The sequence below is a fragment of the Algoriphagus sp. A40 genome (genome assembly GCF_002002735.1).
GTDB lineage: Bacteria > Bacteroidota > Bacteroidia > Cytophagales > Cyclobacteriaceae > Algoriphagus.
In genome coordinates this window covers 1-50,306 of sequence record NZ_MUNY01000064.1, presented here as the reverse complement: position 1 = coordinate 50,306, position 50,306 = coordinate 1, and the positions used below count along the sequence as shown (strand labels likewise).

Genomic DNA, 50,306 nt, shown 5'->3' with positions numbered 1-50,306 from the left:
CTTGCCACTTCCTTTCCTTCGATGCCGATATAAATGCTCCTGGAGCCTATATCGATTCCTGCTGAATGAAGATTGATCTTTTCCATCCGGATTAGTTTTAAATCCCAAACCCGTTGAACACCTGTAGGGCCAGGCTACCAATCGGACAAGTGAATCACTGTACCATTCTTTTGTACTCAGTTCAACGGAACCATACTCAGCGACAGGCAGGTGCACTATCACGAAGGCGGCCAAACTGTTTAGGAAAAGACTAAGTTAACCCCGTCATTTCCTTTTTGTATGTTCCCGGAATATTTAAGACTCAGGGTGACACGATTGTCAGGCTGAGCGGAGTCGAAGCCCAATCCGATTTTATCACAAAATCAGGCTTTTCTTACGAACTCAGATTTGAGCGCCATTGATCCAAAACCCTCGATTTTGCAATCAATGTTATGATCCCCTTCCACAAGTCGAATGCTCTTTACTTTGGTGCCGGCTTTGATCGATTTGGCCGCTCCTTTCACAGGCAGATCCTTGACGACAACTACTGAGTCACCATTGGCCAAAATATTCCCATTGGCATCTTTTACAACCAGTCCAGTTTCCACAACCGCGACTACTTCAGTGGGGTCCCATTCTAATCCACAATCCGGGCAAACCATCAGGTTGTCCATCTCATAGGTGTACTCGGATTTACATTTGGGGCAAGGGGCTAAATTTTCCATGAGACGAAGGTAAAAAGAATGTGCGCCAAACTTGCACCTAGCATTCTCTTCAGTTTACCTTTTCACGCTGACTTTTATCAATAAAGCAAATTACTCATTGATTGAAGTCAGTAATTGATGGAGTACAAGATCCATTTCATCAGAATCAAACTGATTACCACCTCCAAAAACCACTCCCGAACTGATGCCCATCCAGGCAATTTCATTCGTTTTGGTGTCCTGAATCAAAAATATCGCCTTCCCGATCATTCCTCGGTTCAACGCAAAATTACCTGGGCCACTACTAGGATAACTATTGCCAGAATTGCCTGCACTATAAAAAGGACCAGGAATAGAAGAAGTATAGGTTGGCCCTCCATTCTTAATGAAATCTCGGGAAACAATCACTCCCTGAATCAAAAAATCAGGATTTTCTGATGATTCTTCAAAACCATATTCGATCAGTTTGTCTCTGAAAGAAAGCTTAAGCCGTTCATTTCTTTTGTCAGAATAATCCTCTTCTACCATTTTAAAAGTCTGATATTCTTTCAGCATTTCTGAATTGGCGAGAGTGTCTACTCTAACAGTTTCTGAAACCTTGCAGGAACCCAAAATAAAAACCAGAGCGAGTAAAGAGAGAATTTTCATACAATCATTTTCAAAAGTGGTTAAGGAAAGATACGATTAGTTTTAAGGAAAGTTAACACCTAACCCACTAAAAATCTGGGCAATCTATATGAACTTGGTTTAAAAAGCCCAATCGGCAAAGGTTCGCACTTTAATTACTCCAAGTCATCCAGATCATCCTGGATCCAAAAAAAACCATCACCAATCCAACACTCTTATTCAAAAGCCACATCAACCTCGGAGTCATCAGAGAGGAAAGTTGTTTGGCAATAAAGGCTTTCAAAAGATCAATTAGAAACACGGTAACCAATATCCCTGCGTAATAATTGAAAACCTGACCAGAAGTCCAACCGGTCTTTAATGAAACCAAACTTGCAATCGATATCCAAAAAAGCAGTACAAATGGATTGACACCATTTACCCCAAATCCTTTGGCAAAGGCAGTTCTCTTTTTCTTTTTGGGGATTTTGATTTCGCCGGTTTTGGGTCTGCTGTTTTGTTTTTTAATCAATGAACTGATCCCAAATCCAATCAATATTGTGCCTCCGACGTAACCCAAAACCAATTCAAAATAGGTCGTATCGGCCAACAACTTGATCCCAAAAAATGTCAAAACTACATACAGGGAATCACTCAGGAGGATTCCCAAAGCGAACACAGCCGCATAGCGGAATCCATGCTCCATGCTGTTTTGGATCAGGGTGAAAAATACCGGGCCCACGATTGCAGAAAGCAATAGCCCCATACTTATTCCTTCCAGAAGTGCCTGAATCATTTAGAATGGCCGTTTTCTGAAATAAAGTTTAACCAATCTCCCGCTTTTTCTCCTTTTAAAACTCTAGGAAATTTATTCTGCCCACCTTCTTTTCCCAGGGATTTCAGCCAATCATAAAATACCGCCGTCGGCAATATTTCTACGATCACCTTTTTCAATGCATGCTTTCGCTCCACGGCATAGTCGTCATTGAGGGATTTTAAGTGAGCGTCCAGTTTTTCCTGCAATTTTTCAGGATCGACCTCATCATCAGATCCGATATACCAATGATGGGCAAACAGGTTTTTGTAGGGCACACCCAGAACGGTAAATTCTCTCACACAGATATTGAGGTCTTCTTCGGCGAGTTCAATGGCTTTATTCATATTGTCCACAGAGAGATGCTCTCCACAAAGACTAAGGAAATGCTTGGTACGGCCGGTGATGATGATTTCAGATTCCTCTTTAGAAACAAACCTGACCACATCGCCGATCAGGTACCGCCAGGCACCGGCACAGGTAGAGATGAGCAGCGCATAATCTTTCCCTTCCTCTATTTCATCGATTTTGAAGGTTTGGGCGCCCTTTTTCACATTTCCTTCCTCATCAAAATTCTCCTCTTTAAAGGGAATAAATTCATGGAAAATCCCATTGTTGAGCACCAAGCGCATGGATTTTCGATTTGGCAAAGCCTGAAAAGCCAAAAATCCTTCCGAGGCCAGATAGGTTTCGATATAGGTGAGCGGTTTTCCCAGAAGTTTTTCGAAGCCCTTTTTATAAGGTTCAAATGAAACTCCGCCATGGACGAAAATCTGCAGGTTGGGCCAGATCTCATGGATGTGCTTGACCTTGTACCGTTCAATGATTTTCTCCAACAAGATCTGCAGCCAAGCCGGCACACCGACTATAATCCCGATATCCCAATCCTTGGCTTTTTCCACGATCTGATCCAGCTTATCACCCCAATTGCGGTTTCGTGAGATTTTCTTTCCGGGTTTGTAAAACCGCTGAAACCAAATCGGCAACTTCCCGGCAGTAATCCCGCTTAGATCTCCGGAGAAATAGGTGCCGTTAAATTCCAAGTCTGTACTTCCCCCCAACATCAAAATTCCTTTAGTAAAAAGGGAGGCAGGCAAATCGTATTTCGAAAGGGTTAAAATCTGCCTCACTCCTGTGCGACGAATGGCCTTCACCATGGATTTGGTAATCGGAAGGTACTTCGAAGCTGCGCCTGAAGTACCGGAACTGAGCGCGAAATACTTTACAGCACCAGGCCAGGTGATATTGGACTTCCCTGCCAGCAGTTTTTTCCAAAATTCAGCATGGATTGAATCGTAGTCATAAATGGGCACCTGGCTTTTGTATCGCTCATAAAACTCACTGTCACCTTCACGAAAGGCTGTCAAAATTCCGTGGAAATCATATTTTTTTCCTATCTCAGTCTTTTCTGCCTTGAGCAGAAGTTTCTTCAATTGGGTCTTTTGAAGGTCTATCGGACTGGAATATTCCTGATCCAAACTCTCGCGCAGACGAATGCCTTTTTTTAGTAAAGTACTGATGATCGCCATATCTTTGTTTGTGCCGATTAGGGCAAAAGTGGAAGCCTAAAATTAGAAAATGGACATCAAAGCCAATCTTGACTCCGTAAAAAAATCATTTATAAATCCGGATTGCAAACTGGTCGCTGTCAGTAAAACCAAGCCGATCGAAGCTCTGAAAGCTGCCTATGCCGCCGGAATCCGCGATTTTGGGGAAAACAAAGTCCAGGAAATCCAAGCCAAACAACCCGAAATGCCAGCCGATACCCGCTGGCACATGATCGGTCACTTGCAGAGTAACAAGATCAAATACATTGCTCCCTTTGTTCACTTGATTCATGGAGTGGATTCTTTCAAACTTTTGAAAGAAATAGATAAGCAAGGAAAAAAGATTGACCGGATTATTCCTGTACTGATCCAAATTCACATCGCTGAGGAGGAAAGTAAATTCGGGTTTGACTGGGCCGAGCTGGATGAAATGATAGCTTCAAAGGAGTTTGGGGAGCTGACTCATGTGAAGGTAATTGGACTGATGGGAATGGCGACTTTCACTGAAAATCAGGATCAGGTACGAAAAGAATTCCGGGGTTTGAAGCAGATTTTCGAAGAATTGAAAAATCGAAATCTGCCTGAATTTGTAGATTTAAAAGAAATCTCCATGGGAATGAGCGGGGATTACCAGATCGCTCAGGAAGAAGGCAGCACAATGGTACGAATCGGATCGGCGATCTTTGGAAGCAGAAATTGATGTCGGATTTCGGGATTTCGGGATTTCGGATTTTGTCGCGAACTCAAACCCCAAATAGTTAATTTAAGGTTTAAAATCACCCAATAACTCGATAACACTTTACCAATAACCTTTAACCATTGAAACCAATAACTATCATCCAAACCGCCGCAATTTTTGGGATCCTTGCCGTGGGAATCGGAGCCTTCGGAGCCCATGGACTGAAACCTATGTTGGAAGCTTCTGGCAGATTGGAAACCTTCGAAACAGCTGTGAAGTACCATTTTTACCATTCATTGGCACTTTTTGGATTGGGGCTTTTGGCTATTCTCAAGCCAAACTGGAAAAAATTAAATTTGAGTTTTTGGGGATTTACTTTGGGAATTTTCATTTTCTCAGGCTCACTATATTTGCATTGCCTTACCGGAATTACTTGGCTGGGAGTGATTACGCCCATTGGTGGTGTGGCATTTATTCAAGGCTGGATGGCCTTATTTTGGGGCGGATTGATCGAAAAGAAAAGTGATATCTAGCATGAGGAATCACGTTTTTATTGTTTTCCTTTTTACTTTTTACTTTCATTCCCATTCTGCTTTCCCCCAACTCTCCCGAGATCAATTCATCAAGCTCGAATCCGCACTTGGTGACCAAAGTTTTTTCAGTGGACACTTGACAGGATTTATGTTATATGACCTGGATTCACAGCGGGTTTTGTTCGAAAAAAACAGTCAAATCCGGTTTATTCCTGCCTCCACGACGAAATATTGGACGCTTTTTGCCAGCCTACTTGTACTTCAGGACAGCACGCAAACGCTCAGATATGTCACTTCCGGGGACACCATTAAGATTTGGGGAAGCGGAGATCCCACCTGGAAGTACAAGGATTTTCAGCAACCTGACTTTCAAAAGCTCCTCTCTCCATATTCAGTGGTGGTCTTTTCGGATGCCAATCAGGTTTCCCCGACTTTCGGCTATGGCTGGCAGTGGGACGATTACTACTTCGATTATTCCGCAGAGCGAAGTTCCTTGCCGATTTATGGGAATTTAGTTCAGGTCAAAAAAAACGGCAACCGTCCTGAGGTCTTTCCTGCCCTTTTCCAATCCACCATCCGGACGACTGAAAGGCCCATCAAGGAACTGGAGCGGGATTTCCACAACAATACTTTTGCATACAATCCTGCCACTTTCCTAGGCAAAGAAGAATTTATCCCTTTCCTGACCAATCCTGACCTTTTTGTCCAACTAGCCTCCCGGGAGACTGGCAAAAAATGGATTTACTCCCAGGATAGTCTTCCTGAAAACCATCAGGTACTTCGGGGTTCTTCTCTTTTTTCCATCTTGAAGGAAATGATGCTCGAAAGCGATAATTTCTTGGCAGAGCAACTCCTATTCATGGTTTCAGACCGGCTTTTTGGGGAATTGGATACCGAACGGGCAATAGAATATATGCTAAAAACCCACCTTTCTGACCTCCCGGATCAGCCGAAATGGGTGGACGGAAGTGGACTAAGCCGCCACAATTTGTTTACCCCACGGTCTATGGTCGCGATTTTTGAAAAAATCTATCGAATCCTTCCAGAAGCGCAGCTTTCCGAGCTGCTTCCGACAGGAGGAAAAACCGGAACCCTCAAAAACAATTTTCAAGCTGCCCAGCCTTATATTTTTGCCAAAACCGGAACCATGAGCAACAACTACAGTCTGGTGGGGCTTCTCAAAACAAAAAGCGGAAAAACCTATTGCTTTGCCTTTATGAATTCCAACTATCCTTATGGCGCTTCTACTGTCCGAAAAGAAGTGGAAAAAGTAATGGTAATGGTCAGGGATATGCTTTGAAAGGATGGATAGCTTATGCTAGCTAGCAAGGCATTTACTTTATCACCTTCGGAAAAAAGGAAGTATTTTCAACCAAAATTCCCGCATTATGAACAAGCGCACTTTCATCAAATCTTTTGGATTGTTGGCCACCACTGCTCCGTTTCTCGGTTTTGACTTCAGGGAAATCGAAACTGCCACTTCAATTTTTCCCAAAGGAATCAAAAAAGGGGACACCGTCGGGATCATCAGCCCCTCAGCGGCAACGGCCGACCGGATGGAATTTACCTTTGCCAAGGAAGCTATGGAAGGATTGGGATTCAAAGTCAAATTGGGCGAAAACCTGAAAAACCGATTTGGGCACCTGGCTGGCACAGATGAAGAGCGTGCAGATGACCTCAATGCCATGTTTGCAGATCCGGAAGTGAAAGCAGTAATCTGTATCAGAGGAGGTTCGGGTGCTGCAAGGATTTTGCCTTTGATCGATTACCAATCAATCAAAAATAACCCCAAGCCATTGTTGGGTTATTCAGACATCACTGCGCTCCATTGTGCGATTTATAGCCAAACAGGTTTGATCACTTTTCATGGGCAAAATGGAACCGGCAGCTGGAACAGCTTTAATGTAAAACAGTTTGAAAAGGTCTTTTTTGAGAAAGCTCAAGTCACCTACAAAAACGAAATCAGCAAAGGGGACGACTTGGTGGCCAAAGGAAACCGTACTCAAACTCTCAAAGGCGGAACAGCAGATGGCAAAATTCTTGGTGGAAACCTGACTGTACTTTCAGCTTTATCAGGAACTCCATACTATCCTGATTTTCAAGACGCTATTTTATTTATCGAAGATGTGGGTGAAGATCCCTATCGCATTGACCGGATGATGAGTACACTTCAATTGAACGGAACTTTGGGCAAGATCAAAGGCTTTATTTTCGGGCAATGCTCCGAATGCAAACCGGGAGGAGGTTTTGGAGCTTTCACTGTAGATCAGATCATGGACCAGTATGTGTTGCCTCTTGGAATTCCCGCTTACACAGGTGCCATGATCGGCCACATTGCTAGGCAATTTATTGTTCCTGTGGGTGCCAAAGTTAAAATGGATGCCGATGCCGGGACGTTCAGTCTTCAAGAATCGATTTTTCAATCCTAAAATATGATGCTGTTTCCTTCAATTTTGACCTTGGGTGTAATGCTCAGTTTCTTTATGATTTCAGAAAAAGTTATGCCTGACCAAACCAAACCATTTACTTACCTCGCATTGGGAGACAGCTACACGATTGGGGAAGGTGTCGAAGAAAAAGACCGCTACCCTGTTCAGCTTGTTTCCGCTTTAAATGAAATCGAAGAAAACTCTTGGTCATCCCCTCAGATCATAGCAAAAACGGGCTGGACAGTAGATGAACTTGAAGTTGGAATCAACCAAAGCCTAACCGATGAACAGGGCTATGATTTGGTAACGCTTCTGATTGGCGTCAATAACCAATATAGAGGTAGGTCTATGGCAGATTTTGAAAAAGACTTTGAAGCCATGCTAAGGCGGGCGATAGATTTTGCCAGAGGGCAAAAGGATCATGTGGTGGTTCTTTCGATTCCGGATTGGGGCGTCACTCCTTTTGCCGTCACACGAAATACCGACAAGGCTAAAGTTGCCCTTGAAATCGATGCTTACAATTCAGCCAAAAAAGCGATTTGTGACAAATACCAAATCACCTTCATCGATATCACAGAAGACTATCGAGTCATCGGTGCCAAAACGGAAATGGTCGTGGAAGACCAGCTTCACCCATCCGCTCTGGTTTATTCGCGCTGGACCGAGAAGCTTCTGACTGAAGTTCAGAAAATAAAATTTTAAGCCATGAAACTCTTCATTTTACTTTTAAGCCTTGCAGCAATGGCCGCTTCATCCTGCGAAAAAGAAGCCGAAAGTCAAACAGAAATCTGGTGGATCAATTCCGCCAAGGTGGATTGCACAGGTGTGGGCCCGATGACTTGTTTTCAGATCCAAAAAACGGAGGAAATCGAATCAGGAAAATGGGAACTGTTTTATAATCAAATTACTGGATTCGAATACGAGCCTGGGTTTATCTACCAAGTGGAAGTGGGTGTCAGCCAAAAACAGGAGCTTGTCCCGGCTGACGCATCGACCCTCTCCTATGAGCTGGTAAACTTGATCAGCAAAAGTCCTGATCCAAAGCTCGCGCTGGCCAATACTTGGAAGCTGGTCCACGTAGGCTCCATCAAAGATCCAAAATCCCAAAAAGGTGAAGCGCTGACGTTCGAACTAAACGGATCACAAGGCACCTATTTTGGAAATACAGACTGCAATTCGATCAGGGGAGCATTTTCTGTAGAGAAAAAAGGCGAAATCAAGTTTGGTCCGGGTGCATCCACCATGATGGCCTGCCCAAGTATGGAAGTAGAAATGGAGGTCAAAAAAGTCTTGGAACTGATCCGCAAATTCGAAATCGAGAATAACGTCCTGTATCTAAGGGATGAATCCGGACAGGTTTTGATGAGTCTTAGAGCGATAGACTGATCAGTAGGCAGTCTCAGTAGGCGGTTCGCAGCTTGGGTCCAATCCTTTTAACCTAAACAGGGAATTTTTATTTCCAATCCTCCGTTCTCAAATCTCCCGACTTTTTCTGGGAGGAATTCTTTCAACCCCTATTTTAACATATCATGGATTTAAAACTAACAGGCAAAAAAGCCCTGATCACCGGTTCTACAGCAGGAATTGGTTTTGCGGTTGCAGCACGTTTTTTGGCCGAAGGAGCCAGCGTCATTCTCAATGGTCGAAGCAAAGAAAGTGTCAGCACAGCCATTTCGGACTTGAAATTAATCTTCCCGAAAAGCGACATTTCTGGCGTTGCGGCAGACTTTTCAAAAGTCGAAGATGTAAATCGTCTAATCGCTGAAGTAACGGAAGTTGACATTCTGATCAACAACGCGGGAATTTTTGAACCCAAAGCCTTTACGGAAATTCCTGACGAGGATTGGTTCAGACTTTTTGAGATCAATGTCATGAGCGGCATCCGACTTTCCAGAATTTATTTCCCCAAAATGCTTGAAAAAAATTGGGGAAGAATCATCTTCATTTCCAGTGAATCGGGAGTTTTTATACCTGAAGAAATGATCCATTACGGCATGACCAAAACTGCCCAACTTGCCGTAAGCCGTGGATTAGCTGAACTTACAAAAGGAACCTCCGTCACGGTGAACTCCATCCTTCCGGGACCAACCTGGTCCAAAGGCGTAGGACAATTCATCGAAGACTTGGCAAATTCAGACAATAAAACAGCCCAGGAAGTAGAGAAAGACTTCTTCAAAAACATGCGTCCCACTTCGCTGATTCAGCGTTTTGCGACGGTCGAGGAAGTGGCTGATACCGTAGTGTATTATTCCAGTCCACTGGCTTCTGCGACCAATGGAGCAGCAATCAGAGTTGAGGGCGGGTTGGTCAAATCGATTTTGTAAGAATCGTTTAAGTGCACGTCTTGAATTGAGAGGTTGAAACATCCTGCTCCCAGGCGTTCCTTTTTGTGGTTTAATTACTAAATTCCAAAAAAGAAAGTGGCTAGCATGACAAATTCCACTTCATTTCCAATTAAAGTATCCAGCCATGAAAACGCAATTTGTTACCGATGATCACGGCAAAAAGCTTGCTGTTATCCTGCCAATCGATGAATACAATAGACTGATGGAGGATTTGGACGAATTGGAAGACATTCGACAATTTGATGCTTCGCAGAAAAGTGACAGGGAGTTTATCGATGCGGAACAAGCTTTTGAGGAAATTGAAAGGGAACGAAAGCTGCATCAGGGGTAATGTACAGGGTTCGCGTCGAACGGAAGGCTCAAAAGGTGCTTTCAAAAATTCCAGAACCTTACTACTCCAATATCAAAGTGGCTATTCTTCGCCTAGGCGAAAATCCCCGTCCGGAGGGTTACAAAAAGCTAAAAGGACCGGAAGGTTATCGCATCCGTGTCAGCAATTATCGAATCATCTACGAAATCCAGGACAGGCTCCTAATTAGTTGACGTGATTGATCTCGGACACCGAAAGGAAATTTATTAAAGATTTTGCCGAATGAATTGTGCCAGCTGATATTGCCAAATTATCCTCATTTTTTCCTATAAAGTTATCTCCATGCAGCAAATAAATTTAATTTCACGGATTAAAGCTGAGGACGATATTTGCTCCTGCATCAGCTTCTGAATTCAGCATTACACTATGAAAATCATCTGCATTGGCCGGAATTATGCGGCACATATTGAAGAACTTAAAAACGAAAAGCCCGGAAAACCAGTCGTCTTCTTGAAGCCAGATACGGCGATTTTGAAAGCTGGAGCCCCATTTTTCTACCCGGATTTCTCCGAAAACATCCACCACGAAATCGAACTTGTCCTCAAAATTTCCAAAGAAGGCAAGTACATTCAGCCTCAGTTTGCCCACCGGTATTTTGACGAAATCGGATTGGGCATAGACTTCACTGCACGCGACCTTCAGGACCAGTGCAAGGCAAAAGGCCTTCCCTGGGAAATCGCCAAAGCCTTTAACAGTTCTGCTCCAATCGGTGAGTTTAAAGCTGTTTCCGACTTTGCGGATCTGAAAGACATTGATTTTCATCTTGAAATCAATGGGGAACTCCGCCAAAAAGGAAATACAAGTTTGATGCTTTTTGATTTTGCCACCATAATCTCCTATGTCTCGCAGTTTTTCACCTTGAAAAAAGGCGATCTAATCTACACCGGAACTCCGGCCGGAGTTGGTGCAGTACAGGTTGGTGATCGCCTTACTGGATTTATTGGAACAGAAAAAATGCTGGATTTTGAAGTCAAATAAACTTTTCCCGATTACCCTTTTTCTTGGTTTTTTGTTCATTTCAGGGCTTTCAGCTCAGGAAATTCAAAAAGGAATTTTCCGATCACCAGTAAAACCCGGAGGCAGAAACTTCCTTTCCGGCAACTTCTCAGAGTTGCGGCCAAACCATTTTCACACTGGTTTGGATTACAAATTCGGAGGTTCGGAAGGTGAGCCTATCTATGCCGCAGCCGAAGGTTGGGTTCATCGGATCAAAATTTCCTCTTTCGGCTACGGAAATGTGATTTATCTCAAGCACCCGAGCGGGCATATCACGCTTTACGGGCATTTGAGGAATTTCAACCCCAAGCTGACCGAATGGATGCGGCAGAAAATGTATGAAGCGCAGCTAAATGAGTTGGAAGTATATCCTGAACCGGGTGAATTGAAAGTGACCAAAGGAGAACTGATCGCCAATGGTGGCAATACCGGAAGCTCCGGCGGCCCCCATCTCCATTTCGAAATCCGCGACAGTCTGGATCGAGCCATGGATCCCTTAATTGCAGGGTTCTCAGAGATCCTGGACAACATCCCCCCCACTCCACAAAAAATCGCGATCGTACCTTTGGAAATCGACAGTCGGGTCAACGGGAAATTTCAGCGCGTGGAGATTACACCGATCCTAAGCGGTGCGAGTTATCGCATTCCGGAAACGATCCGGGTGACCGGAAAAGTCGGCCTTGAAATCCAGAGCTACGACAAACTGGACGGGGCCGAAAACCAGAATGGCTTTCCAAAATTCGAGATTTCTGACGAAAATGGGCTGGTTTACACCCTTTTGATAAACCAGGTTGATTTCAACTATACCCGGCATTTTCTACTTCATACCCATCAAAATCGTTTTACCAGACTTTATCATCAGCCTAATCTGAAGTTTGACTACTTCAGTCCCAATGCACCGGGCACGGGGGCCTTTCAGGTAGAAGCGGGACAAAAGAAAAGCATTCAGATCAGACTTTTGGATTCCTATCAAAATGCAAGAATGGTGAATTTGGTCCTGACTGGAGCAGATCTGGACTCCACCGTTACAGACGGAGCCGCACCTGCCAAAGCACAAACGAGCTATTTCAAGCATCACATGAAAATCAAGGTAGCACAGACTGACAAAGGCGGATTAGCTCAGTTTTTCATTGGAAGCAAGGTCTATGAAATCCTGCCTGCCTATCAGGATGCTCAAAGTAGAACTTACCTTTGGGATCTTAGATTTGGCATTCCATCCAAAATTGACCTTTGTTCAGAGATACTGATTCCTGACCTGATCGGGCATTTTCCCGTAGGAAAAGAACACCTTCATGCCACCGAAAAGCTTCGAATCAAAACTGAAGAAAACAGCCTTTTGGAAGATCTTTACCTTCGAGTGGGGCAATCGGGAAGCACTTCAGCACCGGTGCTCAGGTTGCAGGAACCTTCCGAATACCTCTGGAATCCCATCGAGGTCACTTGGAATGTCAGTGGCTATTCCGGTGACAAAAGCAAGACGCATGTGTATCAGCAAGCTGGAAATGGAGCAAGAAGTTTTGCCGGAGGCGAATGGGTTGGAGAGCAAATCCGCTTCAAAACCAGAAATTTTGGTAGTTTTGTTTTGGGAGTGGACAATGTCAAGCCGACCATTACTCCGATTCGGGTCAATAGTCAGGGGATGCGATTTACCATCAAGGATAATCTGTCGGGAATAAAAAGTTTTGAAGCTTTCGTAGATGGCAAATGGGTTTTGATGCGCTACGAACACAAGCAGGCAGTCATTTGGTCAGAGACCTTGGACAAACAACCGCTTCGGGGTGCAGTTTTACTCAAAGTAACCGATCAGGCTGGCAATGTAGCCGAGTGGAAGGGCACCATTTCCTGATTTTTGATCCCCTAAAACCAAAAAATTATGTCACTAGAAGTAGGCCAAATGGCCCCCGATTTTGAAGCAAAAAATGAAAAAGGAGAACTTGTAAAACTCTCTGATTATCGCGGAAAAAAGGTAGTCCTTTATTTTTACCCAAAAGACGCAACCCCAGGCTGCACAGCCCAGTCCTGTAATCTCCGGGACAATTACGATGCGCTGCTCAAAGCTGGCTATGTCGTGTTGGGTGTAAGCTCAGATGGGGAAAAATCCCACCAAAAATTTATTGAAAAACAAGCCCTTCCCTTTTCACTCATCGCAGATACCGATCTGAAAGTGCACGAAGCTTATGGTACCTGGGGGGAAAAATCCATGTACGGCCGTAAGTACATGGGCACCATCAGAACGACATTCGTCATCGATGAACAGGGGAAAATCGCCGAAGTGATCGACAAGGTCGACACCCAAAACCATACTGCTCAAATCCTAAAATAAACCTCCGTAATGGAAAAACAATCAATCGAACAACTCCAAAAAATCTGTACTCAGCTCAGAAGAGATGTGCTGAGAATGGTTCATGCCGTTCAATCCGGTCACCCCGGCGCTCCCCTTGGCTGCGCTGAATTTTTCGTCGCGCTGTATTTTGATCAGCTGAGACACAATCCCGATTTCAAAATGAATGGAAAAGGTGAAGATCTTTTCTTCCTTTCTAACGGGCACCTTTCTGCTGGTTGGTATTCTGTGCTTTCCCGAAGCGGATACTTCCCGGTTGCTGAACTGAAAACTTTCAGAAAACTTAATTCCCGACTTCAGGGTCACCCTGCGACTCACGAGCACCTTCCTGGTATTCGTGTAGCATCAGGCTCTTTGGGTCAGGGGCTTTCCGTAGCCATTGGTGTCGCTCAGGCCAAGAAAATCGACAAAGACGATCACTTGGTCTATGTGCTGATGGGTGATGGGGAATTGCAGGAGGGCCAGGTTTGGGAAGCGGCAATGTATGCTGCTCACCACAAAGTGGACAACCTGATCGCCACAGTCGATTACAACGGTCAGCAAATCGATGGTCCTACCGATAAAATCATGGACTTGATGAATCTCAAGGCGAAATGGGAAGCGTTTGGCTGGGAAGTCAATGAAATCAAGGAAGGCAATGACATGAAGTCCGTAATCGCTGGTTTGGAAAAAGCCAAATCCCTTGCGGGCAAAGGAAAACCAGTACTCAACCTGCTCTATACTGAAATGGGCTTTGGGGTCGATTTCATGGTAGGCACCCACAAGTGGCACGGTTCCCCTCCTAACGACGAGCAACTGGCCAAAGCATTGGGTCAACTTGAAGAAACCCTCGGCGATTATTAATTCCTCCTTCCAAAAGACTTTATCATGAGCTTAGACTTAAAATTTACTTATACAGAGAAAAAAGATACCCGTTCCGGTTTCGGTGACGGTTTCCTGGAAGCAGGAAGAAAAAATCCTAATGTGGTTGGCCTTTGCGCTGACTTGATCGGATCCCTGAAAATGGGAGATTTCCAAAAGGAATTTCCCGATCGCTTTTTCCAAACGGGAATTGCAGAAGCCAATATGATCGGCATTTCCGCAGGTTTGGCTATTGGTGGAAAAATCCCCTTCGCAGGCACTTTCGCAAACTTTGCCACTGGACGTGTCTATGACCAAATCCGTCAATCCGTCGCCTATTCAGACAAAAACGTGAAAATCTGCGCCTCACACGCCGGTTTGACTTTGGGAGAAGATGGAGCAACCCACCAGATTTTGGAGGACTTGGGCATGATGAAAATGCTCCCTCACATGACTGTGATCAACCCTTGCGACTACAATCAGACCAAAGCAGCGACTTTGGCGATAGCTGAGTACGAAGGACCGGTTTATCTGAGATTTGGTCGTCCGAGCTGGCCGATCTTCACTCCTGCCGATCAGAAATTCGAAATCGGAAAAGCCTGGAAAATGATTGATGGCAAGGATGTAACCATCTTCGCAACAGGCCATTTAGTTTGGGAAGCAGTTGTGGCCGAGGCCATGCTAAGAGAAGAAGGCATCTATGCTGAAGTCATCAACATTCACACGATCAAGCCATTGGACTTGGAGGCTATCTTGGGATCTGTGAAAAAAACCGGCTGTGCAGTATCTGCTGAGGAGCATCAGGTCAATGGTGGTTTGGGAGATAGCATTGCCCAGACTTTGAGCCGTAATTATCCAGCTCCTTTGGAGTATGTGGGAGTCAACGACAGCTTTGGTGAGTCCGGCACCCCAACTCAATTGCTTGAAAAGTATGGCCTGAATGCTGAAAACATCGTGAAGGCCGCGAAAAGAGCTTTGGCGAGAAAGTAACAGAAATGTTATGCTGCTTCTCCAGAAGCAGTATTCTTACATAAAAATTGCATTTATCCTGCTTCTCCTGAAGCAGGATTTTTTTTGCACAAATTAAAAGCACAGACGAAAAGTGCAGCTTTTGGAGAAGCAGCACAACCGAAAGTCTGTGGTTTTTTTCGGCATTTACTTTCGAAAAGCGTAAATTCATAGAAATCAAACTCCCATCAACATGCCCAACTATGAACCCACACTTGTCGAAACGCTTGAAAAACTTCGAAAAGAAGGCTACACCATCGATTTCAATGTCCGCTTTGACAGTTTGATTTGCAATGACGTTTGTCTCCTTCCACAGGATTTTGAAGTAGATCAGACTTTCCGATTCGAAGGCAACACCAACCCATCTGACGAGGCCATTCTTTTCGCCATCTCTTCCCTCGATGGAAAACTCAAAGGAGTCGTCGTCAATTCCTATGGTGTCTATGCCGATCAGTTGACCGAGGAAATGATCGACAAACTGAAGTAAGAACTTGTTAATTTATCTGGGTGAAAATCTACCTCAATTCAGACAGCAACCTTTCTCTGAATCCAATTCAAGCTGAAGATCAACCAATCCTTTACGCCTTGATGGATGAAATTTACCGCGAAGCTTACCGATATGTATGGACTGATCAGGGTGATTGGTATGTCAACCTAATCTACAACCAGCATACCTTGTACAAAGAGCTGAAAAGAGCTACAAGCAACTATTTTTTTGTAGAAGCAGGAGAAAGAAAAATCGGAATTCTTAAATACGATTTCCCCTTTTCTCCCAAAGAAATAGCCATTCCTGAAGCGATGAAACTCCATCGACTATACCTGCATTCTGATTTCCAGGGAAAAGGTGTCGCCAAAATCTTGGTGGATCATTGCGAGCGGATTGGCCAGGAAAACGGACTGAAATCCATTTGGCTGGAAGTCATGAGTTGTCAGCCTCAGGCCAAAAAATTTTACCAGAAAATGGGTTTTGGACATTTGTTGAGTTATCAACTGGATTTTGAAAGAATTATCCCTGAGTATCGCGGGATTGAAATCTGGCAGAAAAGCCTGGTTTAGAGTTATTTTTGAATTTCATTCCCTTGCTGGATGTAAAGTATAAACTTGTTGTGAGTAATTAGAATGGAAATTAAAAAGGCATCAGAATATTCAATTTATAATATGGCTGAATTAGCCAATTCAATCCTTGCTGGGTGCTACTATTGCAAGTCAATTTTTAATGCAAGTGAAATCAAAGAAACCACTGATGATGGGAAAACAGCGTTATGTCCTAAATGTGGTATTGATAGCGTGCTTCCCGAGTCTTCTCCTTTTCAACTTAATTCAGAAACATTGACAGCGCTTAATAAATTTTGGTTCTAAATGAAGATTACCAAGACAACAAACCCTATTCATTTTGAAGACTTGGAACCTATGAGGTTTGAAGACTTGGCTTTTAATTTACTTTATCGTCAAAAGAAATGGCATTCCATCAATCATCTTGGACGTTCTGGTAGTGATGGTGGAATAGATATTGAAGGGACTGAAATAGATTCGCAGACAGAATTAAAAAAATGGATTGTACAATGTAAAAGGTATAAATCATTTAGTCCTAAAGAAGCTGAATCGGTAATTGAGAGTCTAAAAACAAAATATCCTTCGAACAATAATTTTTTACTCATTATTTCATGTCCATTTAGTAAAACTGGACATGATATATTGAAAGAACTAAAAGCAAATCTCAAAATTGAGGAATTGCAAGTATGGACTAACTCAAATTTAGAAGCAGAGCTTTATCATAATCATCCAGACCTTTTAAACGTTTATTTCGGAATTTCCATCGGAACTTCATTCGATTTAAGACTTGAATTGATTGAAAAAAGGAAAAAGTTTAAAAATGACTTGAATAAAGAACTTTTAAAGGAATTTGATTCATTTAAACCAATTATTGGACCGCATAGATTTCACCATAGAAAATTTATTGTTCGATCAGTAATGGACGATGATCATGAAACTTACCAAGACAACTTTGGGTGGTATAGTTATTTTGGAGTACAACCATATTACATCGGGGATTTTGGGATAACTGTAAACCTGGAATTGGATTATGGCTATATCAATGAAAAACAAGAATTCTTTAGGTCAGAGAATGTGGAAGAAAAAGATCGAAAAACTATCATTAGGAGAGCACACCTTCCGTATGAAAACATCCTAGCTTATGATTTAAATAATAGTAAATGCAGACCTATGTTTTACTGTATTTACAAAGGAGAAAAAGGTCCATTTGATAAAATCGAATGGGAAGTTGAATAAAAAAAAACTCACAACACTATGTAAAAATGCATTAAAACGCATTTACACTAACCGATAAACTCCATTTTTATGAAACGATCCTCTTACATTTTTACCATAGTTGCTTTTTCAATTGGACTTTTTGGTTGTGCGCAAAAAACAAAAGAAGTTGCAGTAGCCCAGACAGCTGGCTTTGCCACTTTTCCAACCCCAGCTCCACAGGATGAATCGGACGAAATCGTCGGGGTTTATTTTATGCCATCCTGGAATACTTCTCCTGATCCGGCGGTGGATCGTGATAGTTTTTGGTCTTGCATTCAAGATCCGGCGAACTGCTCAAGCCTTCTAAATCCGGGAATCTGGGGTCCAAAAGGAAGAATTTACAATGCCAGATATCCGTATGAAGGACCTTATCTGGAAAGAAAGCCGATTGCTGAACTAAAGGGATTTTACTCCAGAACTGATTCAGAAGTGGCCAAAAAGCATCTTCAGTACATGAAAAGCTACGGGATAGACTTCTTTGCCTACGATTGGTTTTTTGGCAGGCATTACTATTACCATCTCTATTTTGGTCCTCAGTCAAAAATCTATTACCCCAAAGATTGGCAAATTGATCCAAATCGGGACGGGAGGGTTGCTGTGCCGGGTCTGGTTGAATGGGGCGATCAGCTGGAGCTGCTTTTGGCTGAAAATGCCAAGCTTCCAAAAGAGGAGCAAATGAAATTCGCTATCAATTGGTGTGATGACAGCAACGAACGCTGGATGCTCTGGCTGAAAGTGGGTGCACCAGAAGAAATGGCCCGCAAGGCAAATTATGAAGGAGAAAAACCCGACAAGGCCCTGTATCTGAAAGTTCATAAAAAAATTACACAGCTTTGGATCGATCAGTATTTCAGCCGGGAAGACTATTTAAAAGGGGCTGATGGTCGGCCAGTCGTATATTTCTATTTTCCGCAGGATGCTGAATCAAGAGCTGCCTACTATGGCTTGACCTTGAAAGATCTGCTTGATCTATCTCAGGAAACTGCAAGGAAAGCAGGATTTCCGGGGATAAAATTCATCGCTGTCATGGCTGGGCCGATGCTCGAAAGAGAACGGATGTATGGCCTCCCTACCCTTTGGAAAGCAAAAAATCCCAATAAACCCTGGGAAGGCGGAGAATATCAGAAACGCCAACTTTTACAGGAATATGTACCCAGATTGAAAGGAATGGGCTTCGAAGGCATGACTTCCTATGTTTACCATAATTTTTTCGAAAAAGACAACCGGTCCTATGCCGACATGCGAGAAACCTACCGAGGGCATTGGAAAATGTGGAGCGAAAAGTTTAAAAACGATCCAAATTTTGAATATCAGGTTCCGGTAGCCATGGGTTGGGATATGCGCCCAGCCGGCGGAACCTGGCCTCAGCAATCGGGCTTTCCCTCCGAACCCTACAAAGACAAAGTCCACAGCGACAAAGCATCCTTCACCGCCAAACTGAAAGAAGCCCAGCAAATTTCCAGAAAATACAGGCCCTCAAACGGCAATACTGTCATGATCTGCTGTTGGAACGAATACTTGGAAGGGAATTACATCGAGCCTACAGAGGGGCATGGATTCAGCTATTTGGAGGCTATCAAAGAGGTTTTTGGGAATTGAGTTGGCTGTAATTCACCGCTGAGTCGCAGTGGACTCAGAGGAAAACTAACCACAGAGATATTATGTGAGAAATCGAGGTTTGGAGGAACTTCAAGCTTGATAGGCACAGGAATCCTTTTTTGAGAACACAGAGAGAGGAAGCTTCGACGGGATTTGGCTTTTAAGAATTTTTCAATCGAGTCTTCCGACCGAATCAGAGCCATTTAGCGGCAGGGTTTTGGTAAACTCTAAACAAAAGAGTTACCTATGGCTACCAACTTTACTTTTATTAAAGGAAATTCCCCTCTGGTGATTACTGCCATTCATGACGGGCATAAGGTCAGGAATGAACTGAAAAGTTTATTCGCCTTAGGAGATGCAGCAAGGTTGAGGGAAGAAGATCCATTTACAGCTTTTTGGACAGATTTTTCGGATAACAGGATCATTGTCAACCATTCCCGATTTGAAGCTGACGTGAACAGGCCAAGGGAAAAGGCCGTGTATCAGATACCGGAAGATGCCTGGGGACTTGAGGTTTGGAAAGACAAACTTCCCCAGGATGTTTTGGAAAGGTCATTGAAGTTGTATGATGACTTTTACAAAGCTGCCACAAGCTATTTTGATGAATTATTTGCCCAAAACAGGGTACAAATTGTGTATGATATCCACAGTTACAATTACCGCAGGGATGGAATAGATAGCGAAGCAGATCCTATGGAAAATCCGGAAATCAATCTGGGCACCCAAAATATGGACCGCGAAGTATGGCATCCAGTTGTTGACACGTTGCTACACTCCTTCCGAAATTTCAACTACGCCGGCCGCAACCTTGACGTGCGGGAAAATGTAAAGTTTAAGGGAGGATATTTCGGCAAGTGGTTGCTTGAGCGATATGGAAAAGCTATCTGCCCCATAAGCATTGAGGTCAAAAAAATCTTCATGGATGAGCATTCCGGACGAGGTTTTGAAAAAGACATAAACCTCATTTCAGCATTGATTGAATCGTCTATCGCGCCGGTATTGAAAGCACTAAATGAAATCGAAACTAATCTAGCATGATTGATCCCTCCTTGATTACATCCATTGGCTACTCCTTCGAAAAAGGTGAAAGCATATTCATGGATCTTCCTTTGGAAGGCAGGTTGGTTATTGATCAAAAACTACCCTTTATCTGTGTTTACCGATTTTCAAATTCCCCGGAGTTTTACCTTTCTTCTTTAATCAAAACCCAAGGTGCCTATTTGATTATAAATGCCGATTTGGATGTCAGTGAGTTGCTTAAGAAATTGATAGAGGCAGCCATTTCAGACTTCAAATCTTTCATGATTCTCGAAATCTGGAACAATGACCAATTCTCAGATCATAAGGATATTGAGATTTGGTATCCCGGAAAAAAAGCCTCCCCAACGGTAGAAGCATTGCAAAAAGGCTTTTCTGACTTCAAAAAACAACTGCCTGGACTTCAGATCATTCTCAAGGGGTCTGCCCTGCGTCATCCGGATAATTTAGGACCGCTCATCGCTATGGATGTCCTCAAAAAGACAGGAACAATCCTTTTGGGAATCGCTTTACCGACACTTTTCAGAGATGTTGAAAAACGACTGGAGTACCCCATGTTTTATCGAAAAATGAGCAGAAAGTTTGCCGGTGTCATTAAGCTCGCCGCCTATGAGTTTGTTCGCTTACAGTCCGATAACAAATTTGAACATTACCTCAGCCTTGGAAAAACACGACTGGATAATCTTGTCCTGTCAGCGGATAAAGCCATATCCAAAATCAGCGAAAAGTTAGATTTTATCCTGATGGTCACCCCGGTGAACACCACAGAGGAATGGCTAAAATTCAAGGAAAACAAATTTTCCAAGCTCCCCAATTTCACCTACCGGTTGATTTCCCTGGATCCGGAACTTGAAAAGAGAAAACTTTTTAACCTAAGTATCGAAAACATTGATCATCCAACCTTAGCCTTTTTGCAGAGGGATAAAAGGATGGAGCTGGAAAAGCAGCTGATCATGTTGGAAGAACGGGGAACCCGGCAGTTTCTTCATACGAGTTCAAGTGTTTTTGGCGAAGTGGGAAATGATGTTAGAGACTGTGCCCTGTCCTTGCTAAACAATGGCTTGGAAAATGAGCAACATGAATTTAAAACAGTGAATGCAGTGGAATTTGCCCGTGCTGCAGAAGCAGAATTGAATAAATACCGCCCCTATTTTCCGGAAATCAGCCTTTGTGTCAAAATAAAAGACAATGTCAATGGGTTGATAGTCTCCGGTTCAGAATTATCCATCGGGAAAAATCTGAAAATCAGTGCTGCCAGAATGGAAGCACTGATCCAACATGAGGTGGGCACACACCTGCTTACATATTGCAATGGACATGCTCAGCCACTTGGATTGATGTATTCGGGCTTTGCAGGATATGAGGAAACACAAGAAGGAATTGCTGTGCTATCGGAATATTTAGTAGGAGGATTGGATATCAACCGGCTTAAGCTTTTGGCTGCAAGAGTAATCGCTGTGGATACGTTGATCAAAGGAGGAGATTTCATTGAGACCTTTAATCTACTATGGAAAGAATATGGCTTTAAAAGCGAAACAGCCTTCATCATCAGTATGCGGGTCCATCGGGGCGGAGGTTATACCAAAGACTGGATTTATCTCAAAGGACTGATACGGGTCCTCGCTTATCTCCAACGGGGAGGAAATCTTTCATTGCTATATAGTGGAAAATTTGCATTGAACCATCTGCCCTTGATTGAAGAACTGACTCATTTGAGAATACTTAAAAAGCCAATGCTACCTGCATTTCTCAGTTCTGAGGAAACTCAATTGAGGATGGAAAAAATAAAAACCTTGGTGCCACTACAAGACTTAGCTACCTAAACCCAAATATCACATGAAAATCGCATTCATAGTCAACGACGTAAAAACCGAAAAGCCTGGATATACCACCATTTATCTTGCCTTGACTGCACATAAGCGAGGGCATAAAGTCTATATCGCGGGAGTTGGAGACCTAGGGTATTCAGCAGATGGTCATATGCTGGTAAAATCCAGAACAGTAGGTGAGCAAACCTTTAAATCAAAGGAAACTTTTCTTAAAGCAGTTTTGAATTCAGAACCCCAGACAGTAAGTTCTGTAGATCTGGATGTTCTGTTTTTGAGAAATGATCCCTCCGAAGATATCAACCATCGGAATTGGGCACAAAATGCTCCTTATATCTTCGGACAGATTGCCTTGCGCGATGGGGTAATTGTGTTGAACCATCCCCAAAGTCTCGCCAATGCCATCAACAAAATGTATTTCCAGCATTTTCCCGAGATTCTAAGACCTCGCACCATCATCACTAGAGACCCCCAAGAAATTGAGCAATTCTATGTGGAGCAAAAGCAAAAGATGATATTGAAGCCTTTACAAGGTTCCGGAGGCAAAAATATTTTTGTTGTTGACAAAAACTCCAAATCAAATATGAATCAGATCATTGAGGCAATTTCACTGGATGGATTTGTGATTGCTCAGGAATATCTACCTGATGCGGTCAATGGTGATACCCGATTCTTTTTGATGAATGGCCTTCCCTTGCAGGTCAAAGGGAAATATGCAGCATTGAGAAGAATCAACAAGGAAGGGGATATTAGAAGCAACCTGCACGTGGGAGGCAGAGGAGACATTGCAGAGGTAAATCAGGAAATGCTGGATCTGGTAAAAGTTTTAAAACCCAAGCTAATCGAGGATGGGATGTTTCTAGTCGGGGTGGATATCGTAGGAAATAAGTTGATGGAAATCAATGTATTCAGTCCTGGTGCTTTAAACATGATCTCCGAAATAACAGAGTCGGATTTTGGAGCGGCAGTCATTACGTCCATTGAAAATAAAGTGTTCTATAAAAGTCAGTATGGCGACTATATAGACAACATTTCACTGGCCGTTCTTTAGTTCCATTTCAAAAAAGTGAATCGTGCCATTTAAAAGTTATTCCAGGAATTCAAAATCAATTTAGTGATGGTTATTTCTCCATCGATTCAGACTCCAGGCGCTTCATTATCAATGGGGCCATCAAGCCATGGATTATTATTGAAAATAAAATGGTGAGAACTACGATATTCAATACGGAGTTTTTGCCCTCAAATTCTTGATTATTTATGGCGTAATAGAAATAATACAGCGAACCAATCCCCCTTAGGCCCAGGAAACTGATTGCCCACTTTTCCATTTTTGGAAGCTTCGTTCCCAACAGACCAAGCATTCCGGCTATTGGTCGAATAAAAAAGACAATCAATCCAGTAATAATGATCTCCGGCAAGGTAACATTTGTCAAAAAGCCCTGGCCTATTATAATTCCAAATATAAGAATCATACAACTGGTCATGATCCGTTGGGTTTTTTCAATAAAGTTATGCAAGTGAGAATGTTGTAAATGGTCAGGATCAAATTTCCGCAGAGCAATTGCTCCGACGAAAACAGCTATAAACCCATACCCTGCAAAAAGCTCAGTGATCCCATAAAGGATAAGTGTTAGTGCCAAAGATGCCAATCCCGAAATTGACTTGGAATGATCGCTATATACTGGAATAGACAGCAAATACTTTCCAGCTAGCCGCCCTCCGAAATATCCTATGGCCAAACCAATAGCAATTTTATAAATGAAATGAGTGGCAAACCAGGACAAAACTAACTCCTGACTAAAGCCAGAAGCCGCAATGAAAATCGCCAAATAGGTAAAAGGGAAGGCCAAGCCATCATTTAGCCCTGCTTCTGAAGTAAGTGAAAATCTTACCTCATCTTCCTCCAGTTTTGGTTCGGACTCTGCTTTTCCGGATTCTTCATCTTTTGCTCCTTGATTTGGTCCTCCTACTTGGATATCACTTGCCAAAACCGGATCTGTCGGAGCGATCACCGATCCCAACAACAAAGCTGTAACAGAGGCAAGACCTCCAACCCACCATCCGGCCACCCAAACGAGCAAAATGGTGAGTGGCATTGTGATGCTCAATAGTCTCCAAGTAATTCTCCATGATTTCCAATCAAACAGTCGGTCAATCTTCACTCCTGCTTCCATCAGGGCAATGAGAACCGCTATTTCTGTCACATGCTCCAAAAGCTTGGTATTGGAATACATGAAATCCGGGTCAATATTGAGGGGAAATAAACTTGCAAAAAGCCCCATTCCCAAAACTACCATGGGCATGGAAACAGGAAAGGAAGACAGAACTCTGGGTAGATAGGTGGCGGAGAGTATCGCCAATCCTAATGCCAGCAGCAGGAGTTTGTATGAATCAAAAAATTCCAAATTTTCCAGAAACCCCGCTCCCATTTCAAATTGATATAACGCTTAATTTTTCAATTTCTCAAAACACAACTAAACCTTCAACCAAACCAAGTGCTGCTTATTTTCTAATTCAGACTTCAACTGAATTAAAGAGAAATACTTCATACTCTCTTCAATTACAACACTTGGGAAAGTTTGGAATCGGCAATAGTTCAGCTTTTTAAGGTGATTTTGCCAAAGCCTGTGGGTCAAAGTGTTACCCAAATTGCCCATTCTGCGGATTTTCTGTTCAGTTCAATTCTTTTTACCTCAAGAGTAAATAAAGTTCAGGCAGGGTTACTCGAAATAAAATAGTGCAGAAAAAAGATTTTACCCCACAATATTCCTATTCGAATATGAACCGTGTTTTCGGTCTGACTATTGAATTTTATGTACTGAACCACAAATAAAATAACCATGAATACTACCCCATCTCACACAGAATCACACTCCAATGTTGAAATCTCCAACAGGTCCCGACTTGTACCGACTAGACACCTCTATCGGAGGCGTGATTTCGATAGTCCGTATTTCTCTGAAGATTTGGCTCCAACTACTCAAGCTCTCCATCGGGACAGCAATATGGATAGTAAGCAGAATCCCATTGCCGAAGAAAATGATCCGGAAATCTTAGACCCAAAGAGGCGGGACAATGAAATTTCTGATCCAGAAAAAGAATACGGCAACAGAGAATTTCCAAAAAGAGAGGACAATGATCTGAACGACAAAGAAGGAGCCGTTATCGATGAACCTGCCCCCGAAGTGGATCTGGAGGAAGACAAGATCGTACCTAAAGAGGACACGTATTACCTGACCGATGAGGATGGAAACATAATAAAGGAACCTTCAAGGGAATCAGAATCCTCCAAGGTTTCTGGATTTGCAAGGCGATAAAAAATCAATCGATTAAGTGAAGTCAATCAATTTGACTCCAAGGAAATTACCCAAACCAATGGCCGGCAGGCAGGGTAAGCAACCACGCCCAGCGTCCAAACCATGTTCTTTCTACTCTCAGTTGGGGATAAGGGTCGGCTGTGCTGCCTGCCAAAGTGTGTTCGATTTCGTAAGATGCATATCTTTCAACGGCTCAACAACTTACTTCTCAATTGTTTCTGGATCTCTGCGGATTTACGTGATGATGTGAAAAAGGATTCGTTCGAATTCTTCAAAATAATTTTTAATCTTCGGGACGTGGCAATAGAAAACTTGTCGACATAGTCAATATTGAGGATTTGCTTGTTATTGATCCTTATGAAAGAAGATTTCTGAAGAAAAAATGAGGCCTCTTTTAATGTATATGGCTGCAGTACAGTTTTGTCTCTTCCAAAATGAATCTTTATGAAGTTGCCGCATGATTCAATCAGAAACACTTCGCTGAGTTTGACAATATAGAAATCACCCTTATCGCGAATAAATAAATTTTTAAATAACGTATTTTCCGATGGCTTGTTGATAAAGAAGATTTGCCGAAGTTTTCTAATTGTTTTGTCCAACCTTTCCTTCATAACAGGCTTGAGCAAATAATCAAGTGCATTTTCTTCAAAGGCTTTAACCGCAAACTCATCATAAGCAGTTACAAAAACGGTTTGCGGTATTATCTTCAGGTCGGCCAATAAATCAAAACCATTTCTTTTTGGCATGTTGATGTCCAGAAAAATTACGTCCGGACTTCGCTTCTCGATTTCTATTTTAGCTTCAAGGGCATTCCTACAAACCGCAAGAATCTCAATGTCCTTATACTCGCTTAGCAAGTTAATGATTTCCTCACGGGCTGGCCTTTCATCATCAATGACAATGGTAGAAATTTTAAAGGGCATGGTCGCGCAATTTAATAGCTGTAATTACTTTGTCGCCACGTTGTTCAATCGATATGTTAGAGTCTTTTCCGAACAATATTTTCAATAGCTTGCTCACGCTTGTTAGTCCGAAGCCCGATTGAAGGTCAGCGATTTTGCCTGGATTAGATACCTCAATATTCAAATAATTATCATACTCAAAAATTCTGATCTCCACTATACCTCCATTTAAGTGTTGGCTTATTCCGTGCTTCACAGCATTCTCTACAAGGTTCAGAATCAGAAAAGGTGCAATCCGCTTGGCTAATAGCTGAGCCGGGCATACTAATTCATAATCCAAATTATCATCAAATCGCCAATGCTCAATTTTAAGATACTTTTCTACAATTAATAGTTCCTCTTCAAGCGTAACTAACGAAGACGAGGTCTGTCGGGTGGAATACCTCATTATCTCCGAAAGTTCATTCAATGCTTGGCGTGCTACTTCTTTATCCTTTGAAATTAACCAACGAATAGTGTTTAGCGTGTTAAACAAAAAGTGAGGATTAAGCTTGTTTAAAACAACATGAAGTTGTGCCTGTTGCAATTCCACCTTTTGTTGGATATGCAAGGTATTCAGTTGGCCAATTGTTTTTCCGTATTTGTACAAGTGAAAAATCAAAAACCAAGGTAAAAAGATGACAAACCCATCAAGATAATATCCGGCCAACGTAAGATAATATAGTTCATCCTGGTTAAAACCCTTCTTGTAATAATATTGATCTACAGTAAAATCATAAGCTACAACAGCCAAACTTAACAGGCAAAGTGTGCTTACTATTCGCCAACCAACTATTAGGGAGTTGTCATAAGGAAACTCTTGTCTATTTATACTGTTGCGATAAAAATGCGTGATTGAAAAACCTGCGATAGAGAAAACTAAAAATTGAATAAGAGCCCACTTCCATGAAAGATCTCGCTCTTTCAAAGCATAAAATAGAGGTAAGATAGTCCAGAAAGAGAGTTGGAATTTGAAGTAGTCGCTCAACCGTGTCATAGCTCGTTTAAGAATTCCTTCATCGCAGGCCAATATAGTTGAGGTTCTTGTAAAAAGCCATTATGTCCGCTTCTTTCCAATAACACCAATTGCTTTTTAGCCGATTGAACATTGCTCAACAAACTATCAGCCACTGCTGGAGGAACTATGAAATCATACTTTCCCCACAATAGTAAAAGTGGTACCTTAATACCAGCAACTGCTTTGGTATAATCCTTACTCCAGGCATCTTTCTCTACTCCATTAATATTATTTGAAAAAAGATTAAACCCTGACGCGGTGAAGGGGGCATTATTATCAAGCATCTCACTCCAAAAGATATCGATTGTATTAAATTCAACCTGCACGACCGTATCGATAAGGTATTCAGCATCGCCTAAAAGCTCATTGAGTTTTTGTGATTCTTCGTAAGTATTGCAACATGGATTGTGTTGTTCGCAATATTCAATTATGGGTGACCATGTTTCCACATTGTTTCCTTTAGCGATTTCTTCACTACCTACATGAATCGCCATTTTTACAATTTCTCTGTCCATCAAGTTAAAGTCGTGAGGTCCATCGGAATTAATCCAGCCATTCACTAAAAGTTGGTTGTTGCCTTTAGTAAGAAATGCTGTACTAATAATTCCACCCCAACTCTCGGAATACAAAATTACTTTTTTTGAATTCCCATACCTGTTCTTCAGCGTGACGATAATTTTGCGAAGGCCTTCAGCGATGTCATCTACTTTAAACCCAACATTGTTTCCCTGACTACTGCCCGCCATTGGCTGATCCCAATAGGCAATGGCATAGTCTTGCTCAAGCTCCTTCATTTCATCAAGGTAACTAAGGTAATATGAAGATCCACCTGGGCCTCCATGAACTGTTAAAACTATTTTGTCCGAAAGCGTATTGCCCCTCATTTGCACACGCAACTTCGAATCTAGGTGCTCGACATAAAAAGTTTCATTTTCGTTTTTTGAAAAGGGGATTTCTTCTTGTTGACAGCCAATTATCGGGATGGTGGCAGTAACCACGACTAAGATTATTGACTTGTATATCCGTTTAATGTAACCTCTCATTGTTTTTATCTATTTAAATATTTTTGTATCCGTTGACCTTACTTTCCATAAACCTTTGAAGTCATAAATTGCTCCAATTTCCACCGATGGTCTTACATAAATGAAGTTGTTGTACGGTGTTAATAGTATTAATGTAGGGCGTAAGTAGATTTTAATGGGCACCTCATTTTTTGCAAGTAGTAATTCTTTGCCAACAGAAAATGATAGCTGGGATGCAAGAAACCAATCCCCCGCTAATTGTATTTTGTTTACCACATTGTTCGGATCAACCGAATAAACAGTACCGTCAATAAATGTTCTGCTTATTCCCAGCTGTGGCTCTATGTCAGCGAACCAACCTCCTTTGTTGGTTCTTCGCCATAAGTAACCGACAGTCAGAATATAATTGCTATGAAAAGTTTTGTGATGATACCATCCCAGATTTAAGGTTAAGCTTCTTTGTTTCGTTTTTGTGAGAACAAAAAGTGAATCTACTAGATTCAAATAATGTTTTGTTAGTATTGGATACTCAACCCCGGCTTTCACTCCGGGATAACTTAAAGTACCCATGTAAGCAAGACGGAAGTGAACTGGTTTATCGATGCGTTCGTCACTTCGCAAGGATTGCCCCTGAGAAATCTGATAGAAAAACAGAATCGCAGCAAGGAAAAAGGTTGTACGCATAGATTTTTTGATTGCAAAATAGAATGAAGTGCATCTCTATTGTTGACTTTTCGGGATATCCGTCACGAAAAACATGATTATTGATGCAGGCAGGCTCTTGCGATTGCTTTGGTGACGTGGTAGCATGTGTGGAAATTCCACCACTAGCCTTAGTTCCTTCTCAGCGCCTTTGAAGTTCAATTTGGAGCCGGGTGAAGTTTGCCTCCCCTACTTCCCGGCCCAAGGCTAAAATCTTCCACAGGAAGATTCCTTAACGCCTAGTCCTACCCTAATATCCTTACAAATTTGAAATTAGATGAACTGAATAGGATATAAATCATCACGTTAAGCAAATTACAAATTTGGATTTACTTAAAAGTGCAGTTACAACTTAGATCTAGTCCTAATCAAGTCCATTTTCACCCATAGGGAGGACAATGCCAAAGGCTTCCAAGAAGGTTTATTATGTTCTCGAAAGTTAATATTCTATCTTATCAAACATCAGTTCTTTTGGATACTCCTCAATAAAATCAATCAAAGTATTTTCGTAAAAGGAATCTGAAAAAGTTTTGCTAATTGATTTAAGACTATCTACTTCTTGTATAGTCTGTTCCTTTCCATCCAAATATATCCTCGTGGCAAAATAGTTAACCCATAATACCGAATCATGTGGATTAGAAGCTATTTCATTTTTCACCATTTTCAAATTTGCTAATATATAGCCTCTTGATTCAACACTATCTTCTTTATAAGTTTTCAACGCAAGTGTAAGATTCAATGTGAAGTCTTTTTTATAACCTTCTAACTTATTGTCAGCTTTAAGCAATCCTTCCAATTCATCATATTTCTTCGTGTACAATAATACAGAGGTAATTAAATCAATATTTTGATGGTCCAGCTTTTCGCCATTTAAATATCCTTCTGACCTCAAATATTGATAACTACTGTCTAAATAAGCAATCTCATGTGTAAGTAAATATTCGACGAAGTAATCATTTGCTTCTGACAAATGTCCAGAATCTACTTGACATGACACTAAACATAGAGCTATTGCTAAAAATCGCTTCATCGGAAAGTTATCTTACTTAATTATTTTGATTGAAAAGTTGGTAAAGTTTGCCAAACATGAAAGACCCAACGTGTCCAGATAATTCAATTGGGCACTGGCCGAGTTTACAATTCCACCCAAATATCCTTACCAATTTGCAATTGAGCTTCCACTTTTCATGGATCTATCTCCACCCTCTTTTGAATCCTTTCAAATTCAGAATTCCCGAAAAGCCAAGCCTCCACCAACCAATTGCCTGCAGTATCAAAAAGCAGGTTTCCGGATTTGCTTCTTCCCCGATTAAAAGTTAAGCCTGATTCCAAAAACTGCAACGGATTAGCACTGATTACCTTGGAATTGGTGCCGGAATAATCCGGTCGCCTTGGCACGCTCACATCTGATAGGAAATACCTTTCTTTGGGTAGGTTGTTTTTCAGAAAGTACTCGTTGTTTTTGGTGTAAAAAACGATCAGACCGTCCCCGACTGATTCACCCAAATTGGTAGATTCCACAGTGGAGCGATGATAATACAACTCGATTCGGTCCAGGGAAAGAATATCCAATTTCCAAACTTCCTCCAGGGACAAGGGCCGATAGAAGTCAACCAAAATCAAAGGCTTCTTGTTGAATTTCACATTTTCATTGTCCGTATTGGCGATGAAGATTACCTTTCCGGTTCCGTTTGATGTCTTTTTTAGACGGACCTGAGGCACAATTTCTTTGATCAGGGATTCCAAATCCGGGAATTCCCCGTAGTCCTGAAGGTAATACACTCTGTCCGCCGTGAATGGCGATTGGAGCTCCACCACTTCCTCGGAGATTTCAAAATGATCCCGATACACCTTGCGGTTGATCAACTGTTCCAAAACCTGCTCAGAAACTGTAAAGGTGAAATCTGAAGGCTGAACCGAACTTTTGAAACGGGAATGGATATCTGTCGACCATACTTTGTAATCAAACATCGGACTGTAGTCCTTGAGCAAAAGCGGGCTTTCCACCTCTTTTCCCAAGGCAGAGATCAAATTGGATTCTTTATTTCCTCCGCTTAGGTTTTTCCAATTGGGATGGTTTAAGATTTCCACAAAATCCGTGATTTGGGCATCTTCCTCTTCGCTTGCCAACACGATCCCGTTGTCAAATTGCGCTGTAAACCCAAACAGATCAAGCTGTAACTCTTCCCCGGTTTTTCCTTTCGAGCTAATTTGCATTTGTCCTGAATTCCTGGCTGCCAGCTGCACTTGATAGCTCCAGATCAGTTCACCGGATCCTTTGACCACAGAGATCTGGAAGGAATTCAGGTTTTGATACAAGTCCTTTTTGAGCAATGTCTTCGGTCCATTTACTCTGACCTCCTCCAAAATATCCCAATCCGAGTGGGTGACTACCCTGTAATCTCTCTGACCCAAATTGGAAGACAGAGAAAATTCAGCCGGATCCCAATACCATTTCTCCGGCTCAATGGAGTATTCGGTGTTTCTAAACAGCAATCGGTAACCTTCTGACAATTTGACTTTGGAGAGGGTCTTTTGCATCGGTGCCACTGCTTCCATGACTTCAAGTGTCTTCCCGGATTTGTCCTGAATTTCAACTACTTCCGGCCGGTCTGAGGTGTGATAGAAACTGACAGGAGCATTCTCAAAGGGAATTTGCTCCCAAAACAAAGCCGGCTCTCCTTCAGGTTTCGGGGAATTGGGATTCGCTACCAGAAATTCCTTTTTCGCAATGGGAAAATCCTGAAAATTAGACATCCATTTGGAATAAACCACAATGGAAAATACTCCGCTTTGGCTCGTTTCAGGTATAAACAAATCCCCATATACCATGTCCTGACCAGTCAGAAGCATTTTTTCCTGATGGATCGGCTTACCTGAACCATCCAAAACAGCAATGTAAGCCAGCTTGCTGTAGCGGTAGGTTTCATGGTTTTTGAGAAGCTTGGCAGCAAACCAAACCCGGTCACCGCTGAGGTAGGCATCCTGATCTGTGATCAAAAGGAAGTTTTCCAGTTCCGCATTTTTCAATGCACTTTCCTGACCAAAAGAATGGAAGTGAAGAAAGAGGCAGAAACAGGCTAAAATCAACGCTTTAAAATTCATGGCAGGAAAGGTTCGGGCGTGTAGGGTAGCGAATAGGGATAATATTCCTTGCAGTTAAACTTCACATGACCCGTCGCGTCAAATGCAAAGGGCAAAGCCGGATTTTGCTGGTAAATCGCTGATCGATAAACCATTTGGTTAAAGGCATTTTCCTGGAAAACCATAAAGTTCCCCAACACTTCCTTCTCAGGATTGGAAACGCTCTTTATATTCCCCTTGATCTTGAAAGGGGCTGGATCGAAAATACTTCCTGTATTTCGCTGTTGCTTATTGATCAACTGAAGGTATTCCAGGTTGGCTTGGGAAATAGTCTTGATCGTTGACCAAATGTGAAATCTCCCCAAAGAAGTGACATCCAATTCGGCAAGTGTAACCGGCTTTGGGCTGTTGCCTGATCCGCTCGACTCCAGATTCATTCCCGAGAAAAGCAATGGTTCGTCCATATAACAGTTGCACACGCAGTTTTCAGCGTCTCCTGTCGTGAAGACCTCGGACACTCCTGTGGTATTGATCAAATAGCCTACCTCTTCGCCTGAGGGGTTGGTAATATTCACATTCAAATCAGCTGACGCCCCATTGACCAGAACCAAGGTACTTCCGGAAATTACATAGACAGGTTTTTCTTTGGCTACTGCTTCAAACCCGTCAAAAAAAGAGGGCTCTGGCATCAGGGACCAGTCTGATTGGTACTCATCCTCATCTGTCACTACATTCAGGCGATACCTTTTCCCCGATTCAAAATGGCGTTCAGTCTCCGGCCGATAATAAAGCGCCGAATCTGGGCTATTTCGAAAATATACTTTCTCACCGCTTTCGACTTCGACATACATTCGGGTCACCGGAACTTTGACGTAGTTAGGAGCAATAGAACCCGATAGAAATGGAGCAGAACGGTAAACTCTTACATACGACTGGCTGGAAGTTGGACCAAGCCAGGCATCTATAACCAGATTTGATTTTTCGGACGGAACTTCCAGGTAAATCTCATCGACGCAGGAAGCCAAAGCGAAGGAAAAAATGAACAGGAAAAGAGCTGTCTTTCTCATCCGATCATCAATTTAGGACGGACAAAAGCTACAGCATTCCATTTTCCGTCAGGAATTCCTGAACGAAGGACAAAACTCGGGCAGATCCCAACAGGGCTATCTAGCTTCATGGTCGAAAAGGAGTTGGGGCAATGGTCGTCGCATTCGTATAAAACTCCGTACAGCTGATATTAACTGCGGGTATGGCCTCAAGCGTATGATTCAGCTCAAGGGATTCTTTTCTGATTTGGGTTCTGAAAAGTACCTTTCCCAAGGTGCTTTCCTGAAAGAGGAAAAAATTTCCCAATACAAGTTGCGTCTCCTCACCCTGCTTTTTGATATTTCCTTTAATCCGGGAAGGTGCCGGATCAAAAATACTTCCCGAATTGCGCTGCTGCTTATCCACCTGATTCAAATAATCATAGTTGGATTGGGTCACGGCTTTGATCTTGGCATTGACGTAATATTTTCCAATATAGCTGAGTGGAATTTCTCCGAGGGATACTCCAAAATTTCTGCCTTGGAAAAGGGAATTGGAGGTCACATTCATGCCAGCATAAATATTCGGCCTGTTTTCATAGCAGGTACAGGCGCAGTTATCACGGCTGGAACTTGTGTACAGCTCCTCAATTCCTGAGGTCTCGATCAAATAACCCAAATCCCCAACTCCAGGATCGGAAATTCTGGCCTTTATCTCTGCAAAAGTTCTGATTTGGAAAAACTGAGTCTGTCCTGAGGAGATCATAACCTGGCGCTCAGAAGCTTCCGCAACAATGTCTTCGATAGCTACAGATGGAGGCATGGTTTCCCAGTTGCTTTCAAAAACTTCTCCTTCAGCAGTCTCGACTACCAATCTATAAGTTTCACCGGCTTGGGGTTCAAAAATTCCGGAAGGCCGAAATTCATTTGTCCCGGATGCTCTGAAATTCGTAACTCCTCCGTCGGATTTTTCTATATAAACTGCCCTCATCGGAACAGATAAATACTGGGGATTGCTGGCTCCCGAGATATAAGGAGCAGTCCGGAAGACTTTCACATAGGTATCTTCCTGGATATTTCCGACCCAGGCATCGATCACCAGGGCTTGATTTGATTCCTCCAAAGAAAGGTTGATCTCATCCACGCAGGAAAAAATCCCAAGAATGGCCCCTATGAAAATCATCCTTTGCAGAAGTCTTCTCATCTGATTGAAAAATTATAGGTCACAGAAGGAATCACAGTACCGATCACAGCCAATCGGTACGATTTAGGAATTCCAAGTTCCGGGGTGGGTTGGAAAAACCACGAGAAAGCATTTCTTCTTGCATACACATTGTAAAAAGACAAAGTGATATAGCTTTTGTAATTGCTGTTTTTCTTTTGGTAGAAGTAATAGGTCATCCCCAGATCGAGCCGGTGATAGTCTGGAATCCGTGCCTGATTTCGCTCCTGATAGTCAATCACAATATCATCTCCGATCTCATAGATTCCGCTGGGCAAGGTGATCGGTCTGCCAGTCCGGTAGTTGAAAGTGGCATTGAAGGATACCCTTCTCACAGGCTGCCAGGTAGTGACGACTGTCAAGTCATGGGGTTGGTCCCAGTTGGCGGGAAAATACTCGCCATTGTTGATTGCATCGCCATACTCAGGTACGACTTTGCGCAAGGTCCTGCTGAAGGTGTAAGAAATCCAGCCGTTGAGCTTTCCGGAATTCTTTCTGATCAAGAACTCTGAACCATAGGCATATCCTGAACCCATCACCAAATCGGTCTCCAAAGTCGGATTCAGGAATAGCTGAGCTCCATCCCGGTACTCGATGATACTCGGCATATCCTTGTAGTACACTTCCAGGGAAGTTTCAATCTTGTTTTGATTGAGGTTTTTGTAAAGTCCCAGGGCGTATTGCCAGGCTTTTTGAGGCTGGATGTAGGAATCACTCAGCTTCCAAAGGTCAACAGGGGCCGCAGCAAAATTATTGGTCAACAAATGCAGGTACTGGATGCTGCGATTGGCAGAAGCTTTAACTGAAAAATCCTCCGTGAAAGCATATCTCAGGGTAAACCGGGGTTCAAAACCCCCATAGGATTTGATGACATCGCCTGAATTGTAGTATAAGGTATCTGTGATAGTTTCCGGTTCCATTTGGACACCGGATTCATAGACATAAACTTCTTTTGGTCCTAAAGCGGCAAAATGGGAATACCTTAAGCCAATCTGTCCCTGAAGTCTGTCATTCACCTTCCAAGGCATTTGAAGGTAAAGAGCGCCTTCGATCCCCTTCTCATCCTGAATCTGCTCCGGGATGACCAGACTTTCCTCAGAATTGGGGATCAAATCACCCATTCCCATTTGATAAGAATTGATTTGATACCCGAATTGCAATCCTTCAAGCTTCGCTCCAGACCATTCAAACTGCTGCTGGAAGCCCAGGTTATCTATGGTGGATTTGAGTTCAAAATCCAGAGGAGTACCCTCACCCAAAACAGAATAGCGGTACCCGGAATAGGTTAGATTGACTTCACTTCCCAGGTTCTCCCCCCAATACGCTTTCCATTTCAGACTCGCAAGATTCGTTTGCCAGGTATAAGCGGTGTCTGCCCCAAATCGGAAATAATCCGTGCTGGTGTATCCACTGAGAGTTAGGCTGTTTCGCTCGTTAATTTGGTGGTCAAGTCTCAAGTTGCCATCCAAAAAGTTGGTACTGCTTTCACTTACGCTGACGTTTGGAATTTTTTTCAAAACCCAGGTAGGATAAGCAGCCCGCACCGTGGCCATCAGCTGGGTCTTGTCATTCAAAGGACCATTGACTCCCAATCTGCTCGACAAAAATCCCACTCCGCCGTTCAGCGACCATTCTTCGGTATTACCTGAAATGGTTTGGATATCCAGTACCGAACTGAGTCTTCCTCCATATTGAGCTGGAATGTCGCCTTTGTAGAGCGTGGCGTCGTTGACCGCATCTTGGTTGAAGATGCTGAAAAAACCAAACATGTGCGAAGGATTGAAGACCGGAGCTCCATCCATCAGGATCAAGTTTTGATCCACCCCTCCTCCACGGACATTGAATCCGGAGGCACCCTCTCCCACCGTAGAAACCCCAGGCAAAAGCAGCATGCTTTTGATCACGTCCACCTCACCCAAAAGTGGGGGCAACAACTTCAATTCCTCCATTGGCATCCGGGTTGCACCTGGAAGCGTGCTCATGACATTGGCATCAATCGCACGGTCAGTCACGGTTACCAAATCCAACTCACTCACCGATTCGAAAAGTGTGACCTCAAGTTCCTGATTACGGTAAACTTTGAGGATTTTTTGTTCGGTTTGCTTTCCCATCGAGCTGAAATAACCGATATAGGTTCCCTCGGGCACCTGAATAGAAAACTCCCCTTTCACATCTGTCTGGGCCGCCAATTCAAGTTGCGGAATGGAAAAAAGCGCTCCCGGAATTACGGTTTTCATTTCATTGTCACGGATTTTTCCCCTGACCTCAAAAGACTGTGCTACCGAAGTTCCCTCTTTGGTATTTGATTTAGCCTGATAGCCTTCCTTAATAAATGAGGGGAAAATGACCACATAATGATCCTTGAATCCAAAATAGGAATACGGAGAATCCTGGGTGAGTAATTGGGGAAGCTCATTGATGTCTTCGATTTCCAGGACTGGATTGAGTTTGGAAGCATCGCTGTCCAAAATCAAAATTCTTTGCCCGGTCGCTGAATAATACTGCTCAATTTGCTTTGAGAGTAGATTTGGGTCACTTTGGACCTGAGGAAATGCCTGTTTTGCAAAAAACAAAACCAGGAAAAACAGAAAAGAAAACTTCATTGATTACCCATACGGCAAATGCCACCTAATATGCTACAAGGTTAACTAAAGAAATTTCCCTCATTCACCAAAGGTTGGAAGGTCGGTTTATTTTTCGTTTTAAAGGTGGGGAAAGTCCTCTTTCTTTGAAGATCTATTGCCCCTTTTGTTTCAAATAATTAATGAAATAAACTCCCCATTGTATATATTTGGGCACATGACCTAAAATAGAAATGCCAGAAATATGAGAGATAATCAAATATTGAGAATAAGCTTCGCTTCAATTGTCCCTTCGGGTATCCCTGATTAAATTACTGCATATTCTTTCCCCCAGGCCCTCAAAAATCCAGGAATACATTAACCTAAAGCTTAAAATTTACCCAAATGACCTCCTTCAAATCCCTGCACCTTTTTGGGATGATAATTCCGGCAATTCTAGCTTGGAGTTGTGGATCAAAAAGTGCCGAATCAATCGAATTGGAAGGTTCTGACCAGATCAGCTACAACTTTCATATCCGACCGATCCTTTCTGATAAATGCTTCGCCTGCCACGGACCTGACGCCAATAAGCGGGAGGCAGATTTGCGGCTCGACACCGAAGAAGGTGCTTTTAAAGCACTAAAGGAAAGTCCCGGAAAGTTTGCACTTGTAGCAGGAAATCCCGACCAATCCCAAGTTTACCATAGAATCATTTCAGAAGATCCCGGTGAGCTGATGCCTCCGCCGGAGTCTAATCTTTCGCTTTCTCCAGAGGAAATCACCTTGATCAAAAAATGGATCGAGCAGGGCGCCAAATACGAGCCGCATTGGGCCTTTTTGAAAGTGGAAAAACCGGCCGTCCCTAAGTCAGATTGGGGAACCAATGAAATCGATGCCTTTACTTTTCGGAAAATGCTGGCTAAAAAGCTGGAGCCAAATCCGGAAGCCAAGCCTCATGAACTGATCAAAAGAGCCAGTCTCGACATTGCTGGACTTCCCCCTACTCCTGAGATTCTGGACAAATACGCGGATTTTTCAGGTGAAAATACCTATGAAAAACTATTGGATGAATTGCTTCAGCAGCCTGCCTTTGGAGAAAAACTTGGCGTGCTTTGGATGGATATCTCACGCTATGCCGACAGCTATGGCTATCAGGATGACGAGGTCCGATCCCAGTGGCCTTACCGGGATTGGGTGATTCATGCATTCAACAATAACCTTCCGTATGACCAATTTTTGACCTGGCAACTTGCCGGAGATCTCCTGCCAAACGCCACCAAAGAGCAGATTTTGGCCACGGCTTTTAACAGAAACCATAAGTACACCGAAGAAGGCGGGATCATCGAGGAAGAATACCGGATCGAATATGTCCTTGACAAAACAAACACTTTCAGCAAAGGGATTTTGGGAATTACCATGGAATGTGCACAATGCCACGACCATAAGTACGATCCATTTTCCCAGAAAGAATACTACGAGCTATTTGCCTTCTTCAACAATTCCAAGGAAAAAGGATTTGAGGGAGATGTTAGCCAATCCAAACCAGCCAAAACCCCAATCCTGTGGATTGAGCGAAATGACATCGACAGCATCATGACTTTCATCAACCATTCGGACACGACCAAACTCAGTGTGTCTGTGATGGGTGAAAATGAGAAAAAGCGTACCACCTACATTCTCGATCGGGGAGTTTACGATGCTCCGACCGACTCAGTGGACGTATCTACACCTGCCTCAATTTTCGAATTTCCTGAAAATCTGGAGAAAAACCGCCTTGGTTTGGCCAAATGGGCCACTGACCGAAACAATCCATTGACCAGCCGGGTCTTTGTCAATCTGATTTGGCAGGAAATCTTCGGGAAAGGAATAGTCAAATCTGCCGGTGACTTTGGAATGCAGGGAGATTTGCCAACCCATCCCGAACTGCTCAACTGGCTGGCAGCAGATTTAATGGAAAATGGATGGAACATCAAAAGACTGATCAAACAGATCATGCTTTCTTCCACTTACAAGCAATCGGCAGCGATCTCCCAAGATCACTTGGACATTGATCCGGACAACCTTTACCTGGCCCGAGCACCGAGATTGAGACTGTCAGCTGAGCATATTCAGGATTTGGTACTGGCAAGCAGCGGATTGCTCCACGGTGAAATCGGTGGACCAAGTGTGAAACCGTATCAACCACCCGGACTTTGGGAAGCAGCGACTTCCGGTAGAGGAACTTTGGCAACTTATGTTCAGGACTCAGGAAACAAGCTCTATCGAAGAGGAATTTACAATTTCATCAAGCTGACGGTTCCACCACCGAAAGCAATCATATTCGACTCCAGCAATCGGGACAGATGCGAAATCGGCCGAAACCGAACCAACACCCCCCTTCAGGCTTTGTTGATGATGAATGATCCGATGGTCTTGGAAGCTTCCAGGGTCTTGGCAACCAAACTATCTGAAAACCTTGAAGGAGAAGAGGCGATTGCAGAGGCATTCAAGCGGATAGTTTGCCGGGAGATGAAATCCGAGGAGAAAGACCTCTTATTGAATTATTACCAAGCCCAGTTGGAGGAATTTCAAGCACATCCTGAAAACGCCAAAAAAGCCTTGGATGTCGGTGAATATCCAATGAATGAAAAAGCAATCACTCCCGAAAATGCCGCCTTGATGCAGGTAATCGTGAGTATGTATAATCTGGAAGAAACAATAACCAAAAGCTGAGATGGAAAAGGAACTATTAGAGCAGGGGCTTAATCACAACCGCAGGAAATTTCTTTCCAGGCTGAGCTTGGGGATAGGAAGTGTTGCATTGGGCTCCCTTTTGATTCCGGATTTATTTTCCGGAAAGCAAGAAGCTGAGGATGGTTTGATGCGTGCCTTGCCGCATTTTGCCCCAAAGGCAAAACGGATCATTTACCTTTTCCAAAACGGTGCACCCTCACAGCTGGAGACCTTCGATTACAAACCTCTTTTGAACAAGAACTTTGGTCAGGAACTTCCAGATTCCATTCGGGCAGGTCAGCGACTGACCGGAATGACAGCAGGACAAAGCTCCTTCCCTTTGGTCGGTTCCTATTTTGGTTTCAACCAATATGGTGAAAGCAGAGCCTGGATTTCCTCCATTTTCCCACACATTTCCAGCGTGGTCGATGATCTACTGATCGTCAAATCCATGCATACCGAAGCAATCAATCACGATCCCGCTTTGACCTTTTTCCAAACCGGTGCTCAGGTTGGCAATCGACCAAGCATGGGTTCATGGCTGAGCTATGGATTGGGAAGTGAAAACGCCAACCTTCCTGCTTTCTGCGTGCTTTTGAGCCGTGGAAAAGGAAACGGACAAGGTGTGTATTCCAAGCTATGGAGTAATGGATTCCTGGATGCAACCCACCAAGGAGTCCAATTTTCCAATTCAGACGATCCGGTGCTTTACCTGTCTGACCCGAATGGAATGAGCCGCGACCAGCGCAGAAAAATGGTGGACCAGATCGCAGCAATGAATGAATTGAACTATCAGGAATTCAATGATCCGCAAATCAATGCCAAAGTCCAGCAATATGAAATGGCCTATCGCATGCAGACTGCTGTACCGGAAATCACAGACACCACCAAGGAACCTGACAGCGTGGTGAAGCTCTACGGACCGGATTGTCTGGTGCCGGGAACGTATGCCGCCAACTGCCTTTTGGCCAGAAAACTCTCTGAAAACGGAGTCCGATTTGTCCAGCTTTATCACCAGGGTTGGGATGCCCATGGTGACCTGCCAAACCAAATGATCGGTCAAGCCAAAGATGTGGATCAAGCCACAGCCGGATTGATCACAGACTTGAAACAACGAGGTTTATTGGACGAAACATTGATCATTTGGGGTGGAGAGTTTGGCCGAACCAATTACTGTCAGGGAAAAATCCTTCCTGAAAATTATGGAAGGGATCACCATCCGCGAGCGTTCTCCATTTTCATGGCAGGTGGAGGAGTGAAGTCCGGAATGGTCTATGGCGAGACGGATGACTTTGGCTACAACATCACCGAAAACCCCGTCCATGTCCATGATTTCCAAGCCACAGTGATGCATTTGATGGGAATTGACCACGAAAAACTCATCTACAAACACCTTGGAAGAAGGTACCGCCTCACGGATGTGCATGGCAAAGTAGTAAAAGACCTGATTGCTTAATTTCCCTTTATGCCCAAAGTATCCCGGATTATTCCGATCCTAGAAAATTTGCTGTTCGTTTGGCTTGGATTGGCACTTGTGCTGAGTTTGGCCGGAGACAGATTAGAAATTCCCGCACTTCTCCAAGTCCTGGGAAGAGCACATCCGCTTATTCTTCATTTTCCCATAGTCTTACTGCTTATGGCGGTTGGCTTGTATTGGGTTTCTGATGAAAAACTGAAAAAAATCGGAACTCAGATACTTCTTTTCGGATCAAATCTGACAGGTATCACCGTAGTGGCTGGCCTACTGCTGGCCAATGAAGGCTATGACGGCGATGCCTTGCTTTGGCACCATTGGCTGGGAGTTGCTTCTTTGGCTTTGGCTGTGCTGATTTACTTTTATAGGGAAAAATCCACCCAATTCCTCCGCATTTCCACAAGTGCTTTGGCGGTTGCCATTACGCTGACCGGACATTTTGGAGCCAATCTCACCCATGGAGAGGATTTTCTTTTAGCACCAATTCAGTCCAATGAGGTGGAGTTCGTGGCCTTAGAGGATGCAGAAGTATTTCAGCATTTGGTTCGACCTATCCTGGAGGCAAAGTGCATTGCCTGTCACAAGGATGGAAAGGTGAAAGGTGAACTTCGCATGGACCATTTGGAAGGATTGCAAAAGGGAGGAAAAAATGGCCCGTTTGTGATTCCTGGAGATTTGGAAAAATCTCTTCTTATTCAGCGCATCAATCTTCCTGTCGATTCGAAAGAGCACATGCCGCCAAAAAACAAGGCCCAACTCACGGATGAGGAATTGGAAATCCTTCAGCTTTGGGTGGCTGCCGGAAGTTCTTTTGATCAAAAAGTTACCGATCTGAAATCCGAAGAACCACTTTTCCAGTTGGCTTCCAACAGATTTTCCAATCAAAAATCTTACACGTTCGATCCGGCATCAGATTCAGACATCAAGGATCTGAATAACTTCTTCAGAAAAGTGAATCCTGTTTTCCCCGGTTCTCCTGCCCTGGAAATAGCCTATTACGGAACTTCGGCATTCGATCCGGAATCTTTGAAGGATCTGAAAAAAGTAAAGGAGCAAGTCGTGAAGCTCAATCTAAACCGAATGCCTTTGGAATCCGTCGATTTAGGTTTCCTTCGTGATTTCCCAAATCTGGAAGAATTGCAAATGAATTTCACCGGGATTTCTGCAAAACAGATTTCGAATCTGGAAGGTCTGGCCAATCTCAGAAACCTAGCGCTCTCAGGCAATGAAATGGGTCCTGAGGCGGTAGAAGCTTTGGCAAAGTTAAAGCAGGTAAAAAAGCTTTTTCTGTGGAATTCTGGTTTGGATGAAGCAGCTCAAGAACGTCTGGCCAAGGAGTTGGCATCCACTCAAATTGACTTTGGATTTGATGGAAAAGGAATTATATATCCCCTGAATCCTCCAAAAATCGAATTTAATAAAGAGCTTTTTCAGGATTCCACGGAGTTGATTATTTCACATCCAATCCGAACTGCCGAAATCCGATTTACTCTAGATGGATCTGACCCAGACAGCATCAACAGTCCAGTATATTCTTCCCCTATTTGGCTCAAAAAAACGGCCCAAATCCGGGCAAAAGCCTTTGCAAAAGATTGGATAGGAAGCTTGACCACTTCCAATTTGTTGTTCAAGGAGGGAATTAAACCCCAATCCTACACCCTCGCAAATGAGCCTAATCCAAAATATTCAGCGAAAGGTGCCACTTCGCTTTTTGACGGAATAAAAGGAAAGACCAACCATACCTCAGGCAATTGGCTTGGTTTTAGGGAAGCTCCCTTGGAAATTGAAATATTTTTAGATGGTAAGACTAGTCCAAAAGAACTAAGTCTCAGTATTCTACTCAACGAATCCGCATACTTATTTCCGCCAGAATCGGTTGAAATTTGGACCGGAAACCCAAAAGATTGGCAAAAACAACCAACTGCGGCAATCACCCAATCCCAAAAAATTGAAGACGTTAGATTTGGTGTTTTATCCTTTCCTCTGCCGGAAACTCCTTTCGAAAAGATTAAAATCAGGATTAAGCCTATTTCAAAATTACCTTCATGGCATCCTGGGGCCGGGGAGAAAGGTTGGGTATTTGTAGACGAAATCTTACTTAATTAAAAATTCACCCTCCATACCATAAAATGTGTTCAGAACCCTATAAGCGTTACCGAGAAGTTGTATTTGAAAAACTTCAACGGGCCTTTAGACAAGAAAAGGAAATATGCATAGCCGCGAAATGGATCGCAAAATCTATATCCAATAATGGCTGGATTTATACCAGTGGTACGGGGCATTCCCACATGCTGGCTGAAGAAATTTTCTACAGAGCAGGGGGATTTGCACGGGTTATTCCGATTTTGGATCCAGACCTGATGCTGCACAAGGACGCTTCCGGAAGTACCGAAGTTGAACGCAGGGAAGGCTACGCCAAAAAACTTTTTAAACCTTATACTCTTACAGAAAAGGATGTTTTTATCATCGCATCCAATTCCGGAAGAAATTCTGTAAGCATTGAATTGGCGCAGATCGCCCAGGAAAAAGGGGCCAAAGTAATCGTCATCACCAATTATGCACATAGCAAATCCGTCGATTCCAGGCATTCTTCAGGATTGAAGCTTTTCCAGGTCAGCGATATTTTTCTGGACACCTTCGGAGAAATCGGAGACGCTTCCATCAATCTTGACGGACTACATACCAATGTTGGCGCCACCTCTACCGTAGTTGGCGCGGCTTTGCTCAATGCCATTATGGTTCAGGCAGCAGCGATCGCTCTTGAAAATGGAGTCGTTCCCGAAGTATTCAACAGCTCCAATTCAAATGGTGGCGAAACACATAACGATTCGCTCATCTCGAAATACAAAGCTGAGATCAAATTCCTGTAATTGATCCACTAACCTCAAAAGAAAAGACCTTATTGATCTCGATATCAATAAGGTCTTTTCTGTTTCGATCTGGGCCAACTACTTGCGAATTATCTCCCAATCGAGTTCCTGAACAGGACCTGATCTACCGGAAGGGGTAAATACCCGGAATTTCTCCCCTCCTTTTTTTGGGATTGGCTGAGTGTAAGCCGGAGAATTTTGATTCGGTTCGGAACCATCTTGGGTATATCGGATTATCATTCCGGGAGCCTGAACATTTGCATAGATCATTTCATCTTTGACCATCACTCCCGGTTTTGGAATCCGATGATTAAAGCCCCCGAAGATTTTTTCAAGTCTTGGAATTTCCTTTTGTCCCACTATGTTGGCAAAAACATTCCAGTCCTGAACCCTCTGAGCCTTCATTTCTGCTTCAGATTTGGCATTTGACCAATTGGGATCACCAACCCAAGCCCGCTCGATGTAGCCAAGCATCTTGGGAAAAATGTAATACTCCAGCATTTCAGGACCTTTGATAGTCTCCGTCCAAACCTGTCCGGATACACCGATGATGTTTTTCCGGCCTTCAGCTGTCAGCTGAGTAAAGTTCTTACCCACTTCCTCCCAATTCCAGTTTTTTCCTTCGATGGTCAGATCATGGGAAAGGTAGAGTTTGCCTGGCACAGTTTTCCAGGATTGATACATGTCAGTTACTCCGCTCCAGGTATGACCTCTTTCGTTAACGTCCCAATCATACGCAAGGTCAAAGTAAAAATTGGCACTGGAACAGATCACAACAGGGTAACCTGCATTGGCAAGTCTGTAAGCCATATCCTCCCCACCCCAGCCAGCTACTGCATTCCAAGCATAAAGTCTCCAATTTTGGTCTGCAAATTTGGGATTAGGTACTACAGCTTCACCCACATGGGTTTGACCGATTTCTTCCCAGCCTCCCATTTCCAGTCCGTTTTTCTTCAAAATTCCTGCTGCCCGGCTTCTGAAATAGTCATTCAGGTCCTCAACTTTCAATTCAGGATTTTTTGCCAGAAAATCTTTACAAACCGGAGATTCTGTCCAAACACCACGCGGCACCTCATCTCCTCCTGTATGCCAGTTTTTCAATTCCACTCCTGCACCTTGGTACATGGATTTCACCTCAGTCACCAACTTTTCATAAAAAGTATAGGTGGATTCCTGGCAGACACACATGGTGTTGCCTTTGAAATTCTGAGCGGAAAGGTATTTGCTCGGATCATTGTCTTCGGCAAGGCGGTATTGAAGTGCTTCGGTAGTTTTACCGGCTTTCAGCAAGGTATGATAACGCTTTTCCATGGCTCGAATTGCCGCTCTGGAATGGGCCGGAACTCCCAATTCCGGTATCACTTCAATATTTCGGGCTTTGGCGTAGGCCAGAATTTCCTGGAATTCCTTCACCGTGTAATATCCTGTCCCACTTGGGCTATTCTTCGGATCCGCACCGGAACCATAATATGGCCATAAAAACTCCGATTCGTCGGTTGAAAATCCCCTTCTGCTGCCAAACTCCACCAGTTCAGGAAGTCCCGGGATTTCAAGCCTCCAACCTTCGTCATTTGCCAGGTTGAAATGAAACACGTTCAACTTGTAAAAAGCCATCATATCCAACACTTTCAGGATCTGTGACTTTGGCTGAAAATTTCTTGCCACATCGAGGAAGAACCCACGATAGCCATAGGCTGGGAAATCTTCAATTTCAACCTGAGGAAGTGACAATTCGTCGCTTGTTCCAGCCCAAAATTCTGCCGGCATCAAAGCCAGGAAGGACTGTACTCCATAAAAAGCTCCCTTTGAGTGGGTAGCTGAGATGACCACTTTTCGGTCTGAAATGCTGATTTTATAACCTTCCTCTGCCAAGCCTTCGGTCTTTTGGATTCGAATCTGTACAGGAGCTTCGGCGGCATTCACTTTGGGCTTATACCCATTTTTGATAGCCTGAAGCAGAAATTTAGACGCTTCGGTAAACTCAGGAATTCCAACCACAGCCAGACCTGCATTCTTTACTTTCAGGGTTTGGCCGGTATACTTCCAGGATTTTGGAGTAGGTAGAAATGGAGGAAGAGTACTTTCCGGAAGTACCGTCAGCCCTTGATTATTGGAAAAAATCCGCTCTGAAGTCGGAACCGGCAAGGGAGTCCCCTTGGTCATTTCCGCAAATTGATCGGTAGTAAAGGTCTTGACCTTGTAATCCTTAATTTCAAAGTGACTTCCATCAGATTTCAGAAAAATCAGTGCTTCAGGCGCGTAAGAATTTTTCAGGTATGGCCCATTGGATTTGTATTCCACTATGAATTCTTCACCGGCTGCAAGGGCCGGAGTTTGTGATTTGCCCTCCAAAACATAAAAATCACCCTGTAAGTGAGTGATGACCAAGTTAGGGTCTTTTGCCTCAGTCGGTACTGAGATAAAAGCCGTGTTGAAATACAACTTCCAACCGGCATCCAGCTTTTGACCTGAGGTGTTTTTCAAGACAAGTTCAGCCCGATGGTAGGCCGCGTCAGTGAATTTGTTTTCGATCAATTGCCAAGAGGCAGAAACCTGTGAATAGGCAGAAACAAAGGGAAGGCAAAGAAGGCAGAGAAAAAGAAGTGATTTATTCATCAAAAGGACAATTGGATAACTTGATCAGTCAAGTTTAGGGGTATGAAAAATACCCCAATTCTTAGGAAATAGGCTAATTGCCGCCCTAACTTATTTTTATCCTAACCAAAAATACGTTAGATTAAAAGAGCAATTGAAAGTACTATTTTGCTCTAAGAGATCACTTTTATGCAGGCTGAGCTTAACCGCAAACTTTCTACGGTTTATTTTTCGGATATCGTCGGCTATACCCGATTGATGGGAAAGGACGAAAATGCAGCATTTGAGCTGATGAAGGAGAACCTTCTGGTCCATCAGGAAATTCTTGCCAAATATCGTGGCCAGCTTATAAAGGAACTTGGTGATGGCATCCTTGCGGTCTTTGAGACCTCGGAGGACGCACTAAACGCCTGTCTTGAGATCCAGAAAAAATGTCTGAAAAATGCTAAATATCAACTGAGAATCGGACTTCAGTCCGGAGAAATAATATTTGATCATGGGGATATTTTTGGTGATGCGGTCAATATCGCCTCGCGAATTCAAAGTGTGGGTATCCCGAGTAGCATTGTTTTTTCTGACCGAGTCTGCAAAGATATCTACAAGGATCAAAGCTTTAGAACCCTTAAACTCGGAGCATTTGAACTGAAAAATGTAGAACATACCCTGGAGCTTTATGCTTTGACCAATGAACCCCTAGCTGTACCAAAACGGTCTGATATTCTGGGAAATATAAAATACCAGGAGCGAAATCCCTGGAAAAACCGGGTGGGCTTGGCCGCCATTGTGATACTATTCGGGGCTTTGTTGTATTCTATGTATTGGGGAGACCCTACTTGGCAAAAGGATAAATCCGTCGCTGTACTCCCGTTTCAGAACTTAAGTGGCAACAAGGATTTTGACTATTTCCCTATTGCCTTAACTGGAAATCTTATCGATCAACTTTCCAAAATCAGTTCGATCAAGACCATCTCCTATTCCACAATGAGTAAGTACAATAATCCGAAATTACCATTGGATTCTATTGGAAAATTTCTTCATGTAAGTACCGTTCTCAAGGGAACCGTTGAAAGCCTAGAATCCGGAGTTAGAATCAGTCTTCAATTGGTGGATGTGAAAAACAACAAAAACATCTGGACAGAATCCTACATCCGTGAAGGAAGCAATATTCCGCAATTTCAAAATGACTTAGCCCGCGAAATTGCCAGAGTTTTAGATGCCAGACTTACCGCAGAGGAAGCCACACAAATCGGTAAAGGAGAGACTACCAATCCTGAAGCCTATGATCTGGTGTTTAGAGCAAAGGATTTGTATAAATCCTTTAATGATTCTAGCCTAAGGCTTGCCTCAACCTATCTGAAAGAGGCCATCGAATTGGATCAGAATTATGCGCTGGCTTATACTTGGCTGGCCAAAACTTATTATCAGCTAGGCTATAACCATCCTGATACACTTTGGCTTGACCTAAGTTTGGATATGAGTGAAAAAGCACTGGCTCTGGAGCCCAAATTAGCCGAAGGATTCAGCGCCAGAGGAGCAACCTACTATGAAATGGGCCAACTCACCAAGGCCAAAAACTCTTTTGATATTGCAATCAGTTTTAATCCAAATTTAAGTGATGCGATAGGCAATTTGGCTTCGATTCACTTTGCTCAGGGAGATTTGATCACGGCCATCTCACTTCAGACAAAATCAGCTTCACTCAACCCAAAAGCTGCTTTGCCTTATCAAAACATGGGCTGGAGTTATAAGATTCTAGGAGATTTCGAGAAAGCCCATGCCTGGTTTGAAAAGTCATTGGAGCAATTTAAATCCCCTGAAACATACCACCTAATTGCCAGCGCTTATATTTTGGAAGGAAAAAGTGATTCCGCAAAATTACAGGCAAAGCGGATTATGGAAGTCGGAAAAGGGGGGTTCGAACAATTGGGATATATCTATTTTTATTTAAATGAGCCGGATTCTGCGCTTCTTTTTTTTGAAAAAGCAGTAGCAGATTATCCTGACTGGAATTTCCCGAAATACGCTTCATTTCCAATTCATTATTCCTATCTGCTAAAACAAAAAGGTAATGTCCAACTCTCTGATTCAATTTTGAATACTGTAATTCGGATAAAAACTAAAGCCATCAACGATGGGTATGAAGATTATTATCTCCCCTTTGATTTGGCACATGCCTACACTGTAAAAAATCAATACTCAGAATCTTTGAAATTCCTCCAAATGGCCTATGAAAGAGGCTGGAGAGACTACTTTTTGACGGAAAATAATCCTGCCTTTAAAAGTCTCAGAAAGGATCCAGTTTACCTCAAAATCATTAAACAAATCCATTCCGATATCAGTGAGGTAAAATCCAAAATGGCTGCTACATCTCTCGAACGAGATAAATAACACTCACATTAAATTCTTGCTGAAAATCAAATGTGATTTCTCACTTTTTTAGCCAAAAACTAATTGATTTGTTTTGTTGACAAATAAGGCTCCTGATGATCTTCAGGATTCCTACTGGCAAAAACCATAGCTATTTTACTGCGTTTTTCTCCTGCCAATATTGTAGGTTTTTGTACCTGGAGGCCCAACCACCGTTGCAAATTCTATTGGTGGGCCACCATTTGCATGGATAATCCCAGCAACCATTGCCGTGGCAACAGAGGTCCCAGAACTAACAGAATAATTGTTTCCGGGATAAGTGGAGAATATAAGTTCGCCTGGCACCATCCAATCTAGCTGAGTTCCAAAATTTGAGAAAACAGAAAAGCTAAAAGGGAAATTAGGAAAAAGAAAATCCTGTCTTACTGAACCTATGGTATAAACTCCCTCCAATCCATCAACACAAGCGGGAAGAAAGCCATTGACATTCACCCCAACTCCATCCACACCGTTTCCTGCTGCCATGACTACAAAAAGTTTCTTCTTTGAAAGATATTTAAGTGTTTTATTCAATGTGGTATCAGTGCAGCTTCCATAACCTCCCAAACTAAGAGATATTACATCTCCTTTTTTTGCTTTCTTCCCAGCATACTCAAGAGCTTCTAGAAACCAAGCCCATTCTGAAGTTCTATCATTGGCAAATACTTTTAAGGACACCAATTGTGCTCCGGGAGAGACTCCATTCATACCTATCAATTCTGAGGAATTAGGTTGTGTTTGATTATAGGCTCTTCCTGCTGCAGCACCTGCACCATGGGTTCCATGCCCGATAAAATCGATCAAAGGATTAAGTTCATCTGGGCTCGTCTCAACCCATGATTTGTGTAGAGTAGAACCTAATTGACCGGTAAAATCATGATGATTTCCGTCAATTCCGGAATCCACAATCCATATTTTTCGATTTGTCGTCACCGGATTTTCACCACCGCCTACAGTTAAAATTCCCTTGCTGGTAAATTTTGTTGTATCATAGCCCCATTCCTGCATTCTGGCACGAATATCTTCCAGACCGGGATTTGGCCCCTGCATTCTTGCCCGGATATTTTGCGGAAGCGGCCCGATACTTTGCATTCTGGCCCTGATATCTTGCATGGTAAAATTCTGTTGAATGCTCGAAATGTTTTTGGTGTCTTTTCGCAATTTTTTCAACTTACTTGGGTCAATATTTCTAACCAAAAAACCAGAAGAGGTATAGATAAAAATATCTTCAGGATCTACATTTAAATCAAATTTGGAAGCATATCTCTGAATATTCTCAATTTTTTCCTTTTCTACTTGATCTAATTTTTCTTTATCATTTTCAAAATCGCTTTCCTCATATTCTTTAAGAATCGGAACAAACCTATCCTCTTTCAAATCAATGATATAACTG

44 protein-coding genes are annotated in these 50,306 nt (G+C 43.0%); 28 read left to right on the top strand and 16 right to left on the bottom strand.

Annotated elements, in window-relative coordinates; genetic code table 11:
- Positions 1–362: 362 nt before the first annotated feature.
- From B0E43_RS16715 to B0E43_RS16700, 4 genes are all read right to left on the bottom strand, one after another.
- Complete coding sequence (locus tag B0E43_RS16715; RefSeq protein WP_077351860.1) at positions 363–704, bottom strand: zinc ribbon domain-containing protein YjdM; 342 nt, start codon at positions 702–704, stop codon at positions 363–365.
- 90 nt (positions 705–794) lie between these two features.
- Positions 795–1,331, bottom strand: a complete 537-nt coding sequence (locus tag B0E43_RS16710; protein WP_077351858.1) for a DUF4136 domain-containing protein — start codon at positions 1,329–1,331, stop codon at positions 795–797.
- 130 nt (positions 1,332–1,461) lie between these two features.
- Positions 1,462–2,085, bottom strand: a complete 624-nt coding sequence (locus tag B0E43_RS16705; RefSeq protein ID WP_077351856.1) for a LysE family translocator — start codon at positions 2,083–2,085, stop codon at positions 1,462–1,464.
- Positions 2,082–3,632, bottom strand: coding sequence for a GH3 auxin-responsive promoter family protein (locus tag B0E43_RS16700; protein WP_077351854.1), 1,551 nt, complete (start codon positions 3,630–3,632; stop codon positions 2,082–2,084). Before B0E43_RS16700 ends, B0E43_RS16705 begins: the two co-directional genes overlap by 4 nt.
- A gap of 49 nt (positions 3,633–3,681) precedes the next feature.
- Here B0E43_RS16700 and B0E43_RS16695 point away from each other — a divergent pair, with 49 nt between their 5' ends.
- The 22 genes from B0E43_RS16695 to B0E43_RS16590 all read left to right on the top strand — a co-directional run bounded on the left by B0E43_RS16695 (position 3,682) and on the right by B0E43_RS16590 (position 23,015).
- Positions 3,682–4,350 (top strand): YggS family pyridoxal phosphate-dependent enzyme, encoded by a 669-nt coding sequence (locus tag B0E43_RS16695; protein WP_077351852.1) that lies wholly within the window; start codon positions 3,682–3,684, stop codon positions 4,348–4,350.
- 119 nt (positions 4,351–4,469) lie between these two features.
- Entirely contained in the window at positions 4,470–4,862 is a 393-nt protein-coding gene (locus tag B0E43_RS16690; protein WP_077351850.1) for a DUF423 domain-containing protein, read from the top strand.
- Position 4,863: 1 nt separating this feature from the next.
- On the top strand, positions 4,864–6,162 hold the full coding sequence (locus B0E43_RS16685; RefSeq protein ID WP_139352800.1) for a D-alanyl-D-alanine carboxypeptidase: 1,299 nt from the start codon (positions 4,864–4,866) through the stop codon (positions 6,160–6,162).
- 88 nt (positions 6,163–6,250) lie between these two features.
- Positions 6,251–7,291, top strand: coding sequence for an LD-carboxypeptidase (locus B0E43_RS16680; RefSeq protein WP_077351848.1), 1,041 nt, complete (start codon positions 6,251–6,253; stop codon positions 7,289–7,291).
- A gap of 3 nt (positions 7,292–7,294) precedes the next feature.
- Complete coding sequence (locus tag B0E43_RS16675; RefSeq protein ID WP_254423447.1) at positions 7,295–7,993, top strand: SGNH/GDSL hydrolase family protein; 699 nt, start codon at positions 7,295–7,297, stop codon at positions 7,991–7,993.
- Between the two features lie 3 nt (positions 7,994–7,996).
- Positions 7,997–8,677 (top strand): DUF4377 domain-containing protein, encoded by a 681-nt coding sequence (locus B0E43_RS16670; protein ID WP_077351846.1) that lies wholly within the window; start codon positions 7,997–7,999, stop codon positions 8,675–8,677.
- A gap of 143 nt (positions 8,678–8,820) precedes the next feature.
- Positions 8,821–9,615, top strand: a complete 795-nt coding sequence (locus tag B0E43_RS16665; protein WP_077351844.1) for an SDR family NAD(P)-dependent oxidoreductase — start codon at positions 8,821–8,823, stop codon at positions 9,613–9,615.
- A gap of 145 nt (positions 9,616–9,760) precedes the next feature.
- Complete coding sequence (locus tag B0E43_RS16660) at positions 9,761–9,967, top strand: hypothetical protein (protein ID WP_077351842.1); 207 nt, start codon at positions 9,761–9,763, stop codon at positions 9,965–9,967.
- Positions 9,967–10,179: a type II toxin-antitoxin system RelE/ParE family toxin gene (locus B0E43_RS16655; protein ID WP_217349179.1), complete on the top strand. Its 213-nt coding sequence runs from the start codon at positions 9,967–9,969 to the stop codon at positions 10,177–10,179. Before B0E43_RS16660 ends, B0E43_RS16655 begins: the two co-directional genes overlap by 1 nt.
- Positions 10,180–10,372: 193 nt before the next feature.
- Positions 10,373–10,984, top strand: a complete 612-nt coding sequence (locus B0E43_RS16650; RefSeq protein ID WP_077351840.1) for a fumarylacetoacetate hydrolase family protein — start codon at positions 10,373–10,375, stop codon at positions 10,982–10,984.
- Positions 10,971–12,848 (top strand): M23 family metallopeptidase, encoded by a 1,878-nt coding sequence (locus B0E43_RS16645; RefSeq protein ID WP_077351838.1) that lies wholly within the window; start codon positions 10,971–10,973, stop codon positions 12,846–12,848. Before B0E43_RS16650 ends, B0E43_RS16645 begins: the two co-directional genes overlap by 14 nt.
- 27 nt (positions 12,849–12,875) lie before the next feature.
- The gene (bcp, locus tag B0E43_RS16640) at positions 12,876–13,325 is read left to right on the top strand and encodes a thioredoxin-dependent thiol peroxidase (protein WP_077351836.1); all 450 of its coding nucleotides are present in this window, start codon (positions 12,876–12,878) and stop codon (positions 13,323–13,325) included.
- 9 nt (positions 13,326–13,334) lie between these two features.
- The gene (locus tag B0E43_RS16635; RefSeq protein WP_077351834.1) at positions 13,335–14,186 is read left to right on the top strand and encodes a transketolase; all 852 of its coding nucleotides are present in this window, start codon (positions 13,335–13,337) and stop codon (positions 14,184–14,186) included.
- A 24-nt stretch (positions 14,187–14,210) separates the two neighbouring features.
- Positions 14,211–15,173: a transketolase family protein gene (locus B0E43_RS16630; RefSeq protein ID WP_077351832.1), complete on the top strand. Its 963-nt coding sequence runs from the start codon at positions 14,211–14,213 to the stop codon at positions 15,171–15,173.
- 211 nt (positions 15,174–15,384) lie between these two features.
- Positions 15,385–15,678, top strand: coding sequence for a hypothetical protein (locus tag B0E43_RS16625; protein WP_077351830.1), 294 nt, complete (start codon positions 15,385–15,387; stop codon positions 15,676–15,678).
- Positions 15,679–15,698: 20 nt separating this feature from the next.
- Positions 15,699–16,247: a GNAT family N-acetyltransferase gene (locus B0E43_RS16620; protein ID WP_077351828.1), complete on the top strand. Its 549-nt coding sequence runs from the start codon at positions 15,699–15,701 to the stop codon at positions 16,245–16,247.
- Positions 16,248–16,310: 63 nt separating this feature from the next.
- Entirely contained in the window at positions 16,311–16,550 is a 240-nt protein-coding gene (locus B0E43_RS23100) for a hypothetical protein (protein WP_077351826.1), read from the top strand.
- Complete coding sequence (locus tag B0E43_RS16610; protein WP_077351824.1) at positions 16,551–17,480, top strand: restriction endonuclease; 930 nt, start codon at positions 16,551–16,553, stop codon at positions 17,478–17,480. It begins immediately after the preceding gene.
- 69 nt (positions 17,481–17,549) lie between these two features.
- Positions 17,550–19,100: a glycoside hydrolase family 99-like domain-containing protein gene (locus tag B0E43_RS16605; protein ID WP_077351822.1), complete on the top strand. Its 1,551-nt coding sequence runs from the start codon at positions 17,550–17,552 to the stop codon at positions 19,098–19,100.
- Between the two features lie 246 nt (positions 19,101–19,346).
- Positions 19,347–20,138 (top strand): N-formylglutamate amidohydrolase, encoded by a 792-nt coding sequence (locus B0E43_RS16600; protein WP_077351820.1) that lies wholly within the window; start codon positions 19,347–19,349, stop codon positions 20,136–20,138.
- On the top strand, positions 20,135–21,961 hold the full coding sequence (locus tag B0E43_RS16595; RefSeq protein WP_077351818.1) for a flavohemoglobin expression-modulating QEGLA motif protein: 1,827 nt from the start codon (positions 20,135–20,137) through the stop codon (positions 21,959–21,961). The genes B0E43_RS16600 and B0E43_RS16595 overlap by 4 nt, the downstream gene beginning before the upstream one ends.
- Before the next feature lie 13 nt (positions 21,962–21,974).
- Positions 21,975–23,015 (top strand): glutathione synthetase, encoded by a 1,041-nt coding sequence (locus B0E43_RS16590; protein ID WP_077351816.1) that lies wholly within the window; start codon positions 21,975–21,977, stop codon positions 23,013–23,015.
- 70 nt (positions 23,016–23,085) lie between these two features.
- Here B0E43_RS16590 and B0E43_RS16585 read toward each other — a convergent pair whose 3' ends face one another.
- Positions 23,086–24,393, bottom strand: a complete 1,308-nt coding sequence (locus B0E43_RS16585; RefSeq protein WP_077351814.1) for a sodium:proton antiporter — start codon at positions 24,391–24,393, stop codon at positions 23,086–23,088.
- Positions 24,394–24,804: 411 nt separating this feature from the next.
- Between B0E43_RS16585 and B0E43_RS16580 the strand changes: the two genes are divergently transcribed.
- Positions 24,805–25,281, top strand: coding sequence for a hypothetical protein (locus B0E43_RS16580; RefSeq protein WP_139352799.1), 477 nt, complete (start codon positions 24,805–24,807; stop codon positions 25,279–25,281).
- A 185-nt stretch (positions 25,282–25,466) separates the two neighbouring features.
- On the opposite strand, the gene B0E43_RS16575 is transcribed toward B0E43_RS16580, so the two are convergent.
- The 9 genes from B0E43_RS16575 to B0E43_RS16535 all read right to left on the bottom strand — a co-directional run bounded on the left by B0E43_RS16575 (position 25,467) and on the right by B0E43_RS16535 (position 36,898).
- Positions 25,467–26,204 carry a LytTR family DNA-binding domain-containing protein gene (locus B0E43_RS16575; protein ID WP_077351811.1) on the bottom strand — a complete coding sequence of 246 codons (738 nt, stop codon included), beginning with the start codon at positions 26,202–26,204 and terminating at the stop codon, positions 25,467–25,469.
- Positions 26,194–27,150 carry a sensor histidine kinase gene (locus B0E43_RS16570; protein ID WP_217349178.1) on the bottom strand — a complete coding sequence of 319 codons (957 nt, stop codon included), beginning with the start codon at positions 27,148–27,150 and terminating at the stop codon, positions 26,194–26,196. The genes B0E43_RS16575 and B0E43_RS16570 overlap by 11 nt, the downstream gene beginning before the upstream one ends.
- 65 nt (positions 27,151–27,215) lie before the next feature.
- Positions 27,216–28,238, bottom strand: coding sequence for an alpha/beta fold hydrolase (locus tag B0E43_RS16565; protein ID WP_168171961.1), 1,023 nt, complete (start codon positions 28,236–28,238; stop codon positions 27,216–27,218).
- 54 nt (positions 28,239–28,292) lie between these two features.
- Complete coding sequence (locus B0E43_RS16560; protein ID WP_077351805.1) at positions 28,293–28,946, bottom strand: hypothetical protein; 654 nt, start codon at positions 28,944–28,946, stop codon at positions 28,293–28,295.
- A gap of 457 nt (positions 28,947–29,403) precedes the next feature.
- Positions 29,404–29,994 (bottom strand): hypothetical protein, encoded by a 591-nt coding sequence (locus tag B0E43_RS16555; protein WP_077351803.1) that lies wholly within the window; start codon positions 29,992–29,994, stop codon positions 29,404–29,406.
- A 155-nt stretch (positions 29,995–30,149) separates the two neighbouring features.
- On the bottom strand, positions 30,150–32,069 hold the full coding sequence (locus tag B0E43_RS16550) for a hypothetical protein (RefSeq protein ID WP_077351801.1): 1,920 nt from the start codon (positions 32,067–32,069) through the stop codon (positions 30,150–30,152).
- Positions 32,066–33,115 carry a DUF4249 family protein gene (locus tag B0E43_RS16545; protein WP_077351799.1) on the bottom strand — a complete coding sequence of 350 codons (1,050 nt, stop codon included), beginning with the start codon at positions 33,113–33,115 and terminating at the stop codon, positions 32,066–32,068. The genes B0E43_RS16550 and B0E43_RS16545 overlap by 4 nt, the downstream gene beginning before the upstream one ends.
- 106 nt (positions 33,116–33,221) lie before the next feature.
- Positions 33,222–34,277, bottom strand: a complete 1,056-nt coding sequence (locus B0E43_RS16540; protein ID WP_077351790.1) for a DUF4249 domain-containing protein — start codon at positions 34,275–34,277, stop codon at positions 33,222–33,224.
- Positions 34,274–36,898 carry a TonB-dependent receptor domain-containing protein gene (locus B0E43_RS16535; protein WP_077351779.1) on the bottom strand — a complete coding sequence of 875 codons (2,625 nt, stop codon included), beginning with the start codon at positions 36,896–36,898 and terminating at the stop codon, positions 34,274–34,276. Before B0E43_RS16535 ends, B0E43_RS16540 begins: the two co-directional genes overlap by 4 nt.
- A 363-nt stretch (positions 36,899–37,261) precedes the next feature.
- Between B0E43_RS16535 and B0E43_RS16530 the strand changes: the two genes are divergently transcribed.
- Genes B0E43_RS16530 through B0E43_RS16515 form a run of 4 tightly spaced genes read left to right on the top strand, consistent with a single transcriptional unit; the run spans position 37,262 to position 43,912 of the window.
- Positions 37,262–39,568, top strand: a complete 2,307-nt coding sequence (locus B0E43_RS16530; protein WP_077351777.1) for a PSD1 and planctomycete cytochrome C domain-containing protein — start codon at positions 37,262–37,264, stop codon at positions 39,566–39,568.
- A 1-nt stretch (position 39,569) separates the two neighbouring features.
- Positions 39,570–41,024 carry a DUF1501 domain-containing protein gene (locus B0E43_RS16525; RefSeq protein ID WP_077351768.1) on the top strand — a complete coding sequence of 485 codons (1,455 nt, stop codon included), beginning with the start codon at positions 39,570–39,572 and terminating at the stop codon, positions 41,022–41,024.
- A gap of 9 nt (positions 41,025–41,033) precedes the next feature.
- The gene (locus tag B0E43_RS16520) at positions 41,034–43,148 is read left to right on the top strand and encodes a c-type cytochrome domain-containing protein (RefSeq protein WP_077351767.1); all 2,115 of its coding nucleotides are present in this window, start codon (positions 41,034–41,036) and stop codon (positions 43,146–43,148) included.
- Positions 43,149–43,171: 23 nt separating this feature from the next.
- Positions 43,172–43,912, top strand: a complete 741-nt coding sequence (locus tag B0E43_RS16515) for a sugar isomerase domain-containing protein (protein WP_077351766.1) — start codon at positions 43,172–43,174, stop codon at positions 43,910–43,912.
- 78 nt (positions 43,913–43,990) lie between these two features.
- Here the strand turns inward: B0E43_RS16515 and B0E43_RS16510 are convergent, their stop codons facing one another.
- Complete coding sequence (locus tag B0E43_RS16510; protein ID WP_077351764.1) at positions 43,991–46,528, bottom strand: family 20 glycosylhydrolase; 2,538 nt, start codon at positions 46,526–46,528, stop codon at positions 43,991–43,993.
- Positions 46,529–46,696: 168 nt separating this feature from the next.
- Here B0E43_RS16510 and B0E43_RS16505 point away from each other — a divergent pair, with 168 nt between their 5' ends.
- On the top strand, positions 46,697–48,895 hold the full coding sequence (locus tag B0E43_RS16505) for a tetratricopeptide repeat protein (protein ID WP_077351762.1): 2,199 nt from the start codon (positions 46,697–46,699) through the stop codon (positions 48,893–48,895).
- Between the two features lie 135 nt (positions 48,896–49,030).
- Here the strand turns inward: B0E43_RS16505 and B0E43_RS16500 are convergent.
- The coding region (locus B0E43_RS16500) for a S8 family serine peptidase (protein WP_168171960.1) at positions 49,031–50,306 on the bottom strand (1,276 nt) is incomplete at its 5' end.

What these genes read in the sequence shown, in the direction of transcription:
- B0E43_RS16715 (WP_077351860.1), bottom strand. Translation starts at nt 704, where the DNA reads ATGGAAAATTTAGCCCCTTGCCCCAAATGTAAATCCGAGTACACCTAT.
- B0E43_RS16710 (WP_077351858.1), bottom strand. Translation starts at nt 1,331, where the DNA reads ATGAAAATTCTCTCTTTACTCGCTCTGGTTTTTATTTTGGGTTCCTGC.
- B0E43_RS16705 (WP_077351856.1), bottom strand. Translation starts at nt 2,085, where the DNA reads ATGATTCAGGCACTTCTGGAAGGAATAAGTATGGGGCTATTGCTTTCT.
- B0E43_RS16700 (WP_077351854.1), bottom strand. Translation starts at nt 3,632, where the DNA reads ATGGCGATCATCAGTACTTTACTAAAAAAAGGCATTCGTCTGCGCGAG.
- B0E43_RS16695 (WP_077351852.1), top strand. Translation starts at nt 3,682, where the DNA reads ATGGACATCAAAGCCAATCTTGACTCCGTAAAAAAATCATTTATAAAT.
- B0E43_RS16685 (WP_139352800.1), top strand. Translation starts at nt 4,864, where the DNA reads ATGAGGAATCACGTTTTTATTGTTTTCCTTTTTACTTTTTACTTTCAT.
- B0E43_RS16680 (WP_077351848.1), top strand. Translation starts at nt 6,251, where the DNA reads ATGAACAAGCGCACTTTCATCAAATCTTTTGGATTGTTGGCCACCACT.
- B0E43_RS16675 (WP_254423447.1), top strand. Translation starts at nt 7,295, where the DNA reads ATGATGCTGTTTCCTTCAATTTTGACCTTGGGTGTAATGCTCAGTTTC.
- B0E43_RS16670 (WP_077351846.1), top strand. Translation starts at nt 7,997, where the DNA reads ATGAAACTCTTCATTTTACTTTTAAGCCTTGCAGCAATGGCCGCTTCA.
- B0E43_RS16665 (WP_077351844.1), top strand. Translation starts at nt 8,821, where the DNA reads ATGGATTTAAAACTAACAGGCAAAAAAGCCCTGATCACCGGTTCTACA.
- B0E43_RS16660 (WP_077351842.1), top strand. Translation starts at nt 9,761, where the DNA reads ATGAAAACGCAATTTGTTACCGATGATCACGGCAAAAAGCTTGCTGTT.
- B0E43_RS16655 (WP_217349179.1), top strand. Translation starts at nt 9,967, where the DNA reads ATGTACAGGGTTCGCGTCGAACGGAAGGCTCAAAAGGTGCTTTCAAAA.
- B0E43_RS16650 (WP_077351840.1), top strand. Translation starts at nt 10,373, where the DNA reads ATGAAAATCATCTGCATTGGCCGGAATTATGCGGCACATATTGAAGAA.
- bcp (WP_077351836.1), top strand. Translation starts at nt 12,876, where the DNA reads ATGTCACTAGAAGTAGGCCAAATGGCCCCCGATTTTGAAGCAAAAAAT.
- B0E43_RS16635 (WP_077351834.1), top strand. Translation starts at nt 13,335, where the DNA reads ATGGAAAAACAATCAATCGAACAACTCCAAAAAATCTGTACTCAGCTC.
- B0E43_RS16630 (WP_077351832.1), top strand. Translation starts at nt 14,211, where the DNA reads ATGAGCTTAGACTTAAAATTTACTTATACAGAGAAAAAAGATACCCGT.
- B0E43_RS16625 (WP_077351830.1), top strand. Translation starts at nt 15,385, where the DNA reads ATGCCCAACTATGAACCCACACTTGTCGAAACGCTTGAAAAACTTCGA.
- B0E43_RS23100 (WP_077351826.1), top strand. Translation starts at nt 16,311, where the DNA reads ATGGAAATTAAAAAGGCATCAGAATATTCAATTTATAATATGGCTGAA.
- B0E43_RS16610 (WP_077351824.1), top strand. Translation starts at nt 16,551, where the DNA reads ATGAAGATTACCAAGACAACAAACCCTATTCATTTTGAAGACTTGGAA.
- B0E43_RS16605 (WP_077351822.1), top strand. Translation starts at nt 17,550, where the DNA reads ATGAAACGATCCTCTTACATTTTTACCATAGTTGCTTTTTCAATTGGA.
- B0E43_RS16600 (WP_077351820.1), top strand. Translation starts at nt 19,347, where the DNA reads ATGGCTACCAACTTTACTTTTATTAAAGGAAATTCCCCTCTGGTGATT.
- B0E43_RS16595 (WP_077351818.1), top strand. Translation starts at nt 20,135, where the DNA reads ATGATTGATCCCTCCTTGATTACATCCATTGGCTACTCCTTCGAAAAA.
- B0E43_RS16590 (WP_077351816.1), top strand. Translation starts at nt 21,975, where the DNA reads ATGAAAATCGCATTCATAGTCAACGACGTAAAAACCGAAAAGCCTGGA.
- B0E43_RS16585 (WP_077351814.1), bottom strand. Translation starts at nt 24,393, where the DNA reads ATGGGAGCGGGGTTTCTGGAAAATTTGGAATTTTTTGATTCATACAAA.
- B0E43_RS16580 (WP_139352799.1), top strand. Translation starts at nt 24,805, where the DNA reads ATGAATACTACCCCATCTCACACAGAATCACACTCCAATGTTGAAATC.
- B0E43_RS16575 (WP_077351811.1), bottom strand. Translation starts at nt 26,204, where the DNA reads ATGCCCTTTAAAATTTCTACCATTGTCATTGATGATGAAAGGCCAGCC.
- B0E43_RS16560 (WP_077351805.1), bottom strand. Translation starts at nt 28,946, where the DNA reads ATGCGTACAACCTTTTTCCTTGCTGCGATTCTGTTTTTCTATCAGATT.
- B0E43_RS16555 (WP_077351803.1), bottom strand. Translation starts at nt 29,994, where the DNA reads ATGAAGCGATTTTTAGCAATAGCTCTATGTTTAGTGTCATGTCAAGTA.
- B0E43_RS16550 (WP_077351801.1), bottom strand. Translation starts at nt 32,069, where the DNA reads ATGAATTTTAAAGCGTTGATTTTAGCCTGTTTCTGCCTCTTTCTTCAC.
- B0E43_RS16545 (WP_077351799.1), bottom strand. Translation starts at nt 33,115, where the DNA reads ATGAGAAAGACAGCTCTTTTCCTGTTCATTTTTTCCTTCGCTTTGGCT.
- B0E43_RS16540 (WP_077351790.1), bottom strand. Translation starts at nt 34,277, where the DNA reads ATGAGAAGACTTCTGCAAAGGATGATTTTCATAGGGGCCATTCTTGGG.
- B0E43_RS16535 (WP_077351779.1), bottom strand. Translation starts at nt 36,898, where the DNA reads ATGAAGTTTTCTTTTCTGTTTTTCCTGGTTTTGTTTTTTGCAAAACAG.
- B0E43_RS16530 (WP_077351777.1), top strand. Translation starts at nt 37,262, where the DNA reads ATGACCTCCTTCAAATCCCTGCACCTTTTTGGGATGATAATTCCGGCA.
- B0E43_RS16525 (WP_077351768.1), top strand. Translation starts at nt 39,570, where the DNA reads ATGGAAAAGGAACTATTAGAGCAGGGGCTTAATCACAACCGCAGGAAA.
- B0E43_RS16520 (WP_077351767.1), top strand. Translation starts at nt 41,034, where the DNA reads ATGCCCAAAGTATCCCGGATTATTCCGATCCTAGAAAATTTGCTGTTC.
- B0E43_RS16515 (WP_077351766.1), top strand. Translation starts at nt 43,172, where the DNA reads ATGTGTTCAGAACCCTATAAGCGTTACCGAGAAGTTGTATTTGAAAAA.
- B0E43_RS16510 (WP_077351764.1), bottom strand. Translation starts at nt 46,528, where the DNA reads ATGAATAAATCACTTCTTTTTCTCTGCCTTCTTTGCCTTCCCTTTGTT.
- B0E43_RS16505 (WP_077351762.1), top strand. Translation starts at nt 46,697, where the DNA reads ATGCAGGCTGAGCTTAACCGCAAACTTTCTACGGTTTATTTTTCGGAT.